The organism is Bacillus sp. 22475 (genome assembly GCF_052044835.1).
Taxonomy (GTDB): domain Bacteria; phylum Bacillota; class Bacilli; order Bacillales; family Bacillaceae_G; genus Bacillus_A; species Bacillus_A cereus.
The window spans coordinates 56259-113929 of record NZ_JBQENW010000006.1 but is presented as its reverse complement, the minus strand read 5'-3'; the positions used below and the strand labels follow the sequence as shown (position 1 = coordinate 113929).

The window sequence follows — 57671 nt, the reverse complement described above, 5'->3', positions numbered from 1 at the left end:
ATTCCTTGAGGACCTTGTGGACCTTGAATTCCTTGTGGGCCGGTTGGACCTATGTCGCCTTGTGGGCCTTGAATTCCTTGGGGACCTTGTGCTCCGGTTGCCCCCGTTACTCCTTGTATTCCTTGTGGACCTTGAATACCCTGTGGACCGGTTGGACCTATCTCTCCTTGAACACCTTGGATTCCTTGCGGACCCTGTAAACCCGTCACTCCGGTTGCTCCCGTTGCTCCTGTCGCTCCTGTCACTCCAGTTGAGCCTGTCGCCCCGGTATCTCCTGTTACTCCTGTCGCACCTGTTGCTCCTGTCGGGCCAGGTGGTCCACCTGATGGCCCTGTCACTCCTGCCGGACCTGATGGCCCCGTTGGGCCGGTCGGCCCTGCTGGGCCTCCTGACGGGCCAGTCACCCCTGTTGGACCGGTTGCTCCTGTTGGACCGGTAGTTCCTTCTCCCGTCGCTCCGGTTGCCCCCGTATCTCCTGTTACTCCCGTCGGACCTTGCACTCCTTGAATCCCTTGTGGTCCTTGCACTCCTTGTGCTCCTGTTGCTCCTTGAATCCCTTGTATACCTTGCACTCCTTGTGCGCCCATCGGACCTGTTGGACCAATCGCCCCTTGTATACCTTGCACTCCTTGGGGCCCCTCTGGACCTGTTGCTCCTATTTCCCCTTGTATACCTTGAATTCCAGTTGCTCCTTGTGCTCCAGTTGCTCCCGTTATCCCTTGCACACCTTGAATTCCCTGTATTCCTTGTGGACCTTGTGGGCCTGTTGCTCCTACTGGTCCTTGAATGCCTTGTATCCCCTGAGGACCCTCTGGACCCGTTGCTCCTACTGGCCCTTGAACACCTTGTATTCCTTGCGGGCCCTGAAGTCCCTCTGGGCCTTCTGGACCGGTTGGACCTATCTCTCCTTGTATCCCTTGGATTCCAGTTGGACCTTGTGGCCCAGTCGGACCTATGTCACCTTGCGGACCTTGGATACCCTGTGGGCCTTGTGCTCCTGTTCCCCCTGTCGCTCCTTGGATTCCTTGAGAACCTTGTGGACCTTGAATTCCTTGTGGGCCGGTTGGACCTATGTCGCCTTGTGGACCTTGAATCCCTTGCGGACCTTGATCTCCAGTGGCCCCCGTTACCCCTTGAATTCCTTGGGGACCTTGAACACCTTGGGGACCCGTCGGACCTATCTCTCCCTGCACTCCTTGGATTCCTTGCGGACCTTGCAAACCCGTCACTCCGGTTGCTCCCGTTTCTCCTGTCGCTCCTGTCACTCCAGTTGAGCCTGTCGCCCCAGTATCTCCTGTTACTCCTGTCGAACCAGTTGCTCCTGTCGGGCCAGGTGGTCCACCCGATGGACCAGTCACTCCCGCCGGACCTGATGGCCCCGTTGGGCCGGTCGGTCCTGCTGGTCCTCCAGATGGGCCTGTTACCCCTGTCGGACCAGTTACTCCTGTTGGGCCTGTAGTGCCTTCCCCTGTCGCCCCAGTTGCTCCCGTATCTCCTGTTGCACCCGTCGGACCTTGAATTCCTTGTATTCCTTGAGCACCTTGCACTCCTTGTGCACCTGTTGGGCCTTGAATCCCTTGTATTCCTTGCACTCCTTGTGCGCCCATTGGACCTGTTGGACCAATCGCCCCTTGAGCACCTTGCACTCCTTGGGGACCCTCTGGACCCGTTGCTCCTATTTCCCCTTGTATACCTTGAATTCCAGTTGCTCCTTGTACTCCTGTTGCTCCCGTTATCCCTTGCACACCTTGAATTCCCTGAATTCCTTGGGGACCTTGTGAGCCTGTTGCTCCTACCGGTCCTTGAATGCCTTGTATCCCCTGTGGTCCCTCTGGACCCGTTGCTCCAGCTGGCCCCGGTACTCCTTGTATTCCTTGCGGGCCCTGAAGTCCCTCTGGGCCTTCTGGACCTGTTGGTCCTATATCGCCCATTGGACCTTGTATCCCTTGAACTCCTTGTGGTCCTGTTGCTCCTGATGGCCCTGGTACTCCTTGTATTCCTTGTGGACCTTGATCTCCTGTTGCTCCTGTGGCCCCTTGAGGACCTATAGCCCCCTGTATACCTTGTGGACCTTGATCTCCTGTTGCTCCCGTTCCCCCTTGAATACCCTGAACTCCTTGGATTCCTTGTTCACCAGTTACTCCCGTCGGACCAGGAATACCTTGAATCCCCTGCGGTCCTTCTGGACCTGTTGGGCCAATTGGCCCTTGAATTCCTTGTATTCCTTGCAAGCCCTGTGCTCCCGTACTTCCAGTCGGACCTGTAGTTCCCGTTGCTCCTGTTACCCCTGTACTTCCTGTAGCCCCAGTACTCCCCGTTGCTCCAGTCGCACCTGTACTTCCACTCGGTCCACCACCCGGACCTGTCGCACCAGTCGGCCCCGTCGGACCAGGAGGTCCTCCAGATGGTCCAGTTATTCCAGTTGGACCTGTTATTCCAGTCGGGCCTGTTATCCCCTGACCAGTCGCTCCGGTTGCACCTGTATTTCCACTCGGTCCTTGTGTTCCTTGTACCCCTTGTGCTCCTTGTATTCCTTGTGGACCAGTTGCACCCGGTAACCCTTGGACGCCTTGAATTCCTTGAGGTCCCTCAGGTCCTGTAGCTCCAATTGGCCCCTGTAATCCCTGTATCCCTTGTATACCTTGTGCCCCAGTCGCTCCCGTTGGACCAATCGGACCTTGGAACCCTTGCACCCCTTGAGGTCCTGTCGCTCCAGTTTCTCCTTGTGGTCCTCTCAATCCTTGTGGCCCCTGCTGTCCTTCTGGTCCAGTTGCACCTATTGGCCCAACTGGTCCTTGTATCCCTTGCACACCTTGAGGTCCTGTCGGGCCCATCTCCCCCATCGGACCTTGGAACCCTCTCGGTCCTTGAGGTCCTGTTGGGCCTTGTGGACCGGTTGGACCAGTAATCCCTATACCTGTAAATCCAGTTGGAACAGGGGGGAAAGTAGGCCCAATAAGTTCGGGTGGAATTCTAAAATTAGAACTTAACGAATTTTGCTTCCGATTATTATCACGATTCTTCACACTTTCACCACCTACAAACCTTCTTTTTCATAATAAATAAACCTCTTCTTAATCTATTTACAAAAATAATTTCCAAGACTATTTTTATTTTAAATAATAAAAACTCCCTTAATTCCTTAAGGGAGTCCTGCAATTGAATCCATATTATCTGTATTAGGGACAGCTTGTGCTATACCCGATGTATTTACACTTTGCCCCATATTTGTTCCTGTTACAGTACCAGCAGGAGTGCCTCTTGTATATGTTGTCGTCACCGAATCGCCCGGCTGTAAACAAAGCTTCGTCTCCGTCCCTATTACTGTAACAACATCAATCCAAGTGCACCCCATTGAACCACTATATGATTTCGAAGCAGTAAATGAAGTATCACTCAAATTATCACCGGTAAATATATTTCCAGTGTTATTCACAATAACAAATTCTTTTATATGAGCAGGCATAATTACACTCTACCTTTCCTCTATGAACCTAATGTACGTGTGCTCGTTGCTAATGGCGGAAGAAACACTGATGTTCTAATGACTGCTTCTGGCTGTCTTTTCCCATTTAAAAAAATAGCCGCACTCGATCCCCCAGCACCTGCATATACTTTTGCTACAGCTAAAGGCGAGATATCATAACAGTCACCGACATTAACAGCGCCTGTATTATTAATAATTTTCACTTTACGCAAATTAATTCCCATTTCCCCCTCCTCCTTTTTTATACTGTATGCAAAAGAAAAAAACTTGAAACAGACTCGTTTCAAGTTTTTAACTATTAACTATTTCGTTTCACCTTCATATTGAAGCATACCGCCAACCATGTTCACTGTTTTAAACCCTTGCTCATTTAAATAATGGCATACATTTTCACTGCGCATTCCCGAACGACAAATAAAGATATATTCATTCTCTTTATTAAAGAAATCTACTTTATTTGGGATATCGCCCATTTTAATATGTACAGCTTCTGGAATTTTTCCTGTCGCTACTTCTTCATCTTCTCTTACGTCTACTAAAAATAACGTTTCTCCATTTCCTAAACGCTCTTGTACCTCTTCTGTAGTAATTGTTTTAACTTCTGTCATATGTAGTTCCTCCTTGTATACAATAAAAACCTTGAGTTTCTTTTTCACAAACATTCTCTACCAATTTTAGCATGCAAAAGAAAGAACGCAAAGAATCGAAAAGCTATTTCTCAATTTCCTCGTAAAACTTATTCTTTACAAACATAACTAGCACATTGTATCCTCAATATACTTGTTTTATGAAAGGAGTCGATTAAAATGACGCTTTTTCTTTTCATTATGGGCATTGTGTTCTTACTCGCTGCAATTATTGCTCTTAGTATGAAAAATAATAGAAAAATAAACTCCCCACAAGAAATGTCATTCTTATTTCTATTACTTAGTATAGCGTTCTTCGGCATAGCAATCGCTACATATATCTTCCGTCTACAAATCATGTAAAAAAAGGTGCCTACTACACACATTGCACCTTTTTCACATGATTTATTGCCTACACAAAACTAGATACTTTCCGGTTTAAAAATTCATACACTTTCTTTTCAAATAAATGAATATCAAATGCTCCTGCCATATGCCCATTTATACTTTCTATCTCGTATACTTCCGCATATTTCCCTTGTTTTTGCAAAATATCTACCATTTTATAATTATAACGAGACGGCTGAAGCAAATCTTGTTTACACGGAATCATAAGTACATTCGCTTCTATGTTAGAAAGAGATTCTTCTAGTGAAGAAAACCCATGTGCAATATCATGCAATAAAACTGCCTTCGCAGTATACATCCATGAATTTGCATCTACTAACTCTATACTTCTATATGTCGTTGTATTTATCTCTTTTTCAAATGATGTTAATGTAGAAAACTTTTCATAAGGTTCTATCTCGATACTATTACGAGGAAATGCCATTTCATAAAAATGCTCATCAAACGCATTCATAAACATCATTCTACTCGCTAAATGAAGCCCCTTTATAGGCTGCTCTTCTCCATATTTTCCATCTTTCCAACTTGGATCCAGTTGAATTGCCTCAATCGCATTTTGCGCTACGTTTACTGACGTAATAATTGGATTTTGTGGGTTCGTAATAACGCCAATCATCCGCTCTACCATATGTGGATAGTGAACCGCCCATTGTTGTGCAATCATTCCCCCCGCCGACGGTCCGATTACAGCGTGTAACCTTGAAATTCCCATACCTTTTATTAACTCATATTGCATACGAGCTACATCAAGAAATGTAAAAACCGGAAAATCCATAGCATATTCTTCTCCAGTTTCTGGATTAATCGATTTCGGTCCTGTTGTAATCACATATGGATTCCTCGCCTGCACATTACAAAGATTATCCGTACATATAACAAAATACTTATTTGTATCAATTGCTTTCCCAGGTCCAATGAGCCCATCCCACCAACCAGACTCCTCATCATGCACTGTATATTTTCCTGCCGCATGACTTGTTGCACTAAAATAATGACAAACCAAAATTACATTTGACCTTTCTCTATTTAAAGTGCCATATGTCTCATATCCCATTTGAACAGGAATTCCCCTGCCATTTTCAAACGTAAACTCTTTTAAAACAAACTTCTCCTTTTTTACAATTTGCACAAACTCTCCCTCTCCCCGTTATAGTATGAACTGCTTACTAAAGGTTTTTTTCTATACAAACTAATCTCCTTCTTCTTTTCATAAATAAATGAATAATATACAAAATTAGCCACAAAATAGCACTATATTACAAGATTAAAGAGGGCGTACATATGATTTGGAATTGGTTACGTAAGAAAAAAAAATCAAATACACCAGAAGCAAACGAAACAGATAACTGGGAGCAGCATTCTAACAATCAAGAGGATGATAACAAAGAACAGACTAGAAGTATGAAACATAATAAAGGTAAAAATAACGAGCAAAAAGATTCTTCTCAGGATAAGCAACAAAGTGCTAAACAGGAGGACTCGTCTCAAGATAAACAACAAAGCGCTAAACAAGAGGATTCCTCTCAAGGTAAGCAACAAAGTGCTAAACAAGAGGATTCCTCTCAGGATAAGCAACAAAAATCTAAACAAGAGGATTCCTCTCAAGATAAACAACAAAGTGCTAAACAAGAGGATTCCTCTCAGGATAAGCAACAAAGTGCTAAACAAGACGAACCTTCTCAAGAACAACAGCAACATTCTAAGCAAGACAACTCAGAGCAAAATCAACAACACTCTAAGCAAGACAACTCGGAGCAAGGGCAACAGCAACATTCTAAGCAAAACGACTCCGAGCAGGATCAACAACAAAGTGCTAAACAAGAAAAATCTTCTCAAGGACAACAGCAGCAAAACTCTAAAGGTAATAGTATTTATGACTTTACAAAACCAGAAAAAGATCGTATTCATTCTTTACAAAATTTAATAGAGAAGCTGAAAAAGTCTAGTGATTTTGTAAATTATCATACATCCGACGATGAAACGATGCCTTATTGGATTTCTTACTATCGCCCTTCACTTGATGGAGAAAAATTACAAAAGTATTTAATGCCCACTCTTTTAGAACGACCTAACGCATCACTAGAAGAGCTGAAGGAACATATCCCGATGAGCGGCATTACAATTACGAACGACTTACAAAAAATTGAGGATATGGTTTTAAAGGGGCATGCGATTATTCAATTGAATCAGCAAGATCAAAAATGTATGCTTGCAAACATTGCAATTGATAATTATCGTGCACCAACCCCTCCTTTAAACGAATCAACTGTTATTGGTCCGCAAGAAGGTTTCGTAGAGGATATTGATACAAACATTAATTTAGTTCGAAAACGTCTTCCTGTTTTAGATTTACAAACAAAAGAAATGATTGTCGGTGAGTTTTCCAAAACAAAAGTTGTCATGATGTATTTAGACAATCTCGCTGAAAAAGATAATGTAGATTTCCTTGAGGAATCGTTACGCGCTCTTGAATATGATCAAATTAATGATAGTGCTTATATACAAGAATTAATGGGTGAAAAATCGATTTTCCCTCTCTATATCAATACAGAACGTACTGATAGAGTTACAAAAGCACTAATTGATGGAAAAATTGCTATTTTTGTGGATGGTTCTCCAAGTGTTCTACTAACACCTGTATCCTATTTCGATTTTTTCATTTCACCTGAAGACTATAACGTCTCTTGGATGTACGCTACATTTTCAAGGATTTTAAGATTAATTGCCGTTCTATTTTCAATTTGCGCTACACCGTTATACGTTGCAGTTTTAAATTATCATTATGAACTCATTCCAAGTGATTTACTTGAAACTTTGATTTTATCAAGGGCACAAGTACCATTCCCACCTTTAATTGAAGCACTCTTTTTAGAACTAGCAATTGATTTATTAAGAGAAGCTGGCGCGAGGTTACCGATGAAAGTCGGTCAAACGCTCGGTATTGTAGGCGGTATCGTAATCGGGCAAGCATCTGTACAAGCTGGTTTAACGAGTAACATTTTATTAATTATCGTTGCCTTATCAGCACTCGCTTCCTTTATTACACCTATTTATAAAATGGGTAATGCGGTTCGATTACTACGCTTCCCGTTTCTCGCATTTGCAGAAATAGGAGGACTTTTCGGGATTTCTCTTGGATTTATCTTTTTATTTACTCATCTATTCAGGCTTACTTCCTTACGTAAGCCGTACGCTTTATTTTATCCGACAAGGCAACAATCCGTTAAGGACTCTTGGATTCGTTTTCCTTTAACGATGATTGATACAAGGGATGTACAAGCAAGGCCACAACATGTAAAAAAATCAGCGAAAGGAATTTCAACAAAACATAGATCGGACTTTGATGATTAAGAAATGAGGTGCATTGATGAGCAAAGTTCAAGAAAAATATCAAATATCTCCTGTCTTTGTTTTCTTCTTAATTCACGGTGCACAGTTTGGTGCTGGCGTTCTCGGCTTCGCACGAATTATCGCAAAAGCAGCTGGATACGATGGCTGGATAGGCGTTGTAATCACAGGGCTCGTTATCCATGTTCTTATATGGATGATGTATTTTTTATTAAGGGAAACAAACGGAAATTTAATTGATTTACAAAGACAAACGTTTGGAAAGTGGATAGGAAATATCTTTAATATCATCTTTGCAGCTTATTTTTTAATCGTCAGTATTTCGGTTATTCGAACGTATGTTGAAATTATTCAAGTATGGATGTTTCCTACTGCTTCCACCTTTATGCTAACACTCTTTTTGTGCTTAGTTAGCTATTACATTATCTCTTCTGGATTTCGTGTAATTACCGGTATTTGCGTCATCTCTGTTGGTGGTACATTAGGATATTTATTTCTAAGCTTATTCGTTTTGAAATATTCACATTGGGGTAATTTACTACCTATATTTACACATTCTTTTTCAGACATTTTAAAATCCGCTCAACTGTCAATCTACAGTATGACCGGGTTTGAGATTTACCTCATGGTGTATCCATTTGTGAAAAAGCCTATGCAATCTCATAAATACGCTCAGCTTGGAGCACTATTTTCAAATCTTCTATATTTATTTAGCACCCTTTTAGCCTTTGCATTTTTTAGTGAAAAACAATTGTTAAAAACGATATGGGCCCAACTTTCTATGACCCAAGTCATTCAATTACCATTTATAGAAAGACTCGAATATATTGCAATTTCAGGCTATGCACTCGTTATTATTTCAAGTTTTATCCTACCTTTATGGGCTTCAATAAGAGCAACTCACGAAATATTCCGCGTAAAACAAAGAGGTGTTTTAATCGCTTTTATCTTTATCACCCTCATTGTTTCACAACTTTTAACAAACAGGCAGGATATTAACAATTTTATTAGTAATGCATCAAAAGTTAGTTTTTGGCTCATTTATGTATACATCCCAATTCTATTTATTATTGTGTGGGTGAAAAGAAAATGGAAAAAATCAAAAGCACAAGCAAATTAATACTTATTTCTTGTATAACATTCTTCAGTCTAACTGGATGTTTACAAAAAAATATTATCGACGATGTACAGCTGATTCAAGGAACCGTTTTTGATGCAGCAAAAGATAATAAAGTAAAAGTAACATTCGTTTGTCCAATTCAGAAAAAAGGAAATAAAGTTCAAGTTTTTGAAGGCAGCGCAAATGCGGTAAAACAAGTAAAAGCAAACACATCTTTAGAGTCTTCTCAACCATTTGCTAGCGGGCAAATGCGTGTCGCTCTATATACGATAAGACTTGCAAAAAAAGGAATGTCTACTTCATTCGATACATTACTTCGAGATGTAAACATAGGGAACGCTTTATATGTTGGTTTATTAGAGGGGAATGGTACTGAACTTTTAAAAGGCAAATATTCGACTTCATACAACGTTGCAATTTATATAAAAAAATTGCTAGAACATAACATGGAAACTGGTCCTTTACCAAGAGATAATCTGCATGTAGGAGCATTCCGTTATTATCAAGAAGGGCAAGACTACTACATTCCAATTCTAAAAAAGCATGGTGATAAAATAAAAATCACCGGAATTGGCCTTTTTAAAAAAGATAAATATATCGGTAAAATTGCGGAAAAAGATATGTTCGTATTTAAAGGACTATTAGAGAAACATAAATTAGATTCACATGAATTTAAAACAGATTCTGCGTACGTAATGATTAATAATATTCGTTCTGTTCCAACTTACGATATAAAAATTAAAAACGGAAAACCTTCTTTTTTCATTCACGTCCAGCTTGATGCACGTATTCAAGAACTATCGAAAGCAATTAACTTAGAAAATAACAAGAACACAAAAAACATTGAAAAAGATATCCAAAAACAATTAAACATACAAGCTGCCAAATTAATTAAGCAGTTTAAATCTTTAAATGTCGATCCTCTCGGGCTAGGTGCAAAGTATAAGCAACATTATCGCCCATTCAAATTAGAAGAATGGAGACAAATGTATAAAGATGTTCCAGTTCATATAAAATACACCGTAAATATTACAAATTCTGGTGTAATTGAATGAGAAATGATTGAACTCCTCTCTCCAGCATGATACAACGGAGAGAGGAGTTTTTATTTTAGATAGAGAGAGAAGATATTTATGGGGGAGCTTATGTCTAAAAAATTAGTAAAGCCTATTTTAAATGGTATTTTATTTCTCGGCGTCTTTTTATTTGCCCATACATACTTAAAAAATGTTTCCTTCACACGTTACTTGCTTGTCGTTATACCAATGTTACTCGTCGGTATTTTTGGCATCGATCTTATTTCATCCCTTTTAATAAAAAAAGAAGAATAACAAGCGAACATCTTATTTCGATAAGATGTTCTTTTCATTTCATAATCACCTTATGTTACAATAAACTTCGGCATAACGTAAGAAAGGATGAAACAACATGACAAACGAAAAAGGTTTAGATAAAGGATACGAACTTGTTGCGAAAATGCATGAAGTATTCGGACATCCTGTAACAAATACTCCAACAAAATTAACAGAAGAGCGCGCAAAAATCCGTGCAAGTTTTATGCAGGAAGAACTAGAAGAATTTCTAGAGGCAACGACTGTTGAAGATCAATACGATGCACTAATTGACCTTATTTACTTTGCATTCGGAACGTTTGCAGAAATGGGCGTACGTCCAGATAAAGGATTCGAAATTGTAAACAATGCCAACATGGCAAAACTATTCCCTGATGGGAAGCCTCGATTCCGTGAAGGCGACGGTAAGATTCTAAAACCAGAAGGCTGGCAAGCACCAGAGCCACAACTTCGTGCTGAAATCGAACGTCAGCGCCAAGAAGCTGAAAAAAACTGCTAGGATTTCCTAGCAGTTTTTTATTATGTCTTTTTTTCTGCAACTCATTAATGACCCGCGTGCCCCGCGTGTCCTGCTGCCCCACTAATACTAGCTGCTCCTGCTGCTCCTGCTCCAATTCCACCTGTCCAAGGAGAAGATTGTTGCTGTTGTTGATATTGCTGATATTGTTGGTGCTGTTGGTGCTGTTGGTGCTGTTGACCTTGGTGTCCATGATGTTGACCTTGGTGTCCATGATGTTGACCTTGGTGTCCATGATGTTGGCCTTGGTGTCCATGATGTTGGCCTTGATGACCTTGGTGATGGTGGTGACCTTGGTGTCCATGATGTTGGCCTTGGTGGTGATGTCCATGGTGACCTTGTTGGCCTTGGTGAGTTTGATAAAGAACAGCTTGCGGATGAATGTGGTGGTGACCGTGGTGATGTACTTGTTGCCCCTGATGGCCATGTTGACCTTGATGATGGTGATGTCCATGATGGCCGTGTTGACCTTGATGATGGTGATGACCATGATGGCCGTGTTGACCTTGATGGTGGTGATGACCATGATGGCCGTGTTGACCTTGATGGTGGTGATGTCCATGATGGCCGTGTTGACCTTGATGATGGTGATGATGACCATGGTAGCCGTGAACTACTTGCGGATATCCACCTACTCCTCCTGCTACAACACCTACTCCTGGTACAGGAAATCCTGTCTGTACTCCTCCAACGAAAGATGGAAATGCAGTTGGTACGCCTACTGGTACTCCTCCTGCTGCTCCGCCAACAAATGTCGGGATTCCAGTTTGCACTCCGGCTACCGATGATGGAAATCCTCCTGTTAATGTTGGAATTCCAGTTTGTACACCAGCTACTGATGTAGAAAAACCTCCAGGTGTTCCGCCCATCCAGCTCGGAATTCCACCGTACCCTTGTTGTCCTCCTCCCATTAACATCATTTGTTCATAACTATCCGATCCACCCCCAAAGAAACCATGTGGTGCATTATTGTCGATCCCTTTCATTCCTTTCACCTCTTCTACTCAATTTTACCTACCTTTTTTATCATATTTCCTAGTGAAGAATAGGTGTTTGTCTTTATAAGAATTCCTCAACAAACAAATTAAAGGAAAAGATGCGAAACGTCTTTAAAGTAAAATTTTTTATAAATTGAAAACTTATATAAAAGTGATCCAAAGATTATTTTTTACACAAAAAAGCTCAGAGTATAAATACTCTGAGCTTTCATTTAGAATACATTAGTTTGCAACAACGTTAACAAGTTTTCCAGGAACAACAATTACTTTACGAACTGTTTTCCCTTCAATTTGGTCTTGAATTGCTTCAAGTGCAAGTTTTTCCATTTCGTCTTTTGATGCGTCTTTACTCATTGTTAGTTTTGCGCGAACTTTACCCATAACTTGAACAACGATTTCAACTTCATCTTCTACAAGTTTAGACTCATCAAATGTTGGCCAGCTTGCATATGTGATTGTTTCATTGTATCCAAGTTTGCTCCATAGCTCTTCCCCGATGTGAGGTGCAACTGGTGCAATCATTTTTACGAAACCTTCTACATATTCTTTCGGAAGTGTTTCAGCTTTGTATGCATCGTTGATGAATACCATCATTTGAGAAATCGCTGTGTTGAAGCGAAGCTCTGCATAGTCTTCTGTTACTTTCTTCACTGTTTGATGGTAAGCTTTTTCAAGCTCTTTATTTGGTGCGTCAGTAATTTTCTCACTTAATTCACCGTTATCTTGAACGAATAGACGCCATACGCGGTCTAGGAAACGACGAGCTCCGTCAAGACCATTTTCAGACCAAGCAATTGAAGCATCTAATGGGCCCATGAACATTTCGTATAGACGAAGTGTATCTGCACCGTGGCTTGCTACGATATCATCAGGATTTACAACGTTACCTTTTGATTTACTCATTTTCTCGTTGTTTTCACCTAGAATCATACCTTGGTTGAATAATTGTTGGAACGGTTCTTTCGTTGGAACTACACCGATATCGTATAATACTTTATGCCAGAAACGAGCATATAGTAAGTGAAGTACAGCGTGCTCCGCCCCGCCGATATAAATATCAACTGGAAGCCATTGTTTTACTTTTTCAGGATCTACAAGTGCTTCGCTATTGTTTGGATCGATGTAACGTAGGTAATACCAGCAGCTACCAGCCCATTGCGGCATTGTATTTGTTTCACGACGACCTTTTTTACCAGTCTCAGGATCAACAACATTTACCCACTCGTCAATGTTAGCTAGCGGTGATTCACCTGTACCTGAAGGACGGATGTTTTCTGTCTTTGGAAGCACTAATGGTAATTCTTCTTCTTTCACAGCTGTCATTGTGCCATCTTCCCAGTGGATTACTGGAATTGGCTCACCCCAGTAACGTTGACGGCTGAATAACCAGTCACGTAGACGGTACGTTACTTTTTGATTTCCTGCGCTCGTTACTTCAAGCCATTCAATCATTTTGGCGATTGCTTCTTCTTTATTTAATCCATCAAGGAATGCTGAATTTACGTGTGCACCATCACCTGTGTACACTTCTTTCGTAATGTCTCCGCCTTTTACAACTTCCTTCATTGGAAGATTAAATACTGATGCAAATTCATAGTCACGCTCATCGTGAGCTGGAACTGCCATTACAGCACCTGTTCCGTAAGTTGCAAGAACGTAATCAGCGATCCAGATTGGTAATTTCTCACCGTTTACTGGGTTAACTGCGTAAGCACCAGTGAATACACCAGTTTTTTCTTTCGCAAGTTCTGTACGTTCTAGGTCACTCTTCATTTTTACAGCGTTAATGTAAGCTTCTACTGCTTCTTTTTGTTCTGCTGTTGTAATTTCTGCAACAAGTGCATGTTCCGGAGCAAGTACACAATATGTTGCACCAAATAGTGTATCAGGACGCGTTGTGAAAACTGTGAACTTCTCATCTGTACCGTCGATGTTGAAGTGTACTTCTGCACCTTCAGAACGACCGATCCAGTTACGTTGCATATCTTTTAAACTTTCAGGCCAATCAAGCTCATCTAGATCTTCTAATAGACGATCTCCGTAAGCTGTAATTTTTAACATCCACTGTCTCATCGGACGACGCTCAACTGGATGTCCACCGCGCTCACTCTTACCGTCAATGATCTCTTCGTTTGCAAGTACTGTACCAAGTGCTGGACACCAGTTTACAGGTACTTCATCAACGTAAGCTAAGCCTTTTTCAAATAGTTTTAAGAAGATCCATTGTGTCCACTTATAGTAGTTTGGATCTGTTGTATTTACTTCACGGTCCCAATCATAAGAGAAACCTAATGATTTAATTTGGTTACGGAACGTATTAATATTATGCTCTGTAAATTCAGCTGGACTGTTTCCAGTATCAAGTGCATATTGCTCTGCTGGAAGACCGAATGCATCCCATCCCATTGGATGAAGAACATTATACCCTTGCATACGCTTCATGCGAGATAAAATATCTGTCGCTGTATAACCTTCTGGATGTCCTACGTGTAGGCCTGCACCTGATGGATATGGGAACATATCTAGTGCATAAAATTTTGGTTTTTCTGTCTCATCTGGCGTACGGAATGTTTTATTCTCTTCCCAGTAACCTTGCCACTTCTTCTCAACTTCTTGATGATTAAAGCTCATGAGATACCCTCCTTGAAATTCAATTTATTTTCACCGCCCAAAATACAAAAAACCTCTCATCCCTAGAAAGGGACGAGAGGTTATAGATTCCCGCGGTACCACCCTAAATTAATGTACAAAAAATATACATTCGCTTAGATCCGTAACGTGGATTAACGGCAATTGCTACTATTAGTTTCACAACTGCAACTCAAAGGCGAGTTCATAACGAAACGTGGATTGACTTGCACCGACCGTCAACTCTCTAAACCAGCTTCTATTACTACTACTCCTTCTCACTGTTATTACACATATAAGTTAAGTGAACTATCCTTCACCTAGTATCTCTTAAGAGCTTACTTAAAGCGAGGACTTCTCGGTTAATCGTTACTCTTAATAACTAACGAATTCATCTTAAGACAGCCGAGCTATCTCCCTTGTTCTAAAGGTTGTTTTATTTAAATATATTCTAAAACATGTGCACATGTTCCGTCAAACTAAACTGCAATTTTTTCTTCAACTGTTTCTTCTACTTTTACTCGTTTATCATACATGCTCGTTGCTATAAGCGCTACTACAAGCATTACCATGATTGCTATAAACAATACTTCCATATTGTATAAATCAACAATCGCTCCGCCAACGACCGGTCCGAACATTTTCCCTACAGTCGCCGCACTATTTACGACCCCTTGATAAAATCCTAATTTATCTTTTGGTGCAAGTATATTTGCAATCGTTGGCACCGCAGGCCATACAAATAATTCACCAATTGTTAATGTTACCATCGCAACGAGGAACATCGTAAATTGCTGCGCTTGACTTAACACAATGAATGACGCCGCAAAAATGAAGATTCCAATCATAATTTGCTGTTTTAAAGAACGCCTCATCCAACGAATTAGCATACTAACAAGTGGCTGCGCACAAACAATCATCGCTCCGTTTATCGTCCATAATAAACTATAATGACGAAGGCTAATATTCAATTCTTGCATATGTGTTGCAATCGCTCCTTGCCACTGTACGTATGTAACCCAGCATAAAGCATATGCTACACACACGATAAGAAGTGCTTTGAATCCCGGTGTAAGCGTCCACCCTTTTTCTGTTTCGACTTCTTTTTGTACTCCTGGCTCTTTTTTGTCTTCCATACCACGGAAACCAATAAAAGCGATTAAGAAAAAAACAAAGTATAAAATAAAGTTCGCTAAGAAAATATAATCAAAACGATACGACGCAACTAAACCACCACACGCTGTTCCGATCGCAATACCAACGTTTTGTCCAACGTACATCGCATTAAATGCTCGTCTTCCGCCTTCTGGCCAAACCGTACCAACCATCGCATACATCGATGGGAAGACCATTCCAGAACCGAAGCCGATTAAAGCTAGCCACACAACGTATAACGGCCAACCGTGGAAGAACACAAGACCTAAAATTGATACAAGTGTAATCACAATCCCTACTAAAGTTGATTTATAACCGCCCCATTTATCAAATAAAACACCGCCGAGCAAGTTTCCAATTACACCAGTAAGCGAGTTGATCATTAATACCATTCCGGCCACAGATAAAGATTTTCCTAGGTGATCATGCAAATAAATTGTATTAAAAGGCCATAAAAAAGAAGCACCCGTGACATTAATAATCATCCCAGCTACTAATAGCCATACTTTCCTTGGCATAGTTTCCCCTCCTATTCTATTTTTTTCGTTCATATATAACAGTAAAATTGTAGTCGTTTTTAAATAGGAAGGCAACTGATTAATAGTTGATGAAATTCAGATAATGGTTTTGCGGTAAATGAAATTATATTGATTACTTCTTGGATTATATCAGCGATTATCAAAATATATCGGCGCAACTACAAATATATCAGCGATTTTTCAATTATATCGACCACAACTTGAAATATATCGACTTACCGACAAAAAACGACAACAGTAACAATATATAAAAGGGTAGACTGCATGAAATTTTCATGCAGTCTACCCATATTTATACTATCCAACTTCTTTTTCTCGCTTCCCACGCTTTTTAGCGCTCCATTTAAATATTTTATCTAATAAGGAATATATTCTCCCAGATTCTTTCGTTAACAAAGGTCCTAACGATGCCAATATTAAAACATACAAGGCCGAAAACGGTTTAATCGTTGCCATTAAGCCGCCCGCAATTCCAATATTCGCGACGATAATGGAAAATTCCCCGCGTGATACAAGTGTTAAACCGATATTCGTAGAAGCCTTATGCGATAACCCAGCTTTACGCCCCGCAACCATTCCAGCAGTAAAATTACCGATAAGAGTAATGAAAACTGCTCCTAATGCCAACCATACTGCTCCTCCAAGTGAAAATGGGTCTATACTTAAACCGAAGCTGAAAAAGAATATAGCTCCAAAGAAATCACGAAACGGAACAACGAGCTGTTCAATTCGATCACTATGCTCTGTTTCTGAAAAGACAAGCCCTAATAATAATGCCCCAATTGCCTCTGCGACATGAATCGTTTCTGAAAATCCTGCTACAAAGAACAAAATAGCGAATATTACGATAATAAAAATTTCATTGGACGAAATATCTAACATTTTATTTAAAAATCGTGTAGCTTTTCTAGCAACTACAAAGAATAGTAGCATATACCCTACTGCGATTAAAATAGATGTAAGAGCACCTACAAATGACGTTGCCCCTCCGAGTACTAATCCTGAAACGACTGATAAATATACCGCTAAAAAAATATCATCAAACATAATGATTCCTAAAATTAGCTCCGTCTCTTTATTACCCGATCTTCTTAAATCAACAATTACTTTCGCAACAATTGCACTCGATGAAATTGTTATGATCCCAGCAATAATTAATGTTTCTAATAAGGGGAAACCCATTATATATCCGTAAAGTAAACCTAATATAAAATTAAGCGATATATGAACAGTTCCCCCAAAAGCAATTGATTTTCCTGATTTAATTAATTTTTTAATTGAGAATTCTAAGCCTAAGTAAAATAGGAGGAATATGACGCCAACACGGCCGAGGAAGGAAATAACTTCTCCACTTTCGATAAACCTTAAATCGATAAGCCCTAAATCTGGGGCATGAGGCCCCACTAGCATACCGAGTATAATGAGAAACGGGATAATCGAGAACTTTAACTTTGCAGCGAGAATAGCTGCAAAAGCGACTAATACTAACGCAGTTCCAACTTCAAAGATTAAAGTATCCATCGATTATGAATCCCCTCCTACCGAAAGCAACTCATTAATAATTCTTTTCACTTCATGTCTTTCACCTGATAATACGAGCATATCGCCAGCTTCAATGATAGAATCTGAGCCTGGATTAAAGAACTTCTTCATATTCTTTTTCAAAATGGCAATGATCGTTACATTATATGTGTTTCGGACATGTAAACTACCAATTGTTTTTTGTACGACTGGTGCATTATTTTCCACCTTAAACCACTCAATTGATAATCCTTCAAAAGCCATTTCAATCGTATCTAAAGCTTGTGGTCTATATACCATTCCGCCCAATATAGCTGCAATTTGTCTCGCTTCAGAATCACGAAGAGAGACGCTTGAAATGCTCTCCTCATGATCAGCATCAAAATGGTACATTTCTCTTCGGCCATCATCATGGATAACGATAACCATCTTTTCATTACCTTTTGTAATCACTTCAAACTTACATCCAATACCCGGCAGTTCACTCTCTCTAATATTCATATTTTCCGCCCCCTAATTTTTTAGTTACGGCTTTTATAAATCGACATCAATCTCCGTTTTAAAGGTCTCATCTTTTGAGATACCTAAATACTTTAACGTCTCTGATGGAGTCGCGTGATGAAAATGTTTTTGCAATAACGCAATCGCTATCCCTCTTTTGTACGCATGAAACCCAAACGTTTTTCGCATTGAATTTGTTCCGATCTTACCAACAACTCCAACTGCTTCTGCAGCATTATGAATTACACGATACGCTTGTTGGCGCGTAATTGAATTTGGCGTTTTATTAGATTGAAATACGTAATTTTCTCTTTTAACGCCAATAGATTGTACGTAATCTAAAAGCGCTTCTTTTACTTTTGTATTTAAATAAATATCTTGTTTAAATTTTTCATCTTTCACAGGAAGAGTATAAAACTCTTTAACAGTCCCGTCTTCATTTAATACATCTTCAAATTTCATACTAAGTAGTTCTGTAATTTTTAATCCTGTGTTAATTCCAATAACAAATAAAAGATAGTCTCGCTGGGAGTGCTCTTTTAAATATTTTTTCATAGCCTCAATTTGGTTTATATCTTTTAATGCCTCTACAACTTCCATACATGTATTCTCCTCATCTTATGAACGGTAATTTTCTCATCATGTTGTCCATTTTACCTTATCATGCTATGAGATTTCCATGTATTATCCATTATTTTCACAATATACTTTTGTGATCCAAGTAATTTTCAATTTGGAAATTTACGATTGTACAAATACGTTGTGGTTTGAAAAGAAATGGGGGATAAAAGTTCAGCTTCTTTCTATAGATTGGATTCCTCCTTTCCTTATCCAGCTACTTCTACTTTTATATTACGTTACTTATTTATATTATATTATACATTTCAGTAACATTAAAGTGTTTTTTCTGAAAATAATAAAAACCGAGCAATTTCGCTCGGTTTTTTTATTAATCTTCTTTCGGAAGAACAATTCCTTTATACAATTGAACTGTAATAAGGTAATAAATCGTGTAAATAACTACGAAAATTACGATTGGTATCCAAATACGGAAGTACGGATCGACTAAAATAAATCCGAAAATATTCATACCAACTAATACGTGAGCGATACCCACAATTGCTGGGAATAAGAATACTAAGAATAACTCTTTATAAATTGATTTCGTTAATAATTCACGGCGTACACCGATTTTACGAAGCATTTGATAACGCGTAATATCTTTTGATGCACCAGAAAGAATTTTAAACATAAGACAACTTGCCATCATTGCTAAGAAAGCAATTCCAAGGAAGAAGCCCATAAATACTGTTCCACTCGCAATACCGTAGAACATATCATACACTTGATATTTACTATTCATTTGCTCAGCTTTTACATTTTTATATTTAACTAGCTGCAACTCGTCAATTTTTTTCCATTCTTTTGTGTATGCTACGAAATCGTCTGTTTTTCCAGTAAATACGATTCCCTCTTTACCATTTACAGTATCGTACATTTTTTGATCCACAATTTTAATAGCACGATCTTGATATATATAATATGGTTGGATTGTTCTAAATACCTCATCCCATTCTTCAGGCATTGCTTTTTCATTTTGATTTTGCTCTGATCTCACTCCTGCTACTGGAGCTTCTCCTGAAACTTCTTTATATTTACCGAAACTTTCTTTACCCACACCATCTCGAATAAACGGCTTATGTTTCTCTAAATCTTCTTTTATATAATAAATATATTTGTCGTCTACTTTATAACGGTACTCAGCTTTATTTTTGAATGATATACCATCTAAAATTTTCTTCTCTTCAGCCGTAGGATTATGAATAATCGAATCATAAATTTCAAATCCATCAACCGTTTTGATAACGTTATTTTTAAACGCCATACCACCTGAAATCGCACCCGCACCAAGCGCTACTAACATCGCTACTGTCGCAAGTACTTTCGTTAAGCTATTAATACGGAAATTTAATTGTGCAAATGTAAAAGCGTTAAGTCCTTTTTCACTACGCTTTTTATTACTTTTTAACTTTTTAATAATAACAGGGAGAAGTGATCCAAATAGCATATAAGTTCCAGCTGTTGTTGTAATTAATGCTATTATAATTCCCATTTCTTTTAAAGTTTCCATATAAATCATTGATGCATAACCAATGCCTAATAAAATAACCGCAAGGAATGCAACTAAACCTGTCATTTTCCCTTTTACCGCAACACGCTCTGTTTGTGCATCTGCATGTACAAGTTGCAATACAGAAATACGAGATAATTTAATACTATTCATAATTGCTGATAATACAAATAGTGCAAAGAAGAAAATGCAAGTAACTGTCATAGATGGAAGGTAAAACGATTTATAACCTTCACCAGCAAATTCTAATTGTTTCATTAATAATTGACCGATACCTTCTGCAAGTCCTACACCAACTATAATACCAATCGCAAGAGACGCCGCACCTAATACAATCGTTTCAATAAACATAAGTAATGTAACTTTATGCTTTTTTGCTCCTAACATCATATACATACCAAACTCTTTTTGACGAAGAGATAGTAAGAAAGAGTTCGCATATAAAATATAGAAGAACGTTATAATAGCGAGTAAAAATGAACCTGCTTGGAATACAAATCCAATTGATTGAATAACTGAGTTAGATTCGATAAACGTTTTATTCAGCGCTAACGTTTGAAACATATAAAAAATTGAGATAGACATGACAAGACCGACAAGTAATACGATATAATCTTTCAGCTTACTTTTCAGCCCTGACATGGAAAGTTTGAATAACATGCCTTAGAACCTCCTTTCTTACGCTTTTTGTGTGCCTAAGTCTGCAAGCACATCTAAAATTTCTTTATAAAATTCTTCACGTGTACCACCGCGGTGAATTTCTTTATATAGCTCACCATCTTGAATGAATAAAATACGCTGACAGTAACTTGCACTGTACGGATCATGTGTAACCATCATAATAGATACGCCTTGATCTTTATTTAAGTTTGTCATCGCATCAAGTAAACTCGTTGCATTTTTAGAATCAAGCGCTCCTGTTGGCTCGTCCCCTAAAATAATTGCAGGCTCATGCACTAAAGCACGCGCTGCTGCCGAACGTTGCTTTTGCCCACCAGATACTTCAGATGGGTACTTTTGAAGTATTTCTGTAATTCCTAACATATCCGCTACTTTCTCGACTTTTGGTCCAATGTTACGTGATGCGACACCTTGAAGAGAGAGTGGAAGTGCAATGTTTTCATAAATAGATAAGTTCTCTAATAAGTTAAAGTCTTGGAAGATGAATCCTAATTTTTGCGAACGGAAATCTGAAAGCTCACCTTGCTTCATTTTTGTAATATCCGTTCCTGCAATTTCAACAACGCCACCTGTTGCCTTATCTAACGTTGAAATTACATTTAATAATGTCGTTTTACCAGAACCAGATGGTCCCATAATTCCAACAAACTCACCCTCTTGAATTGAGAATGACACACCTTTTAACGCGTGTGATTGGTTCTCACCTTTTTTACCGTACACTTTTTGAACGTTTTTCACGTCTACAACTGGTTTCGTCATATATATCCTCCTACGCTTGTTTTTCCATTACCTATTTTGCGCCTTTTGGAGGTGAACTGCTATTTGTTAACATTACATTTACCTTACAGTTTTGTAATATAAAAAAGATGAGTGTGTAAGGTTTGTTGATAAATGAAATTTTATTAGCGATTCGACAAGTAATATCATCTTACCGAAAAAGATGAAAATAAAAATGGGCTGTTCCACAAAAGGAACAACCCACTTCTCTGTTTATTTCTTTAAAGGTGTTACCGTCCAGTACGTAACAACTCGCCAAATCCATTCTAGTGGACCCATTTTAAAGATTTTCATCCAAATTACACTAAATACAATTTGAATTGCATAAATTGCGATACAAACATATAAAGTCTGCATATACGTTAAGTTTTCTGCAAAGTTAAATACACTGCCTGCGATTAAAATCATTGCAGTTTGTCCGATATAATTCGTTAAAGCCATACGACCATAGTATTTCAGTGGCGCTAACAATGTTTGAACTGGTTTTAATTGTAGTAATAAAATTAATGCTCCAACATAGAAAGCCGAAATAATTGGTCCAACAGTAACACCAATTTTTAAAAACTGGCTTGCAGCATCCATTGTTCCATCTTCAGTTTCCATTATCCCATTTATAAATGGTTCAGCAGGAACGTGCCCATATTGATACCATACAGCTATGACACTTAAAACAAACATAATACCTGTAAAAATAGCGACTTTCTTTATATTTTGCGCAAGATTTTCAAATACACGATATTGCCCTGCGGCAAGCCCTAATAAAATTAAGCCAAGTGGTAATAGTTCTTTAACTCCCATTACACTGAAGGCAATTGTCAAAATAAGTCCTAGTGCTAGGTTCAATTCTTTTTTCGCTTTATAAAACGGTAAAACGATTAACCCGCAAATTGCGTATAACGCTAGTGCTTCTCCAGGCTGAAACATTTGATGAATTAAACCAAAAATAAATAATGCTACTAAGCGACGTAAAAATAAAACATAGCCATTTTTCCCTTTCGCAATCGCTCTTGAAATAAAGATATAGAATCCCACTCCAAATAAAAATGAAAAGATTGAGAAGAAACGACCTTCTACAAATAAGTATAAAAATCTTTGATAGCTAGCATCCACTGTATTAGGATCTGGAATTTTAATGTTAAGTAATGCGAGAATATTTACTAAAATAATCCCCAGTAGTGCAAAGCCACGAATGTAATCTAACTCATCAATTCGCTTGTTTGTAATATTGTTCCCCATAAAGCAACCCCTTGTATAAAATTTAATCCTTCCTTACTCTACTGGAGAAAGCTGCTCACAACTATCGACAAACCTTACATAAATCTTACATTATTGTCATATAGCAAAATAAAACCAGGTCATATTTCGACCTGGTTTACTCTGATTGTTTTGATTTTTGCGGTTGTCCTTTTTTACTATTACGCTGTTTTACTTGAACAATCGGATCAAGTTCATTCGAAAATTCAGCGTTATGTCCATTTTGTGTTTTTTGTTCTGGGTTATTTTGATCTGAACGTTTCGCCATTACATTCACTCCTTATTAGTGCGGTGTAATAATCATTTGATGTTGCAATTGGCGAATTGCCATACGTGCTCTATTTAACTGCTCACGTTGCTCATCATTCGCATGTTGTTGCATCGTTTGTAAATCATTATATGCTTGTTCTAATTGCAACTGCGCATCCGAATACTCCATCGTATTATAATGCTCTTGTCTCATACCAAGATCTAATTGTTCTTTCGCATATTCCACCGCTTGTTCCGCTTGTGTAATATACGATTCAAGTGATTGACGCTCTGCCATAATTGTCCCTCCTTGCTTCAATTCCCCTTTAGTGTGTCCCTTCCTTATGAACCTTATGAGTATGTTATAATGGATTTTGTGTTATTTTGACTCGGCTTAGGAGGGAAAGTAATGAAGGTTCAAAACCCTTTTCCATATACAAACGACAATAAACGTTATCATACATGGAATTACCATTTACGAAATGAATTTGGTGAAAAAATCTTTAAAGTTTCATTAGATGCTGGCTTCGATTGCCCGAACCGTGACGGTACAGTTGCTTATGGCGGTTGTACATTTTGCAGTGCTGCTGGATCTGGTGACTTCGCTGGCGATCGCCGCGATGATGTTATAACGCAATATCATGAAATGAAAGAAAAAATGCGCTCAAAGTGGAAAGACGGAAAATGTATCGCTTATTTCCAAGCGTACACAAATACACATGCACCACTTGAAGTGTTAAAAGAAAAATTCGAACCGCTTCTAGCAGAAAAAGACGTTGTCGGTCTTTCTATCGCAACTCGTCCAGATTGTTTACCGGACGATGTTGTTGAATATTTAGCGGACTTAAATAAACGCACGTACCTTTGGGTTGAACTCGGACTACAGACTGTTCATGAACGTACTGCAAATCTTATTAATCGTGCTCACGATTATCCGTCTTATGTAGAAGGTGTAAATAAATTACGTAAGCACGGCATTAGAGTTTGTTCTCATATTATTAACGGTCTTCCACTTGAAGATTACGACATGATGATGGAAACAGCTCGTGAAGTAGCGAAACTTGACGTACAAGGAATTAAAATCCACTTACTTCACTTATTAAAAGGAACGCCAATGGTGAAGCAATATGAAAAAGGACAACTCGAGTTCCTTTCTCTTAAGGATTACGTAAGTCTTGTTGTTGACCAACTTGAAATTATTCCAGAAGACGTAATTGTGCACCGCATCACAGGTGACGGTCCACCTGATTTAATGATCGGTCCAATGTGGAGCTTAAATAAATGGGAAGTATTAAATTCCATCGATGCAGAATTTGTGCGCCGCGGAAGCTGGCAAGGAAAATATGCAAATGAGGAGAAACAAAAATGAAATTAGAACGTGTATTACCGTTTGCTCGCTCGCTTCTGCAAACGGCAGTAAAAGAAGGCGATTACGCTGTAGATGCAACTTTAGGAAACGGCCATGACACTTGCTTCCTAGCTGAAATCGTTGGAGATAACGGAAAAGTATTTGGATTTGATATTCAAAAAGAGGCAATTGAAAGCTCAACAACTCGTCTAAAAGAAAAAGAACTTTTCGAACGTACTGTTTTAGTTCACGATAGTCACGATACACTTCTATCCGTATTACCAGAAGATGCAAAAGGAAAAGTAACAGGCGCAATTTTCAACTTAGGTTACCTTCCAGGCGGAGACAAGCATATCGTTACAAAACCGAACTCAACAATCTCAGCGATCGAACAATTATTAGAAGTAATGGCACCTGAAGGTATCATCGTCCTTGTCATTTACCACGGACATCCAGAAGGACAAGTAGAACGTGACGCTGTTCTCAAATTTGCCGAAGAACTAGACCAAAAACAAGCTCACGTATTGCGATATGGCTTTATTAACCAGCAAAATAATCCGCCATTTATTGTGGCGATTGAGAAACGATAAAGTGAAACTTTAATCAGTGGGGGGAATCCCCACTGATTATTAGTTGAACCAATCGGGCATTTATGGGCAGTTTATCTCCCAACTAACTTCTTTGCTCCAGCCGAATTTTAAGGTGGCAGTTTTACTGCCCGTTAATGTGGGGTAATATATCAACGATTTTTCAATTATATCTATCGTAACTCGGGATATATCAACGATTTTTTCGATATATCTATCATAACTTACAATATATCAACGATTTTTCAATTATATCGATTGTTCGACAAAACATAACAAAAAAAGACGTGCACTCATTGCACGTCTTTTTGTTATTCTCCTATATAATGGATATATACACTATTTAAAGAAAGAAGGATAGAACTTTGCTAGTAGAACTAAGGGGAATTCAAAAGAAGTATAGCAAATCACTTATACTAGACAACATTGATTTATCCATTCCAGAAGGAGAAGCGCTCGCTATTATTGGCGGGAACGGGACTGGAAAAAGTACTCTGCTAAAAATAATTGCAGGCTTTATTTCACCTACGGCAGGGACAATTCAAAGGAAAGAACATATACAAATCGGTTATGTACCTGAACATTTTCCTGAAGGAATTCGTTTTACATTAGAGGATTATCTATTTCATCTCGGCCACATTCACGGTTTATCAACAAAATATGTAAAAGATAAAATTCCGCTGCTTCTTCAATCTTTTCACCTACATCATGCAAGGCATTCCGTTGTACGAAACTTTTCAAAGGGTATGAAACAAAAAACAGGCATTATGCAAGCATTACTTACGGACGTACATTTATTAATTTTAGACGAACCGCTTTCTGGGCTCGATCCGAACTCTCAGCAAGAATTAGAACATATTTTACTCTCATTAAAACAACAAGGTATATCTATACTCTTCACATGTCATGAAAAACAACTATTAGAAAACTTCGCCGATAGAATTGTGACGTTAGCAAACCATACAATCACAGCAGATACCTTTATACAAAAAGGGGCAGAACAAGTCTATATTGAAGCAATCGTTCACGACACATTTTCAGCGATAGAACTACAAAAGCAATCCGGTTTTATACACGTTACACACAAATCAAATCAAAACCTTATTCAATTACAAATCGAAAAAGAATATACAAACGAAATGCTTCAGTTTTTATTACATAAAAAAGCATCTATCACACTGCTACAACCTAACTTTTAAATCGAAAGAAGGTTTATTATGTTCGCGCTTATTCGTTACCATTTTCTCGACTATACAAAATCGTATAAGTACATCCCTCCTATTGCGATGTACTTTGTGAGCTTGCTTTTTGTATATACATATAAACCGACTCCTATTGTACCGACATATTTAGAAACAGCACTCGCACTTTATTTATTATCTGCCTGGATTACGGTCACAATTTTTCATACTGAAGACCCTGTACAAGAACACATTACCATTTCTCACACAAATAATATTTCCGCACTATATGTGGGTAAATATATTACGGCGCTTCTCATTTGTACTGTGTTATCTTTTATATCTGTAATCTATCCAATTATTTTGCAAATGTTTAATGAAGAAATGACAGTTTCTTTATTTTTAGTCGGATTTCTCTCTCACATGTCTTTCTCTATACTAGGAATTTCAATCGCAACGTTATTTACAAGAAATATAATTCAAAAAGCAGGCACTGCTTGGCTTAGCCTTACATTTATATTGCTTATAACGATTGCATCTATCCAGTTAAAAAAAGAGTTACTATGGTTTTTACCACCTGTCGAAAGCTTTCTAATGCTTGGACAATACAAATATAATATACTGACTCACACGCTATGGCTCACAGCTTGGGCTATCGTATATTCATTTTTATTATTTACCTTATTTCTTTTTATCGTTCGCAAAAAACGTTTTTAATTGCATATTAAAGGAGACGAGACAATGATCGGAATACTAGCAGGAATGGGGCCAAAATCAACTGGACCATTCGTCGATACAGTTGTAGCAGGGTGCCAAACAATATACGGAGCAAAGCATGATATGGACTTTCCTCATATGATGATTTACTCGTGCCCAACACCGTTTTATATGGATCGCCCTATTGATCACGAAGCGATGAAAAAAGCGATTATTAAAGGAGCACAAAAACTTGAAAGTACTGGCGCAAGCTTTATCGCTATGCCGTGCAATACGGCGCATCTTTATTTCGAGGAATTACAGCATTCTCTGTCCATTCCGATTTTAAATATAGTCGATGAGACGTTACAAGCAATTCCTAAAAATGCAAAAAGAGTCGCTCTTCTCGCAACAGAAGCGACAGTTCAAGCTGGTATTTATCAAGACGGGATTGCAAAACGGAATATAGAATACATTCATTATGAAAAATGGCAAACGATGATTAATCAAATTATTACGTATATTAAAAGCGGAGAAGTTGAAAAAGCTCGCAAATTATGGAGCGCGCTCGTTGTGCAGTTGAAGGATGAAGTAGATACCGCAATTATCGCATGTACTGATTTGAATGTTGTGGCTAGTGAGAATTTTGTTGATTCTTCTCAATGTCTTGCGAAAGCGGTTGTTAGGATGTACTTATCAAATATAAAGAGATCTTCATAAACATAGAAAACACTCCTTCTAAAATGTGTTTTATGTTTAATAAAAATCCCCAAAACTTTTAACTTTCTTCACAATTCTTTCAAAGTAATCACACTTAATCTCGCTATATTAAATAAGTAGTTATTCATATAGGGAAGGTTAGGGGAACTGAAAGTATGAAACAAAATCGTTCGCTTCATTACATTTTTTGGCGTTGGCATTTTTATGCTGGACTTTTTATTACGCCGCTTCTTATTACTTTGTCACTGAGCGGAATTGGGTATTTATTTCGGGAGGAAGTTGAAGATTTCATCTATAAAGATTTATATTTTGGAAAGAGCGCTCAAACAGAATCTATTTCGATGGCTGATTCTATTTCCTTAACAGAGAAAAAATATCCACATTATAGCGTGGCGAAAATTAGTGAGTTTAATGGGGATTATAATACGAGACTTACGATTGCAAATGAGTATACTGGGCAACAAAAATATGTGTATTTAGATAGTAATAATCAAATTGTTGGGGATCAAAACGCAAGTGAAACGTTTGCCAATATAATGAGGGAATTACATAGTTCTCTTTTAGTTGGTGGCACTGTCGTTAACTATACTGTAGAGCTTGCGGCATGCTGGACAATCTTTTTAATCATAACCGGATTGTACATGAGTATACGCCAATTCAAAAACACACCATCATCCAATAAGCGAGAAAAAGCAAAAAGACGTCATTCTATTATCGGTATTATATTTACAATTCCTCTCTTTCTGCTAGTCGCATCTGGATTGCCGTGGTCAGGATTTATGGGGAACCAAATTTATAAAATTGCATCGTCAAATGAATCGCTCGGATATCCGAAATTGTATATGGCACCGCCTGAATCGAAGGTAAAAGAATTGCCGTGGGCAACTAGAAAAGAAGCTCCTCCTGAATCGAATTCAAATGAACCGAAAGCAATTTCTGTCGATGAATTACAAAAAGGAATTGAAATAAAGAAGCCATATGTTATTTCACTACCAGCTGATCCAAAAGGTGTATTCACTGTTTCGAAATCGAGCGGTTCTGGTATTACAGGTATGCATGTTGCACCAAATGAAGAGATAACAGCTTACTTTGACCAATATAGCGGGGAACTCATTTCAAAAACGGACTATCGTGATTATGGATTACTTGCACAATGGTTCACTTACGGCATCCCACTTCACGAAGGACATTTATTCGGATGGCCAAATAAAATATTATGCTTACTAACGACATTATCTCTACTACTTCTTATTTATTACGGAATAAAAATGTGGTTAGCAAGAAAGCCGAAAGGAAAATTAGCAGCACCGCCAAAGCAAAGAGATAAGAAAAGCATAATCGTTTTCTTTATCATGATGGTTATACTAGGCGCTGTCATGCCTTTATTCGGGCTATCTGTTTTAGTGATTTTTGCGATTGAACTTCTTATATATGTATTTTCAAAAATACGATCATAATGAAAAGAAAACCACTCTACATGAGTGGTTTTCTTCATCACTGCGCTGTTTTCTTTCGGTACATCTTCCCGTTCCAATAGAAGAATCGTGAAGTGAGGCCTCCGTACTTTACAATGCGCCGTGCCATTTTGTGCATATTCTTTTGTGCTGATACTTTTTGATCTGATAAATAAATACCAAGTAACCCTCTGCTTATAAGGCGATGAAACTTCGCATGAGGCAAATCACCAATACTCTTCTCCGCTTCTTCTACAAAGTGTTTCATCCGATCTAATATCGCTTGCTCGTTTTCGTAATAACTACAGAAATTCAAATCTCCGCCTATACGGTCTTCTTCTTGATCAATGAAATAATCAAGTAAGATATGAAGTCCTTGTACGTAAGGGAAGTACCCTTGTCTAATTTTCGCAATATCTTCATCATGTAACTCATCATGAAATGCATATGCTACAAGACAGAAAATTCCAAGTGTAGAACCGGCACATGCTGAAAATTCAAACCAACTCATCTCAGGTAAGTTTTCTTTATGTGCTTCAAACCAATTTTTCAGGCGCGGCTCTCTTTCTTCTAAATTCACGTGTTTATGAATTTGCAAATCACAATAATAACAAGCAAGTTCATGAAGAACAGGAGCAATTTTGTCATAGTGCTTCGTTTTCTTTAAAACATCTTGGCATGTTTCAACAAGTTCATCTAAATAACCACCATCATCTTGATCATCACGATAACGATAATAATTACCGCCACCTTCTACTTCAGGTGATAATGCCATTAACATCGATTCATGCAGTGCGGCAAAATCATTTGGATCAAGTGATGTACTGCGATCACATAAATTATCTAAATAGTCGCTGATCGTTTGATACGCTACGATAAAACGAATACATTCTTCTCGGTGTTCATTTGCTAATAGCGCTAAAATGCCACCGCCCTCACAATGAAACGTTTTATGCTCAATACTTGCGATTGCCTGACTATGAAGCTCATCATTCGGAATATGGTAGGCACGCTCTTTCCACATCGCTAGCTCATGGTGTACAACCGGAAACACATCACGGTATACTTTCGCCATGAGCGTTATGGGATTACTCGGTACGTTCACTTCTTCCTTCATCTCCTCTATTAAATGTACAAACAATGATTTATTTGTTTGTTTTTACTATATTATTGACATGCATTTCAGTAAATGACTGAATATAACTCAAAATTTCATCACGCTCATACTCATTTAATAACTCGTGATAACAATTCGGCCATTCTTTATATGCCTTATCACCTATTTTAACATTATCAAACCACATGCGGACACGTGTTTTATCTACAAGTTTATCCTCACATGCTTGCATTAGCAAGAGCGGAACGTCTGGAAAATCATCTATTTTCTTATGAGCAATTTCGATAGACTTAATCAATTCACTATACCAACGTACTGATACTTTGCGCAAGAACAATGAATCATTCTCCATTGCATCTCTCACTTCATGATTCCTTGTTGACATTTCCACCGTAAGATTCGTTGCAAATTGCAATTTTGGAGCCACAACATTTAATATTCTTGAAGCAAATTGAAGCGGAGCAGAGGGTCCAGTCACTACCCCTAAACAAGGCGAACTTAAAATAATACCTTCTACATCTTCTCTCTTCGTTTCTTGCATCACACGAATGACAATAAGACCACCCATACTATGACCGAATAGAAAAATAGGTAACCTATACTTTCTTGCTTCTTTCACCCATAATTTAACTTCCTCTATGTATTCATCAAATGAATCAATATGTCCTCTATTTCTTGAAGTCGTTCCATGTGACGGAAGATCCCCCATCACGACGTGGTAGCCGATATGATTCCACATTTCCGCAACTGCTTCGTAACGTCCGTGATATTCCATTGCGCCGTGCACAATAACAATGACAGCTTTTGCTTCCTCCGCTTCATAATTCCACATACGGCTCTCCTCCATTTCACTCTTTCTCATAATTTGATACACTAAAACTAGTCTCTAGGAAAGGAAGACTTTACATGATATATCCTTACAAAGAAAAAAAACCGAAAATTGCGAGTAGTGCTTTTATCGCTGACTATGTTACCATTACAGGCGATGTTTCCGTTGGCGAGGAATCAAGTATTTGGTTTAATACAGTCATCCGTGGTGATGTGTCACCGACAATCATTGGAGACCGAGTAAATGTACAAGACCAATGTACACTTCACCAAAGCCCGCAGTATCCTCTTATTTTAGAAAACGACGTAACAATTGGGCATCAAGTCATTTTACATAGTTGCCATATTAAGAAAGATGCTTTAATTGGAATGGGATCTATTATATTAGATGGTGCTGAAATTGGCGAAGGAGCTTTTATCGGCGCTGGAAGCCTCGTTTCACAAGGAAAGAAAATTCCGCCGAACACGTTAGCTTTCGGTCGTCCCGCGAAAGTCATTCGTGAATTAACAGAAGAAGACCGTAAAGATATGGAGCGTATTCGCACGCAATACGTTGAAAAAGGTCAATATTATAAATCATTACAGAAGTAAATTTCCGCTGCCATAAGATTGGCAGCTTTTTTTATATAAAATCTAACTTTTTCTTTACAAAACATTATTACTCCCTCAACAAAATCTTATTAAAATAAAAGCTAATATCTCCATATATATGTAAACGAGGGAGGAGAATTTTCATGAAGGTCAGTGGATTATATAAAATAGAATGTTACATTTTTAAAGGAATTAATCGCTACTTTGATCAAAAAACGTTAAATATCTTTTTCAGCAATATTACCCATATCGGTGGTGCTACTTTCTCCATTGCACTTACACTTTTCTTTTTAATTTTTGCAAAAGGGACTTTACACCAAGCAGCAATCGCTACTGCTATTTCTTTAGCAATTAGCCATATTCCTGTACAAATATTAAAAAGGTGGTATCCACGAAAACGTCCTTATTTAACAATTCAGGATGCGAAATATCCAGTCCATCCATTAAAAGACCACTCTTTCCCGTCTGGTCATACAACAGCCGTTTTCTCTGTCTTCATTCCATTTATTTGCTATAATCCAAGCTTACTTGCTTTCCTATTACCATTAGCATTATGCGTCGGTATTTCACGTATTTATTTAGGACTTCACTATCCGTCAGATGTGTTCGTCGGCATGTGCCTTGGCACTTGCTCTGGCATCATCTCTTTTTATCAATTCATCCCACTTTTCACATAAAGGAGTGATATGATGAGAGTCGCCATTTTTACCGATACTTTTACGCCACAAGTTAACGGGGTTGCGAAAACGTTAGAACGATTAACAAGTTACTTTCAGAAAGAACAGATCGCCTATTCTGTTTTCGCCCCTCAGCATACAGCTGAAGATAATTTCGTAGCTAATGTGAACAAGATGAGAAGTATCCCGTTAACAATATTATATCCAGAATGTCGCTTTTCTTTTCCTACTCCGCGTATTAAACGGGAACTTCATTCCTTTAAACCTGACATTATTCACATTGCCACACCTTTCAACATGGGACTTTGTGGATTGTATTATGCAAAAAAGTTAAACATCCCAGTTGTCGGTTCTTATCATACTGATTTCGATGCCTATTTACGTTATTACAAAATCGAATTCCTCTCCAATATGCTGTGGAACTATTTAAAATGGTTTCATAGTCATATGCAAAAAAATTTTGTACCTTCCTTTGAAACATTACATCAATTAAAAAACAAAGGCTTTCAGACCCTCTCTATATGGGGACGTGGTGTAGATTGCACACTCTTTCATCGTGCTTACAATACAGACCTATTCCGAAAAAAATATAATATTACAGCGAAGTATGTCCTTTCCTATGTTGGACGAATTGCTCCTGAAAAAGATATTGATACACTGCAATACCTTATCGTTAAAACAGCACATACTCGAAACGATATTCATTGGCTCATCGCAGGAGACGGTCCTCTAGCAACAAGTTTACGTGAAACTGTTCCGAAAACAAATATCACTTTTACTGGCTATTTACAAAGTGCAGATTTAGCTGAAGCATATGCTTGTTCTAACATAATGGTGTTTCCATCAGCTACTGAAACATTCGGAAATGTCGTACTTGAATCACTCGCATGCGGTACACCTGTCATTGGTGCAAATAGTGGCGGGGTTAAAAATATTATTACAGATGGAAAAACGGGAGTTCTTTGTCCGCCTAAAAATGAAGATGCATTTCTATCATCCATTTATTTTTTATTACAAAATGAAGAAAAACTTGAGCAAATGGGAATAGCAGCTTCATCTTTTGCGAAATCAAAGAGCTGGGATGAGATCTTTCGCGGTTTGCTTAACCAATATGAAGAAGTCCTGCAGCATAACACATCAGAGTTGCTTGCTTAAATAGAAAAACTCCCTTCAAAAAAACGAAGGGAGTTTATTACATGGTCATAAATTTTAGTTTAATAAATGATACATAAGGTTAAACATTGTTTTATTTCTATATTAATTATATCAAAAATAAACATAACTAAACAGACTTGTAATAAAAACCCATAAAAATCAATATATGGTTATACAGTATTTTAAACTGTATAATGATTTTAAGAATTCCCCTTAAAATCAACTTACTCACATACCTTTATACAGCAATTGTTCCCCAATTCTGTATATCAAAAAACCTTTCATTCATTTGAAAGTTTTTTTTGAGCCTGCACATATTCTTCTTTCGTATTTACATTTATAAACCAATTCGCATTCACTTGTACATCTTCTCCAGAAACATACTTCACATTACATTGTGATAAAAGCTGCCCCATACTTCTTTTTTCTTCCTGAAGTAAAGCATAAATCTTTTCTTTCACGCGGTTATGATACGCTGCAAGTAGCGGCTGTTTTCTTCCATTAATAATAGGTACAACCGCATCATATTCATTGCTCGTTTGCTCCAGTAAAATGGTAAACCATTCATGCGAAACATTTGGCGCATCGCAAGGCATAATAGCGTACCAATCTGCTTCTATGTATTCCATTCCTGATACAATGCCGGCAAGCGGCCCATTTCCTTTATAGTGCGGAATATCTTCTATAACAGGAACTTGTACGAATTGCTCTACTCGCTCTTTTATATCAGAATGACTAATAACTACAACTTCTTGGAGCACACTCGTCATCACTTTCAAAATATGCTCAATAAAAGTACTACCTTGCCAGCTCACTAACGCTTTCGGCTCACCGAATCTACTCGACATACCGCCCGCTAATACAATTCCAGCCCACTTACTCATTGGCGATGTAGCTCAAATGTAATATGACCTAATTCCGGTAAAATTAATTTATTCATCGCAAGGCGAACCGCCCCGCTCGATCCTGGCATCGAGAAAACTACTTTGCGCCCAATTGTACCCCCAATCGCTCTACTTAACATTGCGCTGCTCCCGATATCTTCTAAATAACTAATCATGCGGAACAACTCACCAAACCCGACAATCTCTTTATCTAATAACGCTGATACTGCTTCAATTGTGACATCGCGTTTCGTAATACCAGTACCGCCATTTGTTAATACAACATCTACATCTTCCTTATGATAACCAGCTAACACCGCTTGCTGAATACTTTCTTTATCATCTTTTACAATTGCATAAGAAGTTACTTTATGTCCCGCTTCTTTTAACAATTCATGCAATAGTTGTCCGCTCTTATCTGTTTCTTCCGTACGTGTATCGGAAATCGTAACAATCTTGCAACGCACTTCTTTTGGAGCTTGTTTTTTATGTTCAGTTACACTCATTTTTTATCTTTCCTTTCTTAAAGACTTTTCTTCATTTTATCATACATACCTTTACACAATTATGTATGAAGCCAATCATGCGCCATGATACAATATAAGTATACTAACCCACAAAAAGGAAAGTGCACTTTCTTATACTCCTAGACTACACATCTTTAGCTACTCTTTATATTTTCTACATAATAGAATTCAATTTTAAAACTTGTACTAAAAAATAAATTGGAGGTCTACATAGTATGGAACTTTATAAAAAATTAACAACAACATTTATCCTCTTATTCATCGCTTCAATCACTGTCGGCTTTTCCTTAAAAGGCGCAATTCCATACGCTACATTAGTAAGCATTATATTCGCGACACTAATTTTACTAAGTAGTGCCTTTTGCGCAGGTAAAGCACGTCAAATGAAAAGTTGATTACATATGTTCCAGAAGAAACCCATCCTTTGTAACTCATGTAAAAAGGAAATACAAACGTATGAAAAGGCATGACTAATACGAAAAAATATATTGAGCTAGAAGGCGAAGTATATTGCAAATCATGCATTCAAATTGTAAGTAAAACGAAATAAAAAAAGCTTTGCGCTCACCGCGCAAAGCTTTTTTTCATATATTATAGACCAGCTTGCTCTTTTAAAGCTGCAGCTTTGTCTGTACGTTCCCATGAAAGATCTACATCAGTACGTCCGAAGTGGCCGTAAGCTGCTGTTTGTTTGTAAATTGGGCGACGTAAGTCTAGCATTTTAATAATACCAGCTGGGCGAAGATCGAAGTTGTTACGAACTAGTTCTACTAGTACGTCTTCAGATACTTTACCTGTGCCGAATGTATCAACTGAAATTGATACTGGTTGTGCTACACCGATTGCGTATGCAAGTTGTACTTCTGCTTTGTCAGCAAGACCAGCTGCTACGATGTTTTTCGCAACATAACGAGCTGCATATGCTGCAGAACGGTCAACTTTTGTTGCATCTTTACCAGAGAATGCACCGCCACCGTGGCGAGCGTATCCACCGTAAGTATCAACGATGATTTTACGTCCTGTTAAACCAGCATCACCTTGTGGCCCACCAATTACGAAGCGGCCAGTTGGATTAATGAAGAATTTCGTTTCTCCATCCATTAATTCTGCTGGTACTACAGCTTTAATTACGTGCTCTTTTAAGTCGCGATCGATTTCTTCCCATGTAACATCTGGGTGATGTTGTGTAGAAATTACGATAGTATCAACACGTACTGGTTTACCATTTTCATCATACTCAACTGTAACTTGCGTTTTTCCATCTGGACGTAAGTACGATAATGTATCATCTTTACGTACTTCAGTTAAACGGCGAGCTAATTTGTGAGCAAGCGAGATTGGAAGTGGCATTAATTCTTGTGTTTCATTACATGCAAAACCAAACATTAAACCTTGGTCTCCTGCACCAATTGCCTCAATCTCAGCGTCAGTCATTTGACCTTCGCGTGCTTCTAGCGCTTGGTCAACACCCATAGCGATGTCAGCAGACTGCTCATCGATAGATGTTAAAACAGCACAAGTTTCTGCATCGAATCCGTATTTTGCGCGTGTGTAACCAATGCCTTGAATTGTTTCACGAACGATTTTCGGAATATCTACGTAAGTAGAAGTCGTAATTTCCCCCGCTACCAATACTAAACCAGTTGTTACAGTTGTTTCACAAGCTACACGTGCATTTGCGTCTTTTGATAAGATCGCATCTAAAATTGAATCAGAAATTTGGTCACAAATTTTATCTGGATGTCCTTCAGTTACAGACTCAGATGTGAACAGATGACGTTTTTTTGTCATGTGGTAAACCTCCCTACAGTAATTGTATATATTGTACGGAACTCATCCTTAATTTGCCACAAACTGCGACATACATTTATTCTCCCACACAAGCATACAGAAAAACCTTTCCTACTTTACATAGAGGAAAGGTTTAATTTGCTACTTGCATACTGCTTTTTGCCCTTCGCTCTTATCGTTCGAGACCTGTAGCCTCGCACAGGTTTTAGCACCTATTCACCTGCATTTATCAATACAAGTGAGGTTGCTGGGCTTCATCGGGCCTGTCCCTCCGCCAGCTCGGGATAAGAGAGTATCCGTCCCAACCTATACTAAAGAAATGATATTCATTTGTCAATTAATATTCACATTTTCCTGAAAGTTTTTCTCAATACGCCTGAAATGAAATATTAATAGGGAAATAATGCATTCACACAAACAAAAAGAAATAAATAGTATACATTATTTATATAATTGTGTTATACTCTTGTTGGGGATTACGAGAAATATTTCATTAAATGAAAAGGATGGTATATAAATATGAGTACTGTGAATGTCCAAATTGGTTTACACGAATTATTGAACGGAAGCAATGCACAGATTCAACTAAGTGTTCCGCAATTAGTGGAAAAAGTATTAATGCGAAATGAAGGGAAATTAACTTCTACTGGTGCCGTTTCTGCTTCAACAGGAAAATATACAGGACGTTCTCCTAAAGATAAATTTATTGTGAAAGAAGCATCGGTTGCTGACAAAATTGCTTGGGGAGCTGTGAACCAACCGATTTCTGAAGAACATTTTAATAAATTATATACTAAAGTTTTAGAATACTTAAAAGAAAAAGAAGAGTTATTCGTCTTCAAAGGATTTGCAGGCGCTGACCGCAATTACCGCCTACCAATTCAAGTTATTAATGAATATGCATGGCACAATTTATTTGTACATCAATTATTCATTCGTCCAACTGAAGAAGAATTAACAACTCATGAGTCAGGGTTCACAATTGTTTCTGCACCGAACTTCAAAGCTGATCCAGCTGTTGACGGTACAAACTCTGAAGCATTCATTATGGTTTCATTCGAAAAACGTATTGTACTAATTGGTGGTACAGAATACGCTGGAGAAATGAAAAAATCAATCTTCTCTATTATGAACTTCTTACTACCTGAACAAGATATTCTTTCTATGCATTGCTCTGCAAACGTAGGTGAAGAAGGTGACGTAGCACTATTCTTCGGTTTATCTGGAACAGGTAAAACAACTTTATCTGCTGATCCAAACCGTAAATTAATCGGTGATGATGAGCACGGTTGGTCTGATAACGGTGTATTCAATATTGAAGGCGGTTGCTATGCAAAATGTGTAAACCTTTCTCACGAGAAAGAACCACAAATTTTCGATGCAATCAAATTTGGATCTGTTTTAGAAAACGTTATCATTAATGACCAAACGCGTATCGCAGACTACAACGATACTACTTTAACAGAAAATACTCGTGCTGCATACCCTATGCATGCGATCGACAATATCGTACTGCCAAGTGTTGCTGGACACCCAAATACAATTATTTTCTTAACTGCTGATGCATCTGGCGTATTGCCTCCAATCAGTAAGTTATCAAAAGAGCAAGCTATGTATCATTTCTTAAGTGGTTACACTAGTAAGCTAGCAGGAACAGAGCGCGGCGTTACATCTCCGCAAGCTACATTCTCAACTTGCTTCGGTTCACCATTCTTACCACTTGATGCATCTCGCTACGCTGAAATGCTTGGTGAAAAAATCGAGAAACACGATGCGAAAGTATTCCTAGTAAACACTGGCTGGACTGGCGGCGAATACGGCGTTGGTAAACGTATGAACTTAGGTTATACTCGTGCAATGATTCAAGCAGCATTAAACGGCGAACTTGCAAAAACTGAAACAGCTAAACATGATATCTTCGGTCTTGAAGTTCCACTTCACGTACCAGGTGTACCTGACGAAGTGTTAATGCCTGAACAAACTTGGGCTGATAAAGCTGCTTACAAAGCAAAAGCAATCGAGCTTGCAAATGAATTCAAAGAGAACTTCAAAAAGTTCGAAAGCGTTTCTGAAGATATTATTAACTTAGGCGGCCCAATCGCTTAAATTAAAACTTTCTGTTGGAATACCCTTTACTCATATGAATAAGTGTCGTGTAACCGTAAAGTTTCGCGTACTCACCGACAAAACCCAATGCGGCTTAACGGTTACACACACTTACATAAAAAAGAAGCTTACGTGAAAACGTAAGCTTCTTTCTATATCTTATATAAAGTGAAACGCTAATCTCTTCATCTGTGACTTAGATTATAAAATTACGGCTTCGAATATATACATTATATCCCTACTCGCTACATCTCTCGGGTTTCACATCGTATGGGGTTAAAGAAGGTCCTGACCGCTTCTATTCGTGGCTGGATCATCTATTCCATCTAAAAAGAAGTCTTTTATCTTTTTATCTCTTTTAGCTCTTTGTTAGTTCTTTCTCATCTTTCATGCTATAGTATCCTAAATTCACAACGATTAAGAAATAACCACCCATAATCCCTACTGCAAATGCCCACATAACCATGTGGTGCTCAATTTCGTACATAATAATAGCACCCAAAATGGCAGCTGCAAAACGGTTAAACATACCGAGTGTCGGTGCTTTCGTCTTCTTTACAATACTATCTCCAAGCTTCTCAATTCTTCTCCCTAAAAGCCAAACGCAATACATACTTACAATAAGCCCAATTCCAGCGCCTAAAAAGTGTGCTGAAAACGGTGTTAACATCCAACCTAGTAACAAAATACCTAGTATATAATACGATTGGATTTTAAATGATCTTAGTGACATACTAATCATGCTGTACCTCTCTTCATTCGTTCTTATCTATCCAACAAAAAATTTCTTTCAAATTCATATTCCTTACATCCATTTCACTCAACTTAAAAAACAACATAAACAGTATGTTTATGTTGTTTAAATGTTTTTAGGAAATAATATTATACAAGATTTCGAACATCATATTCTCATATTTTGTGACGGTTTTCCAAACTTTTTTCGTCCATTTATGAAAAAAATGATATCAATCTATGAACATACGGATATGATGTAATAAGCACACAAATAAAGGGGGCGTCTAATGATTTATTTTTTAATGGCTCTCATTCACCTCATTATCCCTGCACTTATCGGACTTTCATTGTATTGGTACACGAAAAACCATAGCATTTTTTACGCTGTCCTCGGTGTTCTCCTTCCTGGTATTATTCTTATTACACTCTTCCGTATTCCATTTTTAAACTTAATTCCACTTATTACTGCTATCTTATTTCTCATCTTCTTACCAAAAATAAAAAAATAGGAAAGCAGATCATAGGTGATCTGTTTTCCTATTTTGATATAGCTTTCCCTGCAATAGAATGAACTTTTACTTTCTCCGATTTCACAAACCATAGACCGACAAAAATGATAATTCCACCGATGATTTGTTGAAACGATACATATTCATTTGCCCAGACAGCTGCAAATAAAACAGCTACAAGCGGCGTTATATACATATATACCATCGTATGTGACGCCCCAATTTTTTGAACACCAACATACCACATTACTAGACCAAATACTGTTACAAAGAAAATAGAATATAGTAAAGCAAATAGTGTCATTCCGTGAGTAATGTGAAATGGCATGACAAACACATGCGGACCACTTAACAATAATAGCGGAATCGCACCCACTAATGCAGACCATGCTGTAACACGTAATGCTGAATATTTTTTAATTAATGGTCCTGCTAAAACAGGATAAAGCCCCCAGCATATTGATGTAATAAGTCCAATTCCATTGCCATAAAAAGAACTAGTAAGTGAATGTCCTGCTACTAAAACTAATGCTGCACCAACAAAAGCAATCATAGAACCGATTAACTTTCGAGAAGAAAAATTTTCTTGTTTCAGAAAAATCGCAAATACAGTTGTAAAAATAGGTGATATAGAAATGAGTAAAGAGGCATTTGTAGCGGATGTATATTTGACAGTTTCCATAAATAACGTTTGATACAGTACAATACCTACAACGCTAACGATGATTAGTCTAGGTATATCCTTTCGCTCCAGATAAACCGACTTTTCAATAAAAAAGGTAAGAAGTAACAGAAGCGGTGCCGCCGCCATCATACGAAGTGCAGTAAATTCAATTGCTGTAAATTCTAAAAATCCATACTTTGCAATCGTATAGTTAATCCCCCAAATAATAACAACACTTAAAATTAGTAACTCAATTCCCCATCTTCTCATGCGTATCCCCTCCGCAAAGAAGATTATACAGAAAATTCAATCGCATGTACATTTCATTATGTGAAAAAATCTTTTTATTATTGAAACGTTTTGGTAAATGAAATTATATCGGCAATTTTTTCAATATATCGACTTATCAACAAAAATCGACAATAATAGCGACTTATAAAATAAAAAAGGTGATTCCAAAATACATTTTGGAATCACCTTTCCTTTACTATACTCGAACGTGTAATTTCATATTTGGATTATAAAACTGGCTTGGGCTCTTCAACTGAAAAGTTCCTCCACCTTCATGCCAATCAACCGTTAACTTATCGTCCATAAATACAAGCTTTGTACGATCAGCGATAAAATTCATTGTGCTTGATTCAATATCCACATCGCGCTCATCTTTCTCTGCTACAGCTACTAAATCGATGATTCCGCTCATGACACAACCGCAACCCTCATTATCGTAAAATAACTTTATATATTTCGCTTCACTTGGAATCGTATCCATAATCTTTTTATATGCTGCTTCTGTTACAGTAACGTACATATGTTAATCTTCATCCTCTCTTCTCTTATCATTCATATATTGTATCACCATTTTTCTTAAAAGTTATATACAGAAAATTAAGACTAATATACAATGTATGTGATAAAGTTTCAGCAATCGAGCTTTTATGAGTAGTTCATGCAGGAGAAAGGAGGTTTGCTATCCGTGTTCAAACTACAACGATATTCTATTTTATTAAGTCTATTTGGTAGTTTCTTCATTTCTAGCGGAATGCTATTACAGCATGTACTTCCCTATTCTCCTTCTATCGGCTGGATTCTAGGTTTTATTTGTTTCCTATCCGCTTCTTATTTCGCTACGAAGAATATAAACAACTCATAAAGCAAGAATCATCTTAAGGAGGATTATTAAACATGCCAGCCTTAAAAAAAATAGAGCAATCACTCAATCACTTATTTCAAATTGAAAAATACGGAAAAGATAGTGCCTTTAGTCGATTTATCCCAGCCGTATATGATCCTATCAAATTTCCTTGGCAACAATTTTTCGAAGCAAATTTTGTAGATTTATTTAACGGCCTTATGATGCACGGATCTGAAAATGTAAACAAAGTATTTTTAGCTGTATTCCCTACAGATGACGTTCTTGAAACATTCATTTCACAATCCACACCTGGTGATTTACTCTTTATGCACCATCCCCTTGTAATGGAGTGTGGTGATCCGCTTGGAAGATCAGGCCGCGGTTTCATACCAATTCCTGAAAAATATTTGCAAGGAATAAAAGAAAAACAACTTTCTATATATACATGTCACGTACCAATGGATTTTCATCAAACACATGGAACGAGTATTTCAATTGCAAAAGCATTAAACGCTACTGTAGTGGACGACTTTGCATATGGAGGTCCAGAACAAGAACCAGTTGGCCTTATTTGTGAAATAGATGAAACATCAACAGAAGCACTCCAAAAACATCTAAAACAACTCTTCCAGATTCCTTACACAGACTTCGAAGGTAAACGACATGATTCCATCAAAAAAATCGCAATTATCGCTGGATGTGGCGATGTTGTATCTTTAATGAAGGAAGCAGAAGAAAAAGGTGCTGAAGCATATATTACAGGAGAAATCCATTGCCATATCGACAATGATTACGGCCGACATAAATACTCGCTCATTATGGATTATGTAAAAGAAACGAATATGTCTCTAATTGGTGTGTCACACTCTGCCTCTGAATATTTAGTAAAAGAGACATTGATGTTTGATTGGTTTAAAGAGAATTTTGATGTGGATGTTATTTTGCTTCCGCAGGAGAAATGGTGGCTCTAACACTATCATTTTTAAATTTATATACACAATACAATCGACCACAGAAAAATAGATAAATGAAAAAGTACATGTACCTACGTAAATGCTTTCGTTGTGCCAGAAAACGAACCTACTGGTAGCACCGAATTTACTAATGCTACCAGTATTACAACTGGAAACCTATTTTTGAGAGAGTATACAACCCCACTTTATATTCATGCTGCAAGTGCTGTATATTCTGTTTTTCTAATTACTAACATATAGCAATTCATTCCATAAAAAAAGACCCGAGATTCGGGTCAACAAATAGAAATATAAATGAACTACAACAAATAACAGACAAAGCCATTATATATTTTTCGTAGTAAAACATCCATTAATTTCTTTTTACACTATCAATATATTATTTTTCGTTATCGTCCTCTTTTTTAGAACGTCTACCTAAGAAGAATACAAGAACTAATAATATAATTAACAGTAGTACTCCGCCGATAATGTAATATAGTGTGTAGTCTTTTTTCGCTTCTACCGCTGAATCATTTAACTTATCAGCTGTCTTTCCTTCAATTGTAAATTTCTTCGTCCATTCCCATTTTTGATCGCCATCAGTGGCTTTCACTTCTACTCGGTACGTTCCTGGATCAAATGCTTTGTTTTCCCAGCTAATAGCGTAATCAAAGTTTGAGTTTGGCGCCATTCTTAAATTTTCTTTTTTCGCTTCAAATAAAATGTCTGTACCTTTTTCTTTATATACCTTTGCATCAACACTTAAATTTTTTAACATTGCTGGCTTTACATTTTGTAAATTTGCAGTAACAACGTTACGCCCGTTAATTTGTGTTGGCTTTACTTCGTTTAATTTAATGTCTGGTTTTACTTCAGTATCTGTCTCTTTTAAAACAACACCAATTGCGTATGCATATTTATTTTCAATTTGCACACCTTCATCTTTTTTCTTTGCATTCTCATCTTCTTTTTCTTTAAAGTATAAACCACCTAAAATAACACCATCAAACGACTCATTTGGCATTTCTAGGTTTATATCAACTGTCACTATGCTGTTAGCTGGGACTTTCGTTTCTTTTGGCATTTTAGCAATTTTAGAAAACGGATATTTCAAAGTAGAATCCGTTTTTGGTTCTACTGTACTATAATCTGTAATACCATTGCTATTCGTAATTGCTGTATTAGCAAACGATTCTACCACAACTTCTTTATTCGTATCATTTTTCATTTGGACTTGAATTGTTTGCTTTTGTCCAGGTTGCATTTTCAAATCAAAATACGTTTGATTTTTATCAATTTGATTTTCTGGTATAACTGCTGTCACAGCGAATTTCATTTCAGCTGCATATACTGAAAAAGCGTTTACCATGAAGAATGTAATTAATAGTAAGCTAGTAAATAGTTTTTTTACCATCTCTTATGTAATCCCCTTCATATCCATTTTATAGACAAGAAAGAGACAAGGTTAAAGCCATTCCCTTATCTCTTCTCATTTTCCTCTTTTATCTTAAAATTCCTCTTACTTACATAGGAGCGTCTGTTAGTTCCCAAGTTAGTGAAGTTGTGTATTGTGTTTGTTCTTTTTTCGTTTTACCTGGTACAGATAACTCTACGCTTTGTTTCGCTTCTGTTGCATCTTTACCAAACGTATTTACCCATGTACCCATACCTTGGTTTTCTTTTGCATCGATTAAATCAGATGCTGCACCACTTGGATTTAATGTAATAGATTGTTCTGCTGTTGGTGCGTCGCTACCTGCATTTGATTTCAAGGCTGAATTTTTTAATGTTAATGCCGCGCCATCCAACGCTTTATCATCTGCAGTTTTGAATTGACCATTTTGTTTTACTGTTAAATGCCATCCAGCATTTGTACCACGATTATCTGTTACTTGAACGTAGTTCGGCACGTCAATTACAGAACCGTCTACTTTTTTCTTTACTTTATCTAATTCTGCAAAGTAGATTTCGTTATTCCCTGATGCTTTTTGTGTTTTAAAGTTGAAGTTAGATACATAATCAATACTTAGTGGACCATCTGTACCTTTTTTATCTGGATCAACTGGATCTACAGTTTCATCTGGATTCTCTGGATTAACAACATCAATTTTATCTGTATTTTTCTCGAATTTAATGAATGCTTTTGAGTCTAATTTCCCGCCATCTTTCTCAGCTGCAAATGCAGACGTCCCTACTGATACTGATGATAACGTTACCGCTCCAATTAATGCTATTTTTGCTAGTTTCATAGTTTTATACCCCTTTATAATCATTTTTAAAATTCAGTCATTCTTAATTTTCAATCTTGTACAAGCTTAGTTTGGTGTATCTTCTAAAGTCCAAGTTAACTCAGCTGAATATTTCGCACCTTTTTCTTTTGCTGTCGTACCTGGTACGAATAAGCTCACACTCTGTTTACCTTGTTCTGCTCCTTTACCGAATGCAGTCGTCCAATCACCCATACCTTTATTCTTTGCGGCAGTAGTAATTTCCACCGCATCTCCACCTGGAGCTAGCGTTACTTTATTTTTAAATGTGGTAGGTGCATATTGTGCATCAGTTACAGAATTTACAGCTGGGTTACTTAAGCTTAAAGCTGCATTTGTTAACTCACTATTACCACTTTTAAATTGTGCATTTTGCTTTACTTTCAATTTCCATCCTGCATTTGTACCACGGTTATCTGTTACAGATACGAAGTTAGGTACTTCAACTGTTTTACTCCCTTGTTTCACTTTATCCAATTTTGCAAAGTACGTTTGATCATTACCAGAGATAACTTGCTCGCCGAAGTGTAAGTTAGAAACGTAGTTAATACTTAATGGACCTTTTGTTCCTTTTTCATGGTCACCAGGGTTCTCTGGTGTAACTTTTTCATTTGGATTTTCTGGATTGTTTGGATCTGTTGTGCTTGTATCTTCAATAAACGTTACATCTGTTTTAGATTTCATATTTGCTTTCTCTTCCGCAAATGCTGAAGTTCCTACTGCTGCAACTGATGTTAATGACACTGCACCGATTAATGCTAATTTTGCTAGTTTCATATGTACCTTCCCCTTTTCTCTGTTTTCATCTATTTTTTATTTTGAATACACTTGCTTTCCCCTAATTCTTTTGAATACATATAGAGATAAAACAATCGAAAACAATCCTATATATTGTTTGAAGTCCCGTGTCCGGCCTCCTGTTTTCGGTAAATATTTATCTCCATTTTTATTTTTATCAACTGTCTCTTTTTTTGTATTTATCTTTGTCGGATCAGTTGATGTATTTGGTGTATAGCTATTCGAAAATGTAATACCCGCTTTTGAATTCGTACTTGTAGCCGTTACTACATTTGCCATAAGAAACGGCACACATATAACTGTGGAAACGATAATACCAACTATTTTTTTCATTACTCTCTCCTTTCTAAAATTTATATATTTCATATATTTTTAGAGAGGAGCATCGGTTAATGTCCATTCTAGCTGTCCAGCATATTTTGTATTTACTTTGACATTCGGCCCTGGTTTTACTTGTAAATGAATTCCTTCGTTTTCCTTCCAATTTAGTGAAACCTCCTCGTCGTTTTTAGAAGTATACGAGAATGCTTCTATACTAGAAGTACTTAAAGGTGTATCCTTTCCATTTCGTTTGTAAATCAATGCTCCTGTCAATGTGTCATTTTGCGCTGAAGTTAATGGTGTGATTTCCTTTACATATACACTCCATTTTTGCTTTTTAACACGATCATCGGTTACCTTTAAAGGATTTGAAATCGTCTTCGGTGCGTATGTCGTTGTTTTCGATGGAATTGTTAAATCTCCAAATGTAATTTCTTTTGGTACGTCTACTAACTTTAAAGTCCCATCAACGACAGTAACCGGCACTTGAATCTCCGCTTGTACACCTTGCTTCGTTTCAATTACAACCGTTACAGTATGATTCCCTATTGTTTTGGTATCTGGAATATTGATTAACTTCACTACTGATATTGGTTTATCTACATCCAAATTCGTATCTACAGATAAATCTGTCACAAATTTAGAAATATCCATTTTTGTTAAATCTGTTCCTTGCACTACTTTTTGTGGGACTGGTTTCCCAGTTGGAATACCTTTATACCTTATTTTTGCGATTCCATCTCGATTACTATCTTGTCCATTCTTATCGCCATCTAAATAATTTTTAGCTGACACCGGTATTTCAAGATAACCATCTTTGTAATATTTCATTACATCAGCACCTTTTACAGGAGAACCTGTAATTGTCATTTCAAAAATTTTCCCGTTGAATTCTTCTGTTTTTAGCGCATTTACTTTCGCAACCGCAGTGACTTTATTGTTTTTCCTGCTAATATCAAAGAAGCTACTTACATCATCTCCACTCTCCACATCTTGAATGGAAACATCATTCACAGTAAAATCCTTATTCACTTCACTTTCTAATACAAAAGATTTCGCATAGTGAATCTCTTTCGATTGAGCAGGCATATTTTGATATACCTTATAAGAAAGTTGACGGGAATTATCTTCCACAATATCTCCTATTACACTTGGAGCTGGAATTTCAATTTGTGCAATCGCTAATTGGTCGTATGATACATTAACACCTGAAGCATTTAATCTAACTTCTAGCGGTAATTCTGTTAAATTATCAAATGTAATTGTCATATCTGCTTCTGGAGTAGCTACTGGACCTGCTGTTCCAGAAAACTCTATTTTATTATTCCCTTTGTCTTGATACCTAATTGAACTCGTATCATACACGTATAAATTCGTTAAATGACTACCATCATTACGTAACGTTACATTTTTATAACTATTTATCCTTTTGAAATTCCACATTGCCGTTAATGGTACTTTTTTACTTGTTCCGTGTTCATAAAATTCAAAGGAAGCATTATAAGTTTGTCCTAATCTTCCATTCCCATATAATTGTAAAAAGTTTTTTGCATCAGCTTTCGTTCTTGGTGTTTTAACATCTACAGATGAAGCTGTCATAGAGTCAATATTAATACGGACATCGATCCATTTCCCTTGATATTCACCAGCTTTTTTTACTAATACATACTGTTCTCTATTTGAATTTCTAAATGTATATTGGCTTTGACCAGTTCTATCATTGCTACTACCCTTTACCTCATATGTTACTTGTGGGCTCCAAACAAATCTAAAAGCATATTTCCCCGAGATAGAAGGCCCTTCACTTGTTCTATTATTTATTACCTTTACATTTGGATATTTAAGAATACTTGTAACAGGACTAGCAGCTAGTAGAGATTGGCTCTTTAATACCTTCTCAGCTTGAATAGCAGGTAATTCCTGGTTATTTTCGTTTATCCTATTGCTCTCTTTTAATTCATTTTCCTTTGGTACGAGTTCTTCATTAACCTTTTCTTTCGCTAAAGTCTTCGTTTCTTTTGGAACTTCAGCATTAGTAGAATTTATTTCTTGTTTTTTATTTTCTTCCGATACTTTCACTTTTTCACTTATTTCTTTTTTCACAACTTCCTCTGAAGTCTTTGGATTTTCATCAGAAATAGCTACATTTAAAGCCTCTTTTTTCTCTACAACATGTAGAGAAGGAGATTCAATTTTCTTTTCATTCCCTTCAAACTTCACTATCGGTTCAAATTTGTACTCTCCAGCTTTTTTCATTTGAATGACTACATATACGTCACCGATAGAATTACTTTGTTCATTCTTTTCAATTTTTACAATGTGATCTTCTGTTACTGAAATGTTTTGAATCGCTTTATTGTTTTCATTCATTTTTTTCGTTTCTGCTTCATTGAACAGCTGCTCATTAGATAATTTCAGCTCGATATTAGCATCTTGTTTATTTGTATTTGTAATCTTTAATACTACATTTTCATCAACTTTTATTTCTTCTTTATCCATATGAACGATAAAACGTCCTTGCTCGTCGTTTGTAACCGCATAAACTTTCGTTGCAGAGTAGTCTAGCACACCAACTTGTGTAAATAATATTCCTCCAGCGAGAAGTATACGCCCAAATTTCCCTATTTGATTTTGCAATGTACTTCCCTCCCTCACTTCCTATATACCAAATATTTCGAACATTTAATTTGTTATTCAGCTAAATTTACAAATCGTAATGTATATTCCTAGAAAATAAAAAGCCTGGTTGCCTTTTCGATTTTCATACATCACAACATGTGTGAAAACCCAAACTGCAACCAGACTATCATAGTAATTTTCATTACCTTAGACTCTTAGCTTTGCGACCTACCCTTTCGAATAGTGTGCCCATTTATTTTTTCTTTTTGAGACAATAAAAAATCCGGTTGCCTCTTCGATTTTCATACATCACAACATGTGTGAAAATCCAAACTGCAACCAGACTATCATAGTAATTTTCATTACTTTAGACTCTTAGCTTTGCGACCTATCCTTTCGAATAGTGTGCCCATTTATTTTTTCTTTTTGAGACAATAAAAAATCCGGTTGCCTCTTCGATTTTCATACATACAACTATGTGTGAAAATCCAAACTGCAACCAGACTATCATAGTAATTTTCATTACTTTAGACTCTTAGCTTTGCGACCTATCCTTTCGAATAGTGTGCCAAAAATAGGTATTTATTTATCGTGTTTTGAATATACCATTAAAACCCAAAAAAGAAAATAGTTTTTTTAGAAAAAAACAATTAATTTTTATAGTCTAAATTTTTTACCGGAAAATCCATAATAAAAACTTAAAAAAACATTTTGATCTTAGAAATACATCATACATTTTTTATCGATAAAATGAGATTTTTACTATCCACAAATAGCAAGATAAAATAAAAAACATCACTTCTAAATAAGTGATGTTTTTTCTATTTAATGCAGTGGTAACATAACCTCAACCGTCGTTCCAACCCCAACTTCACTTTCAAAACTCATTTTACCGTTGTGGTCTTTAATAATTTTTTCTGTAACTACTAAACCTAGACCAGTTCCTGTTTCTTTCGTTGTATAAAAGGCTTCATTTAACTTTGGAATTTTATCTTTCGGAATGCCGCATCCCTCATCTTTCACTTGAATGATGATTCCATCTTTTACAGTAACTTTAATCGTAATTGTTCCGCCAACTGACATTGCTTCAATTGCATTTTTAATTAAATTAAAAAAGACCTGTTTTAATCGTTTTTCATCACATGTAATTGATGGTAAGTCTTTACTGTAAATACCTTGTATGTAGACTCCTTGTTTTAAAGCAGGCTTTTCCATAACTCGAATAACATAAGAGATAATTTCTTGTATGTTATGAGTTTCTGATTCTAGTGATTTAGATTTCTCAAATCCACTAAGTTCTGTAGCAATTATATGAATCCGATCTACTTCTTGTTTCATAATATCACTATAAATTTTATCCTCTGGATGCTTGTCTGCCTGTTTATTCACAAGTTTTTTTAAGTTTGCTAAAGGTCTTCTAATCTTATAACCAATAACCGTTGCCATCTTTCCAACAGCTGCTAGTTTTTCTGTCTGTTTTATTTCTTTGTCCATCATCTCAAGCGTACGAACATAAGACTGCACCCTCAAAAATATAATCCAACATATGATAGTAAATACGCTATATAATGCCATTGGGATTAAAACGAGAGAAGATTGAATAATGATTCCTGTAAGAGCATACTTTCCGACAAGTATCGCTGGAACTAACCAGAAATATCTTTTATTCACAAAGATTGGTGCAAACAAAATAAAAAATCCTTCTACTATATTTCCACCGTCAAATTCTGCATCGCTACCATAATAAATCATAATGTTATGGATAAAATCTAATACATTATAGCCAATTAGAATAATATACTTTACCGCAAAAGCATTCTTCCATTTCATAAAGTATATCCCAACGCAAAACAATACCACCATCAAAAAGTAAAGCCATAAACCTAAACCATCTTCAAACTCTCCTACACCTTCTTGCTCTCCACCGATTAAAGGTACGATAAATTCATAGGCAAGATCATATACAAAAAATATAATGAAAAATAAACTTAAAAATGCTTTCAGCGCCTTTATTTCTTCGTTTTTAAATATATAGCCTTTATTCATATGGTAACTCCTAGCTTTTCTTCCACTTGGATTTCAGTATTTCTACACTTCTTTGGGAGAATGATGTCTATTCTCGTTCCAGTATCTCTTTCACTTGAAATATGCAGCTCACCAAGGTGCTCGGCGACAATTCGATTCGCTACCGTAAGTCCCAGACCAATTTTATCTTGTTTCGTTGTATAAAAGGCCTCTGTAACACGGGTTAAGTTTTCTTGCTTAATACCATGACCATTATCAATCACGCTGATCATTACATACTCTTTCCCTTTATTTTCTAATCTTACATGTAATATGCCATCTTGTTCCATTGCCTCTAAAGCATTTTTTATCGTATATAAAAAGACTCCTCTTATTTTTCGTTCATCACATTCAACTTCTATTGTTTTTTCTTCCACATTCGAAATAAACTGCACGTTTAATTCATTCATTTTTTCGCGAAGACTTGTTATTACTTGTAATACAATTTTTCCTACATCATGTTTCTTATAAATAGAAGGTTTGCATGTAGCAACTTCCATTAACTCGCTTATCATATTATTCATATTTTCTATTTCAAAAATCATACGTTTATAAATAGGATCCTCTTCATGCTTCTCTCGTTGTAATTGCGTAAATCCTTTTAATGAAGCGAGTGGATTTTTAATTTCATGTCCAACCGTCGCTGCCATTTTTCCGATTACTGCTAATTTCTGTGATTCACTAGCAATCGCAATACTTTCCTTTACAGCTGAAAGATATTGTAAAAATCGGTTTAAAATGATATATGCAGCTATTAACATAAGTGTACACATAATAAGGAACATAAATGCTTTTACTTCCTCTAATACAAATAAATAAATTAAATATTTTCCTACAATAGAGGAAAGTAAAAACACATAGAATTTTTTATTTAAAAATATGGGTACAAAGAAAATGAGAATAATTTCTATTATATTTGTCGCATCAAACGCCGCCTTATTATAAAAAATATATGAAAATATATTAGCGATTTCTATCCCTATGTATGCAAATATCCATGCATATTTAACAAGGTTTGCCTTCTCTTTTTTCATTAAATATATATTCACGCACAGTATTGCTACTCCGCAAATAACTTGCCATACTATGTTGTATCCCTTATCCATTATTGATTTATCGTCTAATACGATTGCATAGAAAATTTGATATACAATAACAATGACATATAACACCCATAAAAGGATTTTTGCATTCTTTTCTTCTTCTTTATATGATAGAAAACTTTCTTTCACTTCAACACCCCTTCAAAATAATATCTCGAAGAATACCATTTATTATAATAAATGATTTTCATAGACAAACAAAGATAAATCGAACATTTGAGGAAAATCATCCCAACGACGCAACATCTTCATGCTATATACAAGCATAAAAAACATAAACAATAATACGTATATTATGGGAGGTGTTTTTTATGGACGGCAAAAAAAATAAAAAGACAGAACAACTCCAATCTTTCACGCGTGAAAATGAAGGAAAGGAGATGACAACAAATACAGGTGTTAAAATTTCAAATGATGAAAACTCTTTAACTGCCAGTGATCGTGGCCCTACCCTTCTAGAAGATTTCCTTATGCGAGAAAAACTTTCTCACTTTGACCGTGAACGAATTCCAGAACGAGTCGTTCACGCACGAGGATACGGAGCACATGGCATTTTTGAGTTATATGAATCCTTAGAAGAGCTAACAATGGCCCACTTTCTACAAGACCCTTCAAAAAAAACACCGCTTTTCATTCGTTTCTCTGAAGTAGCTGGATCAAAAGGAGCAAATGAAACGAATCGAGATGTAAGGGGATTCGCCGTTAAATTTTATACAGAAGAAGGAAATTTTGATTTAGTAGGAAACAATATCCCCATTTTCTTCATTCAAGATGGCATTAAATTCCCTGATCTTATTCACGCCCTTAAACCAGAGCCGCATAATGAGATTCCCCAGGGCCAAACAGCACATGATACTTTTTGGGACTTCATCGCCAATAATCAAGAATCAGCTGCAATGATGATGTGGATTATGTCCGATCGTACAATTCCAAGAAGCTTTCGAATGATGCAAGGATTTGGCGTTCATACATTTCGTTTAGTTAATAAAAATGGAAAGTCACGATTCGTGAAATTCCACTGGAAGCCAAAACTCGGCGTTCATTCGTTAATTTGGGGTGAAGCACAAAAACTAGGCGGTGCTGATCCCGATTATCATCGCCGTGATTTGTGGGAAAATATTAATGCTGGAAACTATCCTGAGTACGAACTTGGCATTCAAATCTTAGAAGAAGAGGACGAATTTAAATATGATTTCGATATATTAGATGCAACGAAGATTTGGCCTGAAGAAGATTTTCCCGTTAAAATCATCGGGAAAATGACATTAAATCGCAATGTAGATAATGTATTCGCTGAAACTGAACAAGTAGCACTACACCCTGGCAGTATCGTCCGTGGTATTGACTTTACCAATGATCCTCTCTTACAAGGTAGACTCTTTTCTTATACAGACACACAATTAGCACGCGTTGGTACAAATTATCAAGAGCTACCGATTAACCGACCGATATGCCCATTTCATAACAACCAAAGAGATGGTGCATCTAAATATATAATAGATAAAGGAAAAGTTGCCTACCATAACAATTCCTTAGCAAATAATTCTCCTTATACTGTACCTGGGACAAAGGGGGGATTCGTTACATATCCTTCTACTGTATCTGGTCATAAAACAAGGGAAACTGCTGCTAGCTTCAAAGACCACTTCTCTCAAGCTCGTTTATTTTGGAATAGTATGAGTCACGTCGAAAAAATCCATATTATGCAGGCTTTCTCCTTCGAATTAGGAAAAGTCAAAAGTAAATCTGTCCGCCAACAAGTCGTGGATATGATTGGACATATTAGTACAGAATTGGCTACTTTAGTTGCAGAAGCTCTCGGAGCAAAAGTCCCAAATGTGCAAGAATCCAACGTTACAAAATCATCTCCAGCACTAAGTATGGCAAATACGACCTTTAGTCCTAATACATTACGAGTAGGTGTCATTGTCGCAAATGGATATGATGGGCCAAGCGCACAATATATAATAAATCAGTTCAAACAAGTAGGTCTTCAACCAGTGATCGTTTCCGAACGATTAGGCATAGTGCAGGGAACACCAAATGGACAGTGGGAAGTAAATGATACTTTCTTAACAGGCTCACCACTCCTTTATGATGGATTACTTCTTATTGGCGGAAAGATGGATGATCATTTTCTTAACAAGGCAAGTTCATTTGTCGTAGAATCATATAATCACTTTAAGCCGATTGGCTCCTTCCAAAACGGCTCTTCTATTATTCAATCTTTAAATATCGAAGGAAAGCCTGGTGTTCTAATAGAACAAGACCCTACGAGGCTAGCAAATGAATTTATTAAAGCTATGACAAAACAACGTTTTTGGGATAGAGCATATTCATAAAATAGGGGGAAATTTATGTTTGTTACTGTCGAGAAAGATGTGCATATTTTTGTGCAAGACGTTAATCCTGGTCCAGATAGTAAGACTGTTTTCTTCGTTCACGGATGGCCTTTAAATCATCAAATGTATCAATATCAACTCAATGTTTTACCAGAGCATGGCTTTCGCTGTATCGCCATGGATATACGAGGGAATGGACAATCTGATAAGCCATGGACTGGTTACACGTATGATCGATTAGCCGATGATATCGCAATTGTTCTAGAAGCACTCCAAGTAGAGAACGCTACGTTAGTCGGTTTCTCAGTTGGTGGTGCTCTTTCTATTCGATATATGTCTCGCTATAATGGGCGCCGCATTTCTAAGCTCGCATTAATTGACGCTGTCTCTCCCTCTTTCGGTAAAAATCAAGAGTCCCCTTACGGTGTACCGAAAGAACAAGCAGATGCTCTCATTAATCAAATGTATGCTAATTTACCAAAATTTTTAAATGATGTATCTTTATCCTTTTTCAATAGAAACTTAGGAGCTGCAACCCTTGAATGGTTTTCTTATCTCGGTATGCAGTCCGCTTCTTATGCCCTTATCAAAATTTTACAAGCAGCTGCAAATGAAGATGTAACGAAAGATTTAAATAAAATTAACGTCCCAACAAAAATCTTCCACGGCGTTCACGACCAACTAATTCCTTACAAAAGTGCTGAGCTTACGCAACAACGAATTAAAAATTCTCAGTTACATGCTCTTACAAATAGTGGTCATGGTTCACCAATCGATCAAGCGGATGAATTAAATAAAGAACTGATAAAATTTTTACAGACATAACAACTGCAATATAAGAATGAAAGTTAATATAATCGATTTTTCACAAAACATAAAATTCACACATTTCTCACAAATCAACGAATAAAACGATTACATTTTCATATATACTAAATGTACAAGTAATACTCCCTAAACCCAGCTTGTCTGGTTACCCCGTTAAATACTATGAAAAAAGAACTTGTATCGTTATACAAGTTCTTTTTGTTTCTTTTATTTAAAGAGGATATCTTTACTATATTGATTTCCAACGAGTAAATCATATTGAAGCATTTTATATTGCTCTAACATTTCTTTTTGTTTCTTTGTTAAATCATTGATTACTTCTCCATTTTTATCAACTTTTAATTCATCTCTAAGTACTGGTATTTCCTTGTAAAGTTCCGATAAAAATTGATAAAATAAGGATTTATTTAATCCTGCATAATCAAAAATAAGATTAGAAAAATGAATTGGGCTTACTAAACCTAAATTATCATTTGGCATATCAAAGTTTGCATACATTAATAACGGCGTTTGCGCCATCGCTAAACGTTCGCTCGGTGTTTTTTCATTCGTTATATACCCATTTTCTTTATAAAAAGATTTATTTGTTCCTAATGATGGAAGATGATCTCCAAAGAATACTAATAATGTAGGTCTATCTAAATTATCTAGTTGCTCTATTAAATATTGAAGGGCCTCATCTGAACGTCTTAATCCTTCTGTATACGTCTCTAATTCTCCCTTTGATTCTTCATTTTCTAGACCGCTAATTTCTATTAGGTTTTCACCAAATCGGCCTTCTGTAAATGGAAAATGATTTTGCATCGTAACTGCATGAATAAATATTGGCTGTTTTTGTTCCTCTAACTCAGCAATTATCTCTTTACTCATCGCTAAATCACTAATATAATCTCCATCAATATCCACATTTTCCATCGTGTCCTCTGCATTAAACTTATCAAATCCTAACACCTTATATACATCGTCACGTTTAAAGAATGTGCGACCAAATGAATGAATTGCACTTGTATAATAACCTTCTTTTTTCAACGCCGTAGGGATTGATGGAATTTCTTTCTTATTTGTAATAACCTGCTGATATGGTATAGAACCTGGCTTTAACAAACTCATTGAATAACTTGTTAATGCCTCAAATTCAACGTTCGCCGTATTTCCCCCAAATGTAGGAGAAATAGTTTGTCCACCAGGAAAGTTTTCTATATAATGATGTAAATTTGGTACAGGATCTTCACTAAAAGAAAGGTTAGTTACTTTCGTCGGATCCCAAAACGATTCACTCATTACAAAAATAATATTCGGTTTCTCTTTTTTCTTTTGGCTCCCTATATTTCCACTATATTGTTTTTTTATATCGTTTGCTATTTGAAGCATATTTTCTTTAGAATAATTTTTTGGTTTTTCCATAACTGTTGTATCTAAATTGCTAATAAACCCAAGTACAAAACCATTTGAAGCATAGTTCTCATTTTGATTCCACAAAACAAAATCTACACCTGATTTTTGAAATACTTTATTCATAAATGTATTCGCAAAATTACCATACGCATATAGAACAAAAATAGATCCTACTACTAATAAGGCTCTTATTCCTAGATGAATCTTTACATTTTGAATATTGCTTCTCATATATATCCCTGCAACAATACAAGCTACGATACTTAAGATAATGACAAAAATATAGCTCCAGCTAAAATAGTCCATCACCATCGGTATAACAGATTGCATATGCGTAATTTGTGTGAAATCAGAAGGATATAACGGATCGCCTCTGAAAATAAGCTTCAAATAATTCACAATACCTAAAATGACTAACGTACAGCTCGTTAAAACCATACTTAGAAAAACCTTACCTATTAAATTATATACAAGAATATATATTGCATAAATTACTACAACACTTAATATAAACTGCATATTATAAATGTAAATCCAATTCATTGTCTCTATGAAACTCATATTAACTTGCATTACAATATAAAATAATGCTACTGTATGAGCTAGCAAAAATAATATAAAATGCACTCTCAGGGATGCCCTAAATATAGACATCTCTTTTTTATTGAAATGCGTAATATAAAACGTTATGCCCCATATGAAAATCATCATAACACTTAAAACAAGCTTTTGATTTAAATGATCTTTCATCATGTCTAAATTAAAAACCTTTAAAATCATAAACAGCATAGTTATTACTAATAAAGTCACCATACTACTTATAATGCTAGAAATTAATATATTTCTTTTTGGAAGATGAAAAAGTGTAGAACCATACTTCAATTCATTCCCTCGTTTCTATGTCTTAATTTCCCCCGCATCGAAAGAACTATTTCTATTAAAATAACATATATTACATATTTCGTCTGCATACTTGCTTCT

At 36.8% G+C, this 57671-nt stretch carries 54 protein-coding genes, 4 riboswitches and 1 other annotated feature (1 of these 59 only partly in view); of the genes, 22 read left to right on the top strand and 32 right to left on the bottom strand.

Annotated elements, in window-relative coordinates:
• The 4 genes from ACTJJY_RS12180 to ACTJJY_RS12165 all read right to left on the bottom strand — a co-directional run.
• On the bottom strand, window positions 1–3026 hold the 5' portion of the coding sequence (locus tag ACTJJY_RS12180) for a BclA-related collagen-like exosporium protein (RefSeq protein ID WP_440605610.1). It extends 886 nt beyond the left edge of the window; only the first 3026 of its 3912 coding nucleotides appear in the window; the start codon lies at window positions 3024–3026; its stop codon lies beyond the left edge, outside the window.
• A 116-nt stretch (window positions 3027–3142) separates the two neighbouring features.
• Window positions 3143–3466, bottom strand: a complete 324-nt coding sequence (locus ACTJJY_RS12175) for a hypothetical protein (RefSeq protein WP_001110855.1) — start codon at window positions 3464–3466, stop codon at window positions 3143–3145.
• A gap of 20 nt (window positions 3467–3486) precedes the next feature.
• Window positions 3487–3711, bottom strand: coding sequence for a spore germination protein (locus tag ACTJJY_RS12170; protein WP_000512463.1), 225 nt, complete (start codon window positions 3709–3711; stop codon window positions 3487–3489).
• A 78-nt stretch (window positions 3712–3789) separates the two neighbouring features.
• Complete coding sequence (locus ACTJJY_RS12165) at window positions 3790–4095, bottom strand: rhodanese-like domain-containing protein (RefSeq protein WP_434165127.1); 306 nt, start codon at window positions 4093–4095, stop codon at window positions 3790–3792.
• Between the two features lie 198 nt (window positions 4096–4293).
• Between ACTJJY_RS12165 and ACTJJY_RS12160 the strand changes: the two genes are divergently transcribed.
• Complete coding sequence (locus ACTJJY_RS12160) at window positions 4294–4476, top strand: hypothetical protein (RefSeq protein ID WP_000171889.1); 183 nt, start codon at window positions 4294–4296, stop codon at window positions 4474–4476.
• A gap of 49 nt (window positions 4477–4525) precedes the next feature.
• On the opposite strand, the gene ACTJJY_RS12155 is transcribed toward ACTJJY_RS12160, so the two are convergent.
• Window positions 4526–5650, bottom strand: coding sequence for an alpha/beta fold hydrolase (locus tag ACTJJY_RS12155; RefSeq protein WP_434165130.1), 1125 nt, complete (start codon window positions 5648–5650; stop codon window positions 4526–4528).
• 152 nt (window positions 5651–5802) lie between these two features.
• Between ACTJJY_RS12155 and ACTJJY_RS12150 the strand changes: the two genes are divergently transcribed.
• From ACTJJY_RS12150 to ACTJJY_RS12130, 5 genes are all read left to right on the top strand, one after another.
• Entirely contained in the window at window positions 5803–7872 is a 2070-nt protein-coding gene (locus tag ACTJJY_RS12150; RefSeq protein ID WP_440605609.1) for a spore germination protein, read from the top strand.
• A 16-nt stretch (window positions 7873–7888) separates the two neighbouring features.
• Window positions 7889–8989 carry a spore germination protein gene (locus tag ACTJJY_RS12145; protein ID WP_049107498.1) on the top strand — a complete coding sequence of 367 codons (1101 nt, stop codon included), beginning with the start codon at window positions 7889–7891 and terminating at the stop codon, window positions 8987–8989.
• The gene (locus ACTJJY_RS12140) at window positions 8959–10044 is read left to right on the top strand and encodes a Ger(x)C family spore germination protein (protein ID WP_078994652.1); all 1086 of its coding nucleotides are present in this window, start codon (window positions 8959–8961) and stop codon (window positions 10042–10044) included. The genes ACTJJY_RS12145 and ACTJJY_RS12140 overlap by 31 nt, the downstream gene beginning before the upstream one ends.
• 90 nt (window positions 10045–10134) lie before the next feature.
• The gene (locus ACTJJY_RS12135; RefSeq protein WP_000038781.1) at window positions 10135–10320 is read left to right on the top strand and encodes a hypothetical protein; all 186 of its coding nucleotides are present in this window, start codon (window positions 10135–10137) and stop codon (window positions 10318–10320) included.
• A gap of 97 nt (window positions 10321–10417) precedes the next feature.
• Window positions 10418–10840: a hypothetical protein gene (locus tag ACTJJY_RS12130; RefSeq protein WP_000180554.1), complete on the top strand. Its 423-nt coding sequence runs from the start codon at window positions 10418–10420 to the stop codon at window positions 10838–10840.
• Window positions 10841–10884: 44 nt separating this feature from the next.
• Here the strand turns inward: ACTJJY_RS12130 and ACTJJY_RS12125 are convergent, their stop codons facing one another.
• From ACTJJY_RS12125 to ACTJJY_RS12075, 11 genes are all read right to left on the bottom strand, one after another.
• Window positions 10885–11844: a hypothetical protein gene (locus tag ACTJJY_RS12125; RefSeq protein ID WP_440605608.1), complete on the bottom strand. Its 960-nt coding sequence runs from the start codon at window positions 11842–11844 to the stop codon at window positions 10885–10887.
• A gap of 234 nt (window positions 11845–12078) precedes the next feature.
• Entirely contained in the window at window positions 12079–14487 is a 2409-nt protein-coding gene (gene leuS / locus ACTJJY_RS12120; protein ID WP_440605607.1) for a leucine--tRNA ligase, read from the bottom strand.
• Between the two features lie 65 nt (window positions 14488–14552).
• Window positions 14553–14775, bottom strand: a binding site (T-box leader).
• Between the two features lie 188 nt (window positions 14776–14963).
• A complete protein-coding gene (locus ACTJJY_RS12115; protein ID WP_440605606.1) occupies window positions 14964–16157 on the bottom strand; it encodes an MDR family MFS transporter in 1194 nt (397 codons plus the stop codon).
• Window positions 16158–16475: 318 nt separating this feature from the next.
• Window positions 16476–17699 carry a cation:proton antiporter gene (locus ACTJJY_RS12110; protein WP_440605605.1) on the bottom strand — a complete coding sequence of 408 codons (1224 nt, stop codon included), beginning with the start codon at window positions 17697–17699 and terminating at the stop codon, window positions 16476–16478.
• 3 nt (window positions 17700–17702) lie between these two features.
• On the bottom strand, window positions 17703–18200 hold the full coding sequence (locus ACTJJY_RS12105) for a cation:proton antiporter regulatory subunit (protein WP_440605604.1): 498 nt from the start codon (window positions 18198–18200) through the stop codon (window positions 17703–17705).
• 33 nt (window positions 18201–18233) lie between these two features.
• Window positions 18234–18800 (bottom strand): tyrosine-type recombinase/integrase, encoded by a 567-nt coding sequence (locus tag ACTJJY_RS12100; protein WP_078994649.1) that lies wholly within the window; start codon window positions 18798–18800, stop codon window positions 18234–18236.
• Between the two features lie 349 nt (window positions 18801–19149).
• Window positions 19150–20991: an FtsX-like permease family protein gene (locus ACTJJY_RS12095; protein WP_440605603.1), complete on the bottom strand. Its 1842-nt coding sequence runs from the start codon at window positions 20989–20991 to the stop codon at window positions 19150–19152.
• Between the two features lie 18 nt (window positions 20992–21009).
• Window positions 21010–21771: an ABC transporter ATP-binding protein gene (locus ACTJJY_RS12090; protein ID WP_000165837.1), complete on the bottom strand. Its 762-nt coding sequence runs from the start codon at window positions 21769–21771 to the stop codon at window positions 21010–21012.
• Window positions 21772–22002: 231 nt separating this feature from the next.
• Window positions 22003–23025: a DUF418 domain-containing protein gene (locus ACTJJY_RS12085; protein ID WP_440605602.1), complete on the bottom strand. Its 1023-nt coding sequence runs from the start codon at window positions 23023–23025 to the stop codon at window positions 22003–22005.
• A 136-nt stretch (window positions 23026–23161) separates the two neighbouring features.
• Window positions 23162–23311, bottom strand: a complete 150-nt coding sequence (locus tag ACTJJY_RS12080; RefSeq protein ID WP_001129340.1) for a hypothetical protein — start codon at window positions 23309–23311, stop codon at window positions 23162–23164.
• 15 nt (window positions 23312–23326) lie between these two features.
• A complete protein-coding gene (locus ACTJJY_RS12075) occupies window positions 23327–23590 on the bottom strand; it encodes a YtzC family protein (protein ID WP_000840865.1) in 264 nt (87 codons plus the stop codon).
• A 111-nt stretch (window positions 23591–23701) separates the two neighbouring features.
• On the opposite strand from ACTJJY_RS12075, the gene ACTJJY_RS12070 reads away from it, so the two are divergent.
• The 6 genes from ACTJJY_RS12070 (at window position 23702) to ACTJJY_RS12045 (ending at window position 29281) form a co-directional block, all read left to right on the top strand.
• A complete protein-coding gene (locus ACTJJY_RS12070) occupies window positions 23702–24661 on the top strand; it encodes a TIGR01212 family radical SAM protein (protein WP_440605601.1) in 960 nt (319 codons plus the stop codon).
• Window positions 24658–25230, top strand: a complete 573-nt coding sequence (locus tag ACTJJY_RS12065; RefSeq protein WP_000764472.1) for a class I SAM-dependent methyltransferase — start codon at window positions 24658–24660, stop codon at window positions 25228–25230. Before ACTJJY_RS12070 ends, ACTJJY_RS12065 begins: the two co-directional genes overlap by 4 nt.
• Before the next feature lie 362 nt (window positions 25231–25592).
• Window positions 25593–26426 carry an ABC transporter ATP-binding protein gene (locus ACTJJY_RS12060; RefSeq protein WP_440605600.1) on the top strand — a complete coding sequence of 278 codons (834 nt, stop codon included), beginning with the start codon at window positions 25593–25595 and terminating at the stop codon, window positions 26424–26426.
• An 18-nt stretch (window positions 26427–26444) separates the two neighbouring features.
• The gene (locus ACTJJY_RS12055) at window positions 26445–27125 is read left to right on the top strand and encodes an ABC transporter permease (protein WP_440605599.1); all 681 of its coding nucleotides are present in this window, start codon (window positions 26445–26447) and stop codon (window positions 27123–27125) included.
• 24 nt (window positions 27126–27149) lie between these two features.
• Window positions 27150–27824 carry an aspartate/glutamate racemase family protein gene (locus tag ACTJJY_RS12050; RefSeq protein ID WP_440605598.1) on the top strand — a complete coding sequence of 225 codons (675 nt, stop codon included), beginning with the start codon at window positions 27150–27152 and terminating at the stop codon, window positions 27822–27824.
• A gap of 155 nt (window positions 27825–27979) precedes the next feature.
• On the top strand, window positions 27980–29281 hold the full coding sequence (locus ACTJJY_RS12045; protein WP_440605597.1) for a PepSY-associated TM helix domain-containing protein: 1302 nt from the start codon (window positions 27980–27982) through the stop codon (window positions 29279–29281).
• Between the two features lie 37 nt (window positions 29282–29318).
• Here ACTJJY_RS12045 and ACTJJY_RS12040 read toward each other — a convergent pair whose 3' ends face one another.
• Both ACTJJY_RS12040 and ACTJJY_RS12035 read right to left on the bottom strand, forming a co-directional pair.
• The gene (locus tag ACTJJY_RS12040) at window positions 29319–30383 is read right to left on the bottom strand and encodes a tetraprenyl-beta-curcumene synthase family protein (RefSeq protein WP_113302822.1); all 1065 of its coding nucleotides are present in this window, start codon (window positions 30381–30383) and stop codon (window positions 29319–29321) included.
• 40 nt (window positions 30384–30423) lie between these two features.
• Window positions 30424–31227: a lysophospholipase gene (locus ACTJJY_RS12035; protein WP_440605596.1), complete on the bottom strand. Its 804-nt coding sequence runs from the start codon at window positions 31225–31227 to the stop codon at window positions 30424–30426.
• 74 nt (window positions 31228–31301) lie between these two features.
• Between ACTJJY_RS12035 and ACTJJY_RS12030 the strand changes: the two genes are divergently transcribed.
• The 3 genes from ACTJJY_RS12030 to ACTJJY_RS12020 all read left to right on the top strand — a co-directional run bounded on the left by ACTJJY_RS12030 (window position 31302) and on the right by ACTJJY_RS12020 (window position 33646).
• Window positions 31302–31814 carry a gamma carbonic anhydrase gene (locus tag ACTJJY_RS12030; RefSeq protein ID WP_000640186.1) on the top strand — a complete coding sequence of 171 codons (513 nt, stop codon included), beginning with the start codon at window positions 31302–31304 and terminating at the stop codon, window positions 31812–31814.
• Window positions 31815–31957: 143 nt separating this feature from the next.
• Window positions 31958–32491, top strand: a complete 534-nt coding sequence (locus ACTJJY_RS12025; RefSeq protein WP_000868582.1) for a phosphatase PAP2 family protein — start codon at window positions 31958–31960, stop codon at window positions 32489–32491.
• Window positions 32492–32503: 12 nt separating this feature from the next.
• Window positions 32504–33646, top strand: a complete 1143-nt coding sequence (locus ACTJJY_RS12020; RefSeq protein WP_440605595.1) for a glycosyltransferase family 4 protein — start codon at window positions 32504–32506, stop codon at window positions 33644–33646.
• Window positions 33647–33927: 281 nt separating this feature from the next.
• Here ACTJJY_RS12020 and ACTJJY_RS12015 read toward each other — a convergent pair whose 3' ends face one another.
• Together ACTJJY_RS12015 and ACTJJY_RS12010 are read right to left on the bottom strand one after the other, a co-directional pair.
• Complete coding sequence (locus ACTJJY_RS12015) at window positions 33928–34530, bottom strand: molybdenum cofactor guanylyltransferase (RefSeq protein ID WP_440605594.1); 603 nt, start codon at window positions 34528–34530, stop codon at window positions 33928–33930.
• A complete protein-coding gene (locus tag ACTJJY_RS12010; RefSeq protein ID WP_440605593.1) occupies window positions 34527–35036 on the bottom strand; it encodes a MogA/MoaB family molybdenum cofactor biosynthesis protein in 510 nt (169 codons plus the stop codon). Before ACTJJY_RS12010 ends, ACTJJY_RS12015 begins: the two co-directional genes overlap by 4 nt.
• A gap of 236 nt (window positions 35037–35272) precedes the next feature.
• Between ACTJJY_RS12010 and ACTJJY_RS12005 the strand changes: the two genes are divergently transcribed.
• Complete coding sequence (locus tag ACTJJY_RS12005; RefSeq protein ID WP_440605592.1) at window positions 35273–35452, top strand: hypothetical protein; 180 nt, start codon at window positions 35273–35275, stop codon at window positions 35450–35452.
• A gap of 196 nt (window positions 35453–35648) precedes the next feature.
• Here the strand turns inward: ACTJJY_RS12005 and metK are convergent, their stop codons facing one another.
• A complete protein-coding gene (gene metK / locus ACTJJY_RS12000; protein WP_000163117.1) occupies window positions 35649–36848 on the bottom strand; it encodes a methionine adenosyltransferase in 1200 nt (399 codons plus the stop codon).
• Between the two features lie 169 nt (window positions 36849–37017).
• A riboswitch (SAM riboswitch) is annotated at window positions 37018–37139 on the bottom strand.
• A gap of 228 nt (window positions 37140–37367) precedes the next feature.
• Here metK and pckA point away from each other — a divergent pair.
• A complete protein-coding gene (gene pckA / locus ACTJJY_RS11995) occupies window positions 37368–38954 on the top strand; it encodes a phosphoenolpyruvate carboxykinase (ATP) (RefSeq protein ID WP_440605591.1) in 1587 nt (528 codons plus the stop codon).
• A gap of 358 nt (window positions 38955–39312) precedes the next feature.
• Here pckA and ACTJJY_RS11990 read toward each other — a convergent pair whose 3' ends face one another.
• Window positions 39313–39696, bottom strand: a complete 384-nt coding sequence (locus ACTJJY_RS11990; protein WP_000624926.1) for an ATP synthase subunit I — start codon at window positions 39694–39696, stop codon at window positions 39313–39315.
• Window positions 39697–39976: 280 nt separating this feature from the next.
• On the opposite strand from ACTJJY_RS11990, the gene ACTJJY_RS11985 reads away from it, so the two are divergent.
• Entirely contained in the window at window positions 39977–40198 is a 222-nt protein-coding gene (locus ACTJJY_RS11985; protein ID WP_000639042.1) for a hypothetical protein, read from the top strand.
• Between the two features lie 28 nt (window positions 40199–40226).
• Here the strand turns inward: ACTJJY_RS11985 and ACTJJY_RS11980 are convergent, their stop codons facing one another.
• Both ACTJJY_RS11980 and ACTJJY_RS11975 read right to left on the bottom strand, forming a co-directional pair.
• Window positions 40227–41132, bottom strand: a complete 906-nt coding sequence (locus ACTJJY_RS11980) for a DMT family transporter (RefSeq protein ID WP_440605590.1) — start codon at window positions 41130–41132, stop codon at window positions 40227–40229.
• 217 nt (window positions 41133–41349) lie between these two features.
• Entirely contained in the window at window positions 41350–41673 is a 324-nt protein-coding gene (locus tag ACTJJY_RS11975; protein WP_000289570.1) for an iron-sulfur cluster biosynthesis family protein, read from the bottom strand.
• Between the two features lie 165 nt (window positions 41674–41838).
• Here ACTJJY_RS11975 and ACTJJY_RS11970 point away from each other — a divergent pair, with 165 nt between their 5' ends.
• Both ACTJJY_RS11970 and ACTJJY_RS11965 read left to right on the top strand, forming a co-directional pair.
• The gene (locus ACTJJY_RS11970; RefSeq protein WP_440605589.1) at window positions 41839–42015 is read left to right on the top strand and encodes a hypothetical protein; all 177 of its coding nucleotides are present in this window, start codon (window positions 41839–41841) and stop codon (window positions 42013–42015) included.
• Window positions 42016–42047: 32 nt separating this feature from the next.
• Window positions 42048–42968 carry a Nif3-like dinuclear metal center hexameric protein gene (locus ACTJJY_RS11965; RefSeq protein ID WP_440605588.1) on the top strand — a complete coding sequence of 307 codons (921 nt, stop codon included), beginning with the start codon at window positions 42048–42050 and terminating at the stop codon, window positions 42966–42968.
• Between the two features lie 382 nt (window positions 42969–43350).
• Here ACTJJY_RS11965 and ACTJJY_RS11960 read toward each other — a convergent pair whose 3' ends face one another.
• The 7 genes from ACTJJY_RS11960 to ACTJJY_RS11930 all read right to left on the bottom strand — a co-directional run bounded on the left by ACTJJY_RS11960 (window position 43351) and on the right by ACTJJY_RS11930 (window position 52254).
• Complete coding sequence (locus ACTJJY_RS11960; protein WP_440605587.1) at window positions 43351–44367, bottom strand: DUF916 and DUF3324 domain-containing protein; 1017 nt, start codon at window positions 44365–44367, stop codon at window positions 43351–43353.
• A gap of 109 nt (window positions 44368–44476) precedes the next feature.
• Window positions 44477–45202, bottom strand: a complete 726-nt coding sequence (locus ACTJJY_RS11955) for a WxL domain-containing protein (RefSeq protein WP_000761506.1) — start codon at window positions 45200–45202, stop codon at window positions 44477–44479.
• A 66-nt stretch (window positions 45203–45268) separates the two neighbouring features.
• Entirely contained in the window at window positions 45269–45997 is a 729-nt protein-coding gene (locus ACTJJY_RS11950) for a WxL domain-containing protein (protein WP_000761534.1), read from the bottom strand.
• A gap of 36 nt (window positions 45998–46033) precedes the next feature.
• Window positions 46034–46351, bottom strand: a complete 318-nt coding sequence (locus ACTJJY_RS11945) for a cell wall anchor protein (protein WP_440605586.1) — start codon at window positions 46349–46351, stop codon at window positions 46034–46036.
• 39 nt (window positions 46352–46390) lie between these two features.
• On the bottom strand, window positions 46391–48976 hold the full coding sequence (locus ACTJJY_RS11940; RefSeq protein ID WP_440605585.1) for a WxL domain-containing protein: 2586 nt from the start codon (window positions 48974–48976) through the stop codon (window positions 46391–46393).
• 153 nt (window positions 48977–49129) lie between these two features.
• A riboswitch (cyclic di-GMP riboswitch) is annotated at window positions 49130–49218 on the bottom strand.
• Between the two features lie 71 nt (window positions 49219–49289).
• A riboswitch (cyclic di-GMP riboswitch) is annotated at window positions 49290–49378 on the bottom strand.
• 71 nt (window positions 49379–49449) lie between these two features.
• Window positions 49450–49538: riboswitch (cyclic di-GMP riboswitch) on the bottom strand.
• Window positions 49539–49783: 245 nt separating this feature from the next.
• Window positions 49784–51004 (bottom strand): ATP-binding protein, encoded by a 1221-nt coding sequence (locus ACTJJY_RS11935; RefSeq protein WP_023523221.1) that lies wholly within the window; start codon window positions 51002–51004, stop codon window positions 49784–49786.
• Complete coding sequence (locus ACTJJY_RS11930) at window positions 51001–52254, bottom strand: ATP-binding protein (RefSeq protein WP_440605584.1); 1254 nt, start codon at window positions 52252–52254, stop codon at window positions 51001–51003. Before ACTJJY_RS11930 ends, ACTJJY_RS11935 begins: the two co-directional genes overlap by 4 nt.
• A 182-nt stretch (window positions 52255–52436) precedes the next feature.
• On the opposite strand from ACTJJY_RS11930, the gene ACTJJY_RS11925 reads away from it, so the two are divergent.
• Complete coding sequence (locus tag ACTJJY_RS11925; protein WP_440605583.1) at window positions 52437–54467, top strand: catalase; 2031 nt, start codon at window positions 52437–52439, stop codon at window positions 54465–54467.
• 15 nt (window positions 54468–54482) lie between these two features.
• On the top strand, window positions 54483–55292 hold the full coding sequence (locus ACTJJY_RS11920; RefSeq protein ID WP_440605582.1) for an alpha/beta fold hydrolase: 810 nt from the start codon (window positions 54483–54485) through the stop codon (window positions 55290–55292).
• A 210-nt stretch (window positions 55293–55502) separates the two neighbouring features.
• On the opposite strand, the gene ACTJJY_RS11915 is transcribed toward ACTJJY_RS11920, so the two are convergent.
• On the bottom strand, window positions 55503–57572 hold the full coding sequence (locus tag ACTJJY_RS11915; RefSeq protein ID WP_440605581.1) for an LTA synthase family protein: 2070 nt from the start codon (window positions 57570–57572) through the stop codon (window positions 55503–55505).
• Window positions 57573–57671 lie beyond the last annotated feature (99 nt).

Excerpts from the sequence above, each read along its gene's own strand:
- pckA (WP_440605591.1), top strand. The coding sequence starts at position 37,368 with ATGAGTACTGTGAATGTCCAAATTGGTTTACACGAATTATTGAACGGA.
- ACTJJY_RS12035 (WP_440605596.1), bottom strand. The coding sequence starts at position 31,227 with ATGTGGAATTATGAAGCGGAGGAAGCAAAAGCTGTCATTGTTATTGTG.
- ACTJJY_RS11990 (WP_000624926.1), bottom strand. The coding sequence starts at position 39,696 with ATGATTAGTATGTCACTAAGATCATTTAAAATCCAATCGTATTATATA.
- ACTJJY_RS11980 (WP_440605590.1), bottom strand. The coding sequence starts at position 41,132 with ATGAGAAGATGGGGAATTGAGTTACTAATTTTAAGTGTTGTTATTATT.
- ACTJJY_RS12130 (WP_000180554.1), top strand. The coding sequence starts at position 10,418 with ATGACAAACGAAAAAGGTTTAGATAAAGGATACGAACTTGTTGCGAAA.
- ACTJJY_RS12005 (WP_440605592.1), top strand. The coding sequence starts at position 35,273 with ATGGAACTTTATAAAAAATTAACAACAACATTTATCCTCTTATTCATC.
- leuS (WP_440605607.1), bottom strand. The coding sequence starts at position 14,487 with ATGAGCTTTAATCATCAAGAAGTTGAGAAGAAGTGGCAAGGTTACTGG.
- ACTJJY_RS12025 (WP_000868582.1), top strand. The coding sequence starts at position 31,958 with ATGAAGGTCAGTGGATTATATAAAATAGAATGTTACATTTTTAAAGGA.
- ACTJJY_RS12145 (WP_049107498.1), top strand. The coding sequence starts at position 7,889 with ATGAGCAAAGTTCAAGAAAAATATCAAATATCTCCTGTCTTTGTTTTC.
- ACTJJY_RS12110 (WP_440605605.1), bottom strand. The coding sequence starts at position 17,699 with ATGGATACTTTAATCTTTGAAGTTGGAACTGCGTTAGTATTAGTCGCT.
- ACTJJY_RS12115 (WP_440605606.1), bottom strand. The coding sequence starts at position 16,157 with ATGCCAAGGAAAGTATGGCTATTAGTAGCTGGGATGATTATTAATGTC.
- ACTJJY_RS11945 (WP_440605586.1), bottom strand. The coding sequence starts at position 46,351 with ATGAAAAAAATAGTTGGTATTATCGTTTCCACAGTTATATGTGTGCCG.
- ACTJJY_RS12010 (WP_440605593.1), bottom strand. The coding sequence starts at position 35,036 with ATGAGTGTAACTGAACATAAAAAACAAGCTCCAAAAGAAGTGCGTTGC.
- ACTJJY_RS12015 (WP_440605594.1), bottom strand. The coding sequence starts at position 34,530 with ATGAGTAAGTGGGCTGGAATTGTATTAGCGGGCGGTATGTCGAGTAGA.
- ACTJJY_RS12075 (WP_000840865.1), bottom strand. The coding sequence starts at position 23,590 with ATGGCAGAGCGTCAATCACTTGAATCGTATATTACACAAGCGGAACAA.
- ACTJJY_RS12170 (WP_000512463.1), bottom strand. The coding sequence starts at position 3,711 with ATGGGAATTAATTTGCGTAAAGTGAAAATTATTAATAATACAGGCGCT.
- ACTJJY_RS11960 (WP_440605587.1), bottom strand. The coding sequence starts at position 44,367 with ATGGTAAAAAAACTATTTACTAGCTTACTATTAATTACATTCTTCATG.
- ACTJJY_RS12045 (WP_440605597.1), top strand. The coding sequence starts at position 27,980 with ATGAAACAAAATCGTTCGCTTCATTACATTTTTTGGCGTTGGCATTTT.
- ACTJJY_RS12095 (WP_440605603.1), bottom strand. The coding sequence starts at position 20,991 with ATGTTATTCAAACTTTCCATGTCAGGGCTGAAAAGTAAGCTGAAAGAT.
- ACTJJY_RS12105 (WP_440605604.1), bottom strand. The coding sequence starts at position 18,200 with ATGAATATTAGAGAGAGTGAACTGCCGGGTATTGGATGTAAGTTTGAA.
- ACTJJY_RS12160 (WP_000171889.1), top strand. The coding sequence starts at position 4,294 with ATGACGCTTTTTCTTTTCATTATGGGCATTGTGTTCTTACTCGCTGCA.
- ACTJJY_RS11925 (WP_440605583.1), top strand. The coding sequence starts at position 52,437 with ATGGACGGCAAAAAAAATAAAAAGACAGAACAACTCCAATCTTTCACG.
- ACTJJY_RS12055 (WP_440605599.1), top strand. The coding sequence starts at position 26,445 with ATGTTCGCGCTTATTCGTTACCATTTTCTCGACTATACAAAATCGTAT.
- ACTJJY_RS12125 (WP_440605608.1), bottom strand. The coding sequence starts at position 11,844 with ATGAAAGGGATCGACAATAATGCACCACATGGTTTCTTTGGGGGTGGA.
- ACTJJY_RS12090 (WP_000165837.1), bottom strand. The coding sequence starts at position 21,771 with ATGACGAAACCAGTTGTAGACGTGAAAAACGTTCAAAAAGTGTACGGT.
- ACTJJY_RS11950 (WP_000761534.1), bottom strand. The coding sequence starts at position 45,997 with ATGAAACTAGCAAAATTAGCATTAATCGGTGCAGTGTCATTAACATCA.
- ACTJJY_RS12175 (WP_001110855.1), bottom strand. The coding sequence starts at position 3,466 with ATGCCTGCTCATATAAAAGAATTTGTTATTGTGAATAACACTGGAAAT.
- ACTJJY_RS12050 (WP_440605598.1), top strand. The coding sequence starts at position 27,150 with ATGATCGGAATACTAGCAGGAATGGGGCCAAAATCAACTGGACCATTC.
- ACTJJY_RS12070 (WP_440605601.1), top strand. The coding sequence starts at position 23,702 with ATGAAGGTTCAAAACCCTTTTCCATATACAAACGACAATAAACGTTAT.
- ACTJJY_RS11985 (WP_000639042.1), top strand. The coding sequence starts at position 39,977 with ATGATTTATTTTTTAATGGCTCTCATTCACCTCATTATCCCTGCACTT.
- ACTJJY_RS12135 (WP_000038781.1), top strand. The coding sequence starts at position 10,135 with ATGTCTAAAAAATTAGTAAAGCCTATTTTAAATGGTATTTTATTTCTC.
- ACTJJY_RS12080 (WP_001129340.1), bottom strand. The coding sequence starts at position 23,311 with ATGGCGAAACGTTCAGATCAAAATAACCCAGAACAAAAAACACAAAAT.
- ACTJJY_RS12085 (WP_440605602.1), bottom strand. The coding sequence starts at position 23,025 with ATGGGGAACAATATTACAAACAAGCGAATTGATGAGTTAGATTACATT.
- ACTJJY_RS12100 (WP_078994649.1), bottom strand. The coding sequence starts at position 18,800 with ATGGAAGTTGTAGAGGCATTAAAAGATATAAACCAAATTGAGGCTATG.
- ACTJJY_RS11975 (WP_000289570.1), bottom strand. The coding sequence starts at position 41,673 with ATGTACGTTACTGTAACAGAAGCAGCATATAAAAAGATTATGGATACG.
- ACTJJY_RS12065 (WP_000764472.1), top strand. The coding sequence starts at position 24,658 with ATGAAATTAGAACGTGTATTACCGTTTGCTCGCTCGCTTCTGCAAACG.
- ACTJJY_RS12165 (WP_434165127.1), bottom strand. The coding sequence starts at position 4,095 with ATGACAGAAGTTAAAACAATTACTACAGAAGAGGTACAAGAGCGTTTA.
- ACTJJY_RS11920 (WP_440605582.1), top strand. The coding sequence starts at position 54,483 with ATGTTTGTTACTGTCGAGAAAGATGTGCATATTTTTGTGCAAGACGTT.
- ACTJJY_RS12020 (WP_440605595.1), top strand. The coding sequence starts at position 32,504 with ATGAGAGTCGCCATTTTTACCGATACTTTTACGCCACAAGTTAACGGG.
- metK (WP_000163117.1), bottom strand. The coding sequence starts at position 36,848 with ATGACAAAAAAACGTCATCTGTTCACATCTGAGTCTGTAACTGAAGGA.
- ACTJJY_RS12150 (WP_440605609.1), top strand. The coding sequence starts at position 5,803 with ATGATTTGGAATTGGTTACGTAAGAAAAAAAAATCAAATACACCAGAA.
- ACTJJY_RS11965 (WP_440605588.1), top strand. The coding sequence starts at position 42,048 with ATGCCAGCCTTAAAAAAAATAGAGCAATCACTCAATCACTTATTTCAA.
- ACTJJY_RS11955 (WP_000761506.1), bottom strand. The coding sequence starts at position 45,202 with ATGAAACTAGCAAAAATAGCATTAATTGGAGCGGTAACGTTATCATCA.
- ACTJJY_RS12140 (WP_078994652.1), top strand. The coding sequence starts at position 8,959 with ATGGAAAAAATCAAAAGCACAAGCAAATTAATACTTATTTCTTGTATA.
- ACTJJY_RS11935 (WP_023523221.1), bottom strand. The coding sequence starts at position 51,004 with ATGAATAAAGGCTATATATTTAAAAACGAAGAAATAAAGGCGCTGAAA.
- ACTJJY_RS12030 (WP_000640186.1), top strand. The coding sequence starts at position 31,302 with ATGATATATCCTTACAAAGAAAAAAAACCGAAAATTGCGAGTAGTGCT.